Source organism: Candidatus Nitrosotalea sp. TS, assembly GCF_011319465.1.
GTDB lineage: Archaea > Thermoproteota > Nitrososphaeria > Nitrososphaerales > Nitrosopumilaceae > Nitrosotalea.
Genome location: NZ_RCMB01000018.1, coordinates 56,669 through 111,962 on the forward strand (window position 1 = coordinate 56,669; position 55,294 = coordinate 111,962).

General features: G+C 40.6%; 76 protein-coding genes and 2 pseudogenes (2 of these 78 cut by a window edge). 35 read left to right on the forward strand and 43 right to left on the reverse strand.

Translation table 11 applies throughout. The annotated features are described in order from the left end of the window. Both DYY67_RS11680 and DYY67_RS11685 read right to left on the reverse strand, forming a co-directional pair. A protein-coding gene (locus DYY67_RS11680) for a sulfurtransferase (RefSeq protein ID WP_320416025.1) crosses the window boundary here: on the reverse strand, positions 1-179 show its 5' portion. 283 nt of this gene lie to the left of the window's left edge; only the first 179 of its 462 coding nucleotides appear in the window; its start codon is at positions 177-179; its stop codon lies off the left edge, out of view. Then, positions 136-495: a sulfurtransferase gene (locus tag DYY67_RS11685; RefSeq protein ID WP_320416026.1), complete on the reverse strand. Its 360-nt coding sequence runs from the start codon at positions 493-495 to the stop codon at positions 136-138. The genes DYY67_RS11680 and DYY67_RS11685 overlap by 44 nt, the downstream gene beginning before the upstream one ends. A gap of 276 nt (positions 496-771) precedes the next feature. On the opposite strand from DYY67_RS11685, the gene DYY67_RS08500 reads away from it, so the two are divergent. Continuing rightward, complete coding sequence (locus tag DYY67_RS08500; RefSeq protein WP_166392465.1) at positions 772-1,452, forward strand: hypothetical protein; 681 nt, start codon at positions 772-774, stop codon at positions 1,450-1,452. Positions 1,453-1,559: 107 nt separating this feature from the next. Next, the gene (locus DYY67_RS08505) at positions 1,560-2,135 is read left to right on the forward strand and encodes a hypothetical protein (RefSeq protein WP_166392466.1); all 576 of its coding nucleotides are present in this window, start codon (positions 1,560-1,562) and stop codon (positions 2,133-2,135) included. Here DYY67_RS08505 and DYY67_RS08510 read toward each other — a convergent pair. The 5 genes and pseudogenes from DYY67_RS08510 to DYY67_RS11085 form a co-directional block, all read right to left on the reverse strand. Beyond that, positions 2,132-2,692 (reverse strand): hypothetical protein, encoded by a 561-nt coding sequence (locus DYY67_RS08510; RefSeq protein ID WP_166392467.1) that lies wholly within the window; start codon positions 2,690-2,692, stop codon positions 2,132-2,134. The genes DYY67_RS08505 and DYY67_RS08510 overlap by 4 nt on opposite strands. A 380-nt stretch (positions 2,693-3,072) precedes the next feature. Further along, positions 3,073-3,750, reverse strand: a complete 678-nt coding sequence (pyrH, locus tag DYY67_RS08520; RefSeq protein ID WP_166392468.1) for a UMP kinase — start codon at positions 3,748-3,750, stop codon at positions 3,073-3,075. Then, positions 3,747-4,958: an HD domain-containing protein gene (locus DYY67_RS08525; protein WP_255493062.1), complete on the reverse strand. Its 1,212-nt coding sequence runs from the start codon at positions 4,956-4,958 to the stop codon at positions 3,747-3,749. The genes pyrH and DYY67_RS08525 overlap by 4 nt, the downstream gene beginning before the upstream one ends. A gap of 38 nt (positions 4,959-4,996) precedes the next feature. Beyond that, positions 4,997-5,449, reverse strand: a complete 453-nt coding sequence (locus DYY67_RS08530; protein ID WP_255493063.1) for a dTMP kinase — start codon at positions 5,447-5,449, stop codon at positions 4,997-4,999. A 10-nt stretch (positions 5,450-5,459) separates the two neighbouring features. Then, positions 5,460-5,576: pseudogene (locus DYY67_RS11085) on the reverse strand (dTMP kinase); the annotation flags it as partial. Between the two features lie 201 nt (positions 5,577-5,777). Between DYY67_RS11085 and DYY67_RS08535 the strand changes: the two are divergent. The 3 genes from DYY67_RS08535 (at position 5,778) to DYY67_RS11690 (ending at position 8,452) form a co-directional block, all read left to right on the forward strand. Continuing rightward, positions 5,778-6,842: a two-component system sensor histidine kinase NtrB gene (locus DYY67_RS08535; protein WP_166392469.1), complete on the forward strand. Its 1,065-nt coding sequence runs from the start codon at positions 5,778-5,780 to the stop codon at positions 6,840-6,842. A gap of 108 nt (positions 6,843-6,950) precedes the next feature. Then, positions 6,951-7,316: an archaeal heat shock protein Hsp14 gene (gene hsp14 / locus DYY67_RS08540; RefSeq protein WP_320416027.1), complete on the forward strand. Its 366-nt coding sequence runs from the start codon at positions 6,951-6,953 to the stop codon at positions 7,314-7,316. A gap of 65 nt (positions 7,317-7,381) precedes the next feature. Beyond that, entirely contained in the window at positions 7,382-8,452 is a 1,071-nt protein-coding gene (locus DYY67_RS11690) for an FUSC family protein (protein ID WP_166392471.1), read from the forward strand. 16 nt (positions 8,453-8,468) lie between these two features. Here the strand turns inward: DYY67_RS11690 and DYY67_RS11695 are convergent, their stop codons facing one another. The 6 genes from DYY67_RS11695 to DYY67_RS08570 are packed head-to-tail and all read right to left on the reverse strand — an operon-like array spanning position 8,469 to position 13,999. Further along, entirely contained in the window at positions 8,469-9,257 is a 789-nt protein-coding gene (locus DYY67_RS11695) for an AarF/UbiB family protein (RefSeq protein ID WP_320416028.1), read from the reverse strand. A 28-nt stretch (positions 9,258-9,285) separates the two neighbouring features. Further along, positions 9,286-9,981 (reverse strand): ABC1 kinase family protein, encoded by a 696-nt coding sequence (locus tag DYY67_RS11700; RefSeq protein ID WP_320416029.1) that lies wholly within the window; start codon positions 9,979-9,981, stop codon positions 9,286-9,288. A 52-nt stretch (positions 9,982-10,033) separates the two neighbouring features. Then, positions 10,034-10,426: a hypothetical protein gene (locus DYY67_RS08555; protein ID WP_166392472.1), complete on the reverse strand. Its 393-nt coding sequence runs from the start codon at positions 10,424-10,426 to the stop codon at positions 10,034-10,036. A 33-nt stretch (positions 10,427-10,459) separates the two neighbouring features. Next, complete coding sequence (locus DYY67_RS08560; protein ID WP_166392473.1) at positions 10,460-12,112, reverse strand: COG1361 S-layer family protein; 1,653 nt, start codon at positions 12,110-12,112, stop codon at positions 10,460-10,462. Then, positions 12,109-12,795, reverse strand: a complete 687-nt coding sequence (locus DYY67_RS08565) for an ATP-binding cassette domain-containing protein (RefSeq protein WP_166392474.1) — start codon at positions 12,793-12,795, stop codon at positions 12,109-12,111. The genes DYY67_RS08560 and DYY67_RS08565 overlap by 4 nt, the downstream gene beginning before the upstream one ends. A 4-nt stretch (positions 12,796-12,799) precedes the next feature. Next, a complete protein-coding gene (locus tag DYY67_RS08570) occupies positions 12,800-13,999 on the reverse strand; it encodes an FtsX-like permease family protein (protein WP_166392475.1) in 1,200 nt (399 codons plus the stop codon). A gap of 117 nt (positions 14,000-14,116) precedes the next feature. Between DYY67_RS08570 and DYY67_RS08575 the strand changes: the two genes are divergently transcribed. After that, a complete protein-coding gene (locus tag DYY67_RS08575; RefSeq protein ID WP_166392476.1) occupies positions 14,117-15,022 on the forward strand; it encodes an Lrp/AsnC family transcriptional regulator in 906 nt (301 codons plus the stop codon). A gap of 24 nt (positions 15,023-15,046) precedes the next feature. Next, entirely contained in the window at positions 15,047-15,559 is a 513-nt protein-coding gene (locus DYY67_RS08580; RefSeq protein ID WP_166392477.1) for an NUDIX hydrolase, read from the forward strand. Here the strand turns inward: DYY67_RS08580 and DYY67_RS08585 are convergent. After that, positions 15,550-16,527, reverse strand: a complete 978-nt coding sequence (locus DYY67_RS08585; RefSeq protein WP_166392478.1) for a phosphate signaling complex PhoU family protein — start codon at positions 16,525-16,527, stop codon at positions 15,550-15,552. The genes DYY67_RS08580 and DYY67_RS08585 overlap by 10 nt on opposite strands. Before the next feature lie 62 nt (positions 16,528-16,589). On the opposite strand from DYY67_RS08585, the gene DYY67_RS08590 reads away from it, so the two are divergent. From DYY67_RS08590 to coaBC, 4 genes and pseudogenes are all read left to right on the forward strand, one after another. Continuing rightward, positions 16,590-17,477 (forward strand): pantoate kinase, encoded by an 888-nt coding sequence (locus DYY67_RS08590; RefSeq protein ID WP_166392479.1) that lies wholly within the window; start codon positions 16,590-16,592, stop codon positions 17,475-17,477. Then, positions 17,477-18,224 (forward strand): annotated as a pseudogene (locus DYY67_RS08595) (phosphopantothenate/pantothenate synthetase). Before DYY67_RS08590 ends, DYY67_RS08595 begins: the two are co-directional and overlap by 1 nt. Next, positions 18,217-19,050, forward strand: a complete 834-nt coding sequence (panB, locus tag DYY67_RS08600; protein ID WP_166392480.1) for a 3-methyl-2-oxobutanoate hydroxymethyltransferase — start codon at positions 18,217-18,219, stop codon at positions 19,048-19,050. The pseudogene DYY67_RS08595 and the gene panB overlap by 8 nt, the downstream one beginning before the upstream one ends. After that, entirely contained in the window at positions 19,043-20,278 is a 1,236-nt protein-coding gene (coaBC, locus tag DYY67_RS08605; RefSeq protein ID WP_166392481.1) for a bifunctional phosphopantothenoylcysteine decarboxylase/phosphopantothenate--cysteine ligase CoaBC, read from the forward strand. The genes panB and coaBC overlap by 8 nt, the downstream gene beginning before the upstream one ends. Before the next feature lie 540 nt (positions 20,279-20,818). Here the strand turns inward: coaBC and DYY67_RS08610 are convergent. The 3 genes from DYY67_RS08610 to DYY67_RS08620 all read right to left on the reverse strand — a co-directional run bounded on the left by DYY67_RS08610 (position 20,819) and on the right by DYY67_RS08620 (position 21,528). Continuing rightward, on the reverse strand, positions 20,819-21,082 hold the full coding sequence (locus DYY67_RS08610; RefSeq protein WP_166392482.1) for a type II toxin-antitoxin system RelE family toxin: 264 nt from the start codon (positions 21,080-21,082) through the stop codon (positions 20,819-20,821). Next, positions 21,051-21,212, reverse strand: a complete 162-nt coding sequence (locus tag DYY67_RS08615) for a hypothetical protein (protein ID WP_166392483.1) — start codon at positions 21,210-21,212, stop codon at positions 21,051-21,053. Before DYY67_RS08615 ends, DYY67_RS08610 begins: the two co-directional genes overlap by 32 nt. Before the next feature lie 82 nt (positions 21,213-21,294). Further along, entirely contained in the window at positions 21,295-21,528 is a 234-nt protein-coding gene (locus tag DYY67_RS08620; RefSeq protein WP_166392484.1) for a hypothetical protein, read from the reverse strand. A 52-nt stretch (positions 21,529-21,580) separates the two neighbouring features. On the opposite strand from DYY67_RS08620, the gene DYY67_RS08625 reads away from it, so the two are divergent. After that, a complete protein-coding gene (locus tag DYY67_RS08625) occupies positions 21,581-21,835 on the forward strand; it encodes a hypothetical protein (RefSeq protein WP_166392485.1) in 255 nt (84 codons plus the stop codon). A 52-nt stretch (positions 21,836-21,887) separates the two neighbouring features. Here the strand turns inward: DYY67_RS08625 and DYY67_RS08630 are convergent, their stop codons facing one another. Continuing rightward, positions 21,888-22,307: a universal stress protein gene (locus tag DYY67_RS08630; RefSeq protein ID WP_166392486.1), complete on the reverse strand. Its 420-nt coding sequence runs from the start codon at positions 22,305-22,307 to the stop codon at positions 21,888-21,890. A gap of 173 nt (positions 22,308-22,480) precedes the next feature. Here DYY67_RS08630 and DYY67_RS08635 point away from each other — a divergent pair, with 173 nt between their 5' ends. The 4 genes from DYY67_RS08635 to DYY67_RS08650 all read left to right on the forward strand — a co-directional run bounded on the left by DYY67_RS08635 (position 22,481) and on the right by DYY67_RS08650 (position 24,549). Continuing rightward, positions 22,481-22,870: a hypothetical protein gene (locus DYY67_RS08635; protein ID WP_166392487.1), complete on the forward strand. Its 390-nt coding sequence runs from the start codon at positions 22,481-22,483 to the stop codon at positions 22,868-22,870. A 170-nt stretch (positions 22,871-23,040) separates the two neighbouring features. Further along, positions 23,041-23,838, forward strand: coding sequence for a class I SAM-dependent methyltransferase (locus tag DYY67_RS08640; protein WP_166392488.1), 798 nt, complete (start codon positions 23,041-23,043; stop codon positions 23,836-23,838). Positions 23,839-24,014: 176 nt separating this feature from the next. After that, positions 24,015-24,326, forward strand: coding sequence for a hypothetical protein (locus DYY67_RS08645; RefSeq protein ID WP_166392489.1), 312 nt, complete (start codon positions 24,015-24,017; stop codon positions 24,324-24,326). 64 nt (positions 24,327-24,390) lie between these two features. Next, positions 24,391-24,549: a hypothetical protein gene (locus DYY67_RS08650; RefSeq protein WP_166392490.1), complete on the forward strand. Its 159-nt coding sequence runs from the start codon at positions 24,391-24,393 to the stop codon at positions 24,547-24,549. A 12-nt stretch (positions 24,550-24,561) separates the two neighbouring features. On the opposite strand, the gene DYY67_RS08655 is transcribed toward DYY67_RS08650, so the two are convergent. Next, positions 24,562-25,053 carry a hypothetical protein gene (locus tag DYY67_RS08655; RefSeq protein WP_218584712.1) on the reverse strand — a complete coding sequence of 164 codons (492 nt, stop codon included), beginning with the start codon at positions 25,051-25,053 and terminating at the stop codon, positions 24,562-24,564. 321 nt (positions 25,054-25,374) lie between these two features. Between DYY67_RS08655 and DYY67_RS08660 the strand changes: the two genes are divergently transcribed. From DYY67_RS08660 to DYY67_RS08680, 5 genes are all read left to right on the forward strand, one after another. Continuing rightward, entirely contained in the window at positions 25,375-25,791 is a 417-nt protein-coding gene (locus DYY67_RS08660) for a winged helix-turn-helix domain-containing protein (protein WP_166392492.1), read from the forward strand. After that, on the forward strand, positions 25,788-26,090 hold the full coding sequence (locus DYY67_RS08665) for a hypothetical protein (RefSeq protein ID WP_166392493.1): 303 nt from the start codon (positions 25,788-25,790) through the stop codon (positions 26,088-26,090). Before DYY67_RS08660 ends, DYY67_RS08665 begins: the two co-directional genes overlap by 4 nt. 641 nt (positions 26,091-26,731) lie before the next feature. After that, positions 26,732-26,995, forward strand: coding sequence for a hypothetical protein (locus DYY67_RS08670; protein WP_166392494.1), 264 nt, complete (start codon positions 26,732-26,734; stop codon positions 26,993-26,995). After that, positions 26,955-27,851 (forward strand): S1C family serine protease, encoded by an 897-nt coding sequence (locus tag DYY67_RS11705; protein ID WP_166392495.1) that lies wholly within the window; start codon positions 26,955-26,957, stop codon positions 27,849-27,851. Before DYY67_RS08670 ends, DYY67_RS11705 begins: the two co-directional genes overlap by 41 nt. Positions 27,852-27,932: 81 nt before the next feature. Then, positions 27,933-28,646, forward strand: coding sequence for a hypothetical protein (locus tag DYY67_RS08680; protein WP_166392496.1), 714 nt, complete (start codon positions 27,933-27,935; stop codon positions 28,644-28,646). A 217-nt stretch (positions 28,647-28,863) separates the two neighbouring features. Here the strand turns inward: DYY67_RS08680 and DYY67_RS08685 are convergent, their stop codons facing one another. Then, entirely contained in the window at positions 28,864-29,103 is a 240-nt protein-coding gene (locus tag DYY67_RS08685) for a hypothetical protein (RefSeq protein WP_166392497.1), read from the reverse strand. Positions 29,104-29,234: 131 nt separating this feature from the next. On the opposite strand from DYY67_RS08685, the gene DYY67_RS08690 reads away from it, so the two are divergent. Both DYY67_RS08690 and DYY67_RS08695 read left to right on the forward strand, forming a co-directional pair. Then, positions 29,235-29,588, forward strand: a complete 354-nt coding sequence (locus DYY67_RS08690; RefSeq protein WP_166392498.1) for a hypothetical protein — start codon at positions 29,235-29,237, stop codon at positions 29,586-29,588. Positions 29,589-29,653: 65 nt separating this feature from the next. Next, positions 29,654-30,178, forward strand: coding sequence for a hypothetical protein (locus DYY67_RS08695; RefSeq protein ID WP_166392499.1), 525 nt, complete (start codon positions 29,654-29,656; stop codon positions 30,176-30,178). A gap of 679 nt (positions 30,179-30,857) precedes the next feature. Here the strand turns inward: DYY67_RS08695 and DYY67_RS08700 are convergent. Further along, positions 30,858-31,343, reverse strand: a complete 486-nt coding sequence (locus DYY67_RS08700; RefSeq protein ID WP_166392500.1) for a PEFG-CTERM sorting domain-containing protein — start codon at positions 31,341-31,343, stop codon at positions 30,858-30,860. A 162-nt stretch (positions 31,344-31,505) separates the two neighbouring features. Here DYY67_RS08700 and DYY67_RS08705 point away from each other — a divergent pair, with 162 nt between their 5' ends. Continuing rightward, complete coding sequence (locus DYY67_RS08705) at positions 31,506-32,603, forward strand: hypothetical protein (RefSeq protein WP_166392501.1); 1,098 nt, start codon at positions 31,506-31,508, stop codon at positions 32,601-32,603. 30 nt (positions 32,604-32,633) lie between these two features. Here the strand turns inward: DYY67_RS08705 and DYY67_RS08710 are convergent, their stop codons facing one another. From DYY67_RS08710 to DYY67_RS08720, 4 genes are read right to left on the reverse strand one after another with little or no spacing between them, the layout of a single operon-like run. Then, positions 32,634-33,545 carry an MFS transporter gene (locus DYY67_RS08710; protein WP_320416031.1) on the reverse strand — a complete coding sequence of 304 codons (912 nt, stop codon included), beginning with the start codon at positions 33,543-33,545 and terminating at the stop codon, positions 32,634-32,636. After that, on the reverse strand, positions 33,457-34,086 hold the full coding sequence (locus DYY67_RS11710) for an MFS transporter (protein WP_320416032.1): 630 nt from the start codon (positions 34,084-34,086) through the stop codon (positions 33,457-33,459). Before DYY67_RS11710 ends, DYY67_RS08710 begins: the two co-directional genes overlap by 89 nt. Before the next feature lie 49 nt (positions 34,087-34,135). Further along, the gene (locus tag DYY67_RS08715; RefSeq protein WP_166392502.1) at positions 34,136-34,393 is read right to left on the reverse strand and encodes a type II toxin-antitoxin system RelE family toxin; all 258 of its coding nucleotides are present in this window, start codon (positions 34,391-34,393) and stop codon (positions 34,136-34,138) included. Then, entirely contained in the window at positions 34,394-34,627 is a 234-nt protein-coding gene (locus DYY67_RS08720; RefSeq protein ID WP_166392503.1) for a hypothetical protein, read from the reverse strand. 400 nt (positions 34,628-35,027) lie between these two features. Here DYY67_RS08720 and DYY67_RS08725 point away from each other — a divergent pair, with 400 nt between their 5' ends. Together DYY67_RS08725 and DYY67_RS08730 are read left to right on the forward strand one after the other, a co-directional pair. Beyond that, positions 35,028-35,687 carry a PD-(D/E)XK nuclease family protein gene (locus DYY67_RS08725; protein ID WP_166392504.1) on the forward strand — a complete coding sequence of 220 codons (660 nt, stop codon included), beginning with the start codon at positions 35,028-35,030 and terminating at the stop codon, positions 35,685-35,687. A 109-nt stretch (positions 35,688-35,796) separates the two neighbouring features. Beyond that, positions 35,797-36,051 (forward strand): hypothetical protein, encoded by a 255-nt coding sequence (locus DYY67_RS08730; RefSeq protein ID WP_166392505.1) that lies wholly within the window; start codon positions 35,797-35,799, stop codon positions 36,049-36,051. A gap of 76 nt (positions 36,052-36,127) precedes the next feature. Here the strand turns inward: DYY67_RS08730 and DYY67_RS08735 are convergent, their stop codons facing one another. Continuing rightward, positions 36,128-37,189: a M24 family metallopeptidase gene (locus DYY67_RS08735; protein WP_166392506.1), complete on the reverse strand. Its 1,062-nt coding sequence runs from the start codon at positions 37,187-37,189 to the stop codon at positions 36,128-36,130. Between the two features lie 35 nt (positions 37,190-37,224). On the opposite strand from DYY67_RS08735, the gene DYY67_RS11110 reads away from it, so the two are divergent. The 3 genes from DYY67_RS11110 to sepF all read left to right on the forward strand — a co-directional run bounded on the left by DYY67_RS11110 (position 37,225) and on the right by sepF (position 38,630). Further along, positions 37,225-37,752, forward strand: coding sequence for a hypothetical protein (locus tag DYY67_RS11110; protein ID WP_320416033.1), 528 nt, complete (start codon positions 37,225-37,227; stop codon positions 37,750-37,752). Continuing rightward, positions 37,724-38,278: a hypothetical protein gene (locus tag DYY67_RS11115; RefSeq protein ID WP_320416034.1), complete on the forward strand. Its 555-nt coding sequence runs from the start codon at positions 37,724-37,726 to the stop codon at positions 38,276-38,278. Before DYY67_RS11110 ends, DYY67_RS11115 begins: the two co-directional genes overlap by 29 nt. Positions 38,279-38,351: 73 nt before the next feature. Then, on the forward strand, positions 38,352-38,630 hold the full coding sequence (gene sepF, locus DYY67_RS08745) for a cell division protein SepF (protein ID WP_166392507.1): 279 nt from the start codon (positions 38,352-38,354) through the stop codon (positions 38,628-38,630). Between the two features lie 64 nt (positions 38,631-38,694). On the opposite strand, the gene DYY67_RS08750 is transcribed toward sepF, so the two are convergent. The 13 genes from DYY67_RS08750 to DYY67_RS08805 all read right to left on the reverse strand — a co-directional run bounded on the left by DYY67_RS08750 (position 38,695) and on the right by DYY67_RS08805 (position 47,362). Further along, positions 38,695-39,231 (reverse strand): Fic family protein, encoded by a 537-nt coding sequence (locus tag DYY67_RS08750; RefSeq protein ID WP_166392508.1) that lies wholly within the window; start codon positions 39,229-39,231, stop codon positions 38,695-38,697. Positions 39,232-39,243: 12 nt separating this feature from the next. Continuing rightward, positions 39,244-39,651 carry a nucleotidyltransferase domain-containing protein gene (locus DYY67_RS08755; RefSeq protein ID WP_166392509.1) on the reverse strand — a complete coding sequence of 136 codons (408 nt, stop codon included), beginning with the start codon at positions 39,649-39,651 and terminating at the stop codon, positions 39,244-39,246. Continuing rightward, positions 39,648-39,836 (reverse strand): hypothetical protein, encoded by a 189-nt coding sequence (locus DYY67_RS08760; protein WP_166392510.1) that lies wholly within the window; start codon positions 39,834-39,836, stop codon positions 39,648-39,650. The genes DYY67_RS08755 and DYY67_RS08760 overlap by 4 nt, the downstream gene beginning before the upstream one ends. A gap of 88 nt (positions 39,837-39,924) precedes the next feature. Then, entirely contained in the window at positions 39,925-41,547 is a 1,623-nt protein-coding gene (locus DYY67_RS08765; protein ID WP_166392511.1) for an MFS transporter, read from the reverse strand. A gap of 121 nt (positions 41,548-41,668) precedes the next feature. Further along, positions 41,669-42,502 (reverse strand): SDR family oxidoreductase, encoded by an 834-nt coding sequence (locus DYY67_RS08770; protein WP_166392512.1) that lies wholly within the window; start codon positions 42,500-42,502, stop codon positions 41,669-41,671. 251 nt (positions 42,503-42,753) lie between these two features. After that, a complete protein-coding gene (locus DYY67_RS08775) occupies positions 42,754-43,023 on the reverse strand; it encodes a hypothetical protein (protein WP_166392513.1) in 270 nt (89 codons plus the stop codon). After that, the gene (locus tag DYY67_RS08780; RefSeq protein ID WP_166392514.1) at positions 43,020-43,271 is read right to left on the reverse strand and encodes a hypothetical protein; all 252 of its coding nucleotides are present in this window, start codon (positions 43,269-43,271) and stop codon (positions 43,020-43,022) included. Before DYY67_RS08780 ends, DYY67_RS08775 begins: the two co-directional genes overlap by 4 nt. Next, positions 43,252-43,953 (reverse strand): hypothetical protein, encoded by a 702-nt coding sequence (locus tag DYY67_RS08785; RefSeq protein WP_166392515.1) that lies wholly within the window; start codon positions 43,951-43,953, stop codon positions 43,252-43,254. The genes DYY67_RS08780 and DYY67_RS08785 overlap by 20 nt, the downstream gene beginning before the upstream one ends. Positions 43,954-44,194: 241 nt before the next feature. Beyond that, positions 44,195-45,739 (reverse strand): beta-CASP ribonuclease aCPSF1, encoded by a 1,545-nt coding sequence (locus DYY67_RS08790; protein ID WP_255493073.1) that lies wholly within the window; start codon positions 45,737-45,739, stop codon positions 44,195-44,197. 97 nt (positions 45,740-45,836) lie between these two features. Further along, complete coding sequence (locus DYY67_RS11120) at positions 45,837-46,124, reverse strand: hypothetical protein (protein ID WP_255493074.1); 288 nt, start codon at positions 46,122-46,124, stop codon at positions 45,837-45,839. A gap of 8 nt (positions 46,125-46,132) precedes the next feature. Beyond that, positions 46,133-46,765 (reverse strand): proteasome subunit beta, encoded by a 633-nt coding sequence (locus tag DYY67_RS08795; protein ID WP_166392516.1) that lies wholly within the window; start codon positions 46,763-46,765, stop codon positions 46,133-46,135. Between the two features lie 172 nt (positions 46,766-46,937). Then, positions 46,938-47,123 (reverse strand): type II toxin-antitoxin system HicA family toxin, encoded by a 186-nt coding sequence (locus DYY67_RS08800; protein ID WP_320416035.1) that lies wholly within the window; start codon positions 47,121-47,123, stop codon positions 46,938-46,940. Between the two features lie 26 nt (positions 47,124-47,149). Further along, positions 47,150-47,362 carry a type II toxin-antitoxin system HicB family antitoxin gene (locus DYY67_RS08805; RefSeq protein WP_166392518.1) on the reverse strand — a complete coding sequence of 71 codons (213 nt, stop codon included), beginning with the start codon at positions 47,360-47,362 and terminating at the stop codon, positions 47,150-47,152. Between the two features lie 95 nt (positions 47,363-47,457). Between DYY67_RS08805 and DYY67_RS08810 the strand changes: the two genes are divergently transcribed. Beyond that, on the forward strand, positions 47,458-48,522 hold the full coding sequence (locus tag DYY67_RS08810) for a sn-glycerol-1-phosphate dehydrogenase (RefSeq protein WP_320416038.1): 1,065 nt from the start codon (positions 47,458-47,460) through the stop codon (positions 48,520-48,522). On the opposite strand, the gene DYY67_RS08815 is transcribed toward DYY67_RS08810, so the two are convergent. Beyond that, the gene (locus DYY67_RS08815; RefSeq protein ID WP_166392520.1) at positions 48,519-49,265 is read right to left on the reverse strand and encodes a peptidylprolyl isomerase; all 747 of its coding nucleotides are present in this window, start codon (positions 49,263-49,265) and stop codon (positions 48,519-48,521) included. The genes DYY67_RS08810 and DYY67_RS08815 overlap by 4 nt on opposite strands. A 188-nt stretch (positions 49,266-49,453) precedes the next feature. On the opposite strand from DYY67_RS08815, the gene DYY67_RS11125 reads away from it, so the two are divergent. Then, positions 49,454-49,579: a hypothetical protein gene (locus DYY67_RS11125; protein ID WP_255493075.1), complete on the forward strand. Its 126-nt coding sequence runs from the start codon at positions 49,454-49,456 to the stop codon at positions 49,577-49,579. 39 nt (positions 49,580-49,618) lie between these two features. Continuing rightward, positions 49,619-49,837, forward strand: coding sequence for a hypothetical protein (locus DYY67_RS08820; RefSeq protein WP_166392521.1), 219 nt, complete (start codon positions 49,619-49,621; stop codon positions 49,835-49,837). Between the two features lie 754 nt (positions 49,838-50,591). On the opposite strand, the gene DYY67_RS08825 is transcribed toward DYY67_RS08820, so the two are convergent. Continuing rightward, complete coding sequence (locus DYY67_RS08825) at positions 50,592-50,918, reverse strand: hypothetical protein (protein WP_166392522.1); 327 nt, start codon at positions 50,916-50,918, stop codon at positions 50,592-50,594. Then, positions 50,908-51,975 (reverse strand): hypothetical protein, encoded by a 1,068-nt coding sequence (locus DYY67_RS08830; protein WP_166392523.1) that lies wholly within the window; start codon positions 51,973-51,975, stop codon positions 50,908-50,910. The genes DYY67_RS08825 and DYY67_RS08830 overlap by 11 nt, the downstream gene beginning before the upstream one ends. A 321-nt stretch (positions 51,976-52,296) precedes the next feature. Here DYY67_RS08830 and DYY67_RS08835 point away from each other — a divergent pair, with 321 nt between their 5' ends. Continuing rightward, positions 52,297-53,079, forward strand: a complete 783-nt coding sequence (locus DYY67_RS08835; RefSeq protein ID WP_255493077.1) for a ParB/RepB/Spo0J family partition protein — start codon at positions 52,297-52,299, stop codon at positions 53,077-53,079. Positions 53,080-53,222: 143 nt separating this feature from the next. Here the strand turns inward: DYY67_RS08835 and DYY67_RS08840 are convergent, their stop codons facing one another. Beyond that, positions 53,223-54,365 (reverse strand): pyridoxal-phosphate-dependent aminotransferase family protein, encoded by a 1,143-nt coding sequence (locus DYY67_RS08840; protein ID WP_166392554.1) that lies wholly within the window; start codon positions 54,363-54,365, stop codon positions 53,223-53,225. A 343-nt stretch (positions 54,366-54,708) separates the two neighbouring features. On the opposite strand from DYY67_RS08840, the gene DYY67_RS08845 reads away from it, so the two are divergent. Both DYY67_RS08845 and DYY67_RS11130 read left to right on the forward strand, forming a co-directional pair. Continuing rightward, a complete protein-coding gene (locus DYY67_RS08845) occupies positions 54,709-55,002 on the forward strand; it encodes a hypothetical protein (protein WP_166392524.1) in 294 nt (97 codons plus the stop codon). Beyond that, positions 54,944-55,294, forward strand: partial view of a Fic family protein gene (locus DYY67_RS11130; protein WP_255493078.1) — the start only. The gene runs 378 nt beyond the window's last position; only the first 351 of its 729 coding nucleotides appear in the window; it begins with the start codon at positions 54,944-54,946; the stop codon falls past the right edge of the window. Before DYY67_RS08845 ends, DYY67_RS11130 begins: the two co-directional genes overlap by 59 nt.

The window sequence follows — 55,294 nt, forward strand, 5'->3', positions numbered from 1 at the left end:
TCGTATTCCTCTTTTGTTCTTGCATCAACTAGTTTTGTCTTGCCAAGGTTTTTCTTGATGTATTCAAAACCAGCTAGAATTTTCTTGTTGGTTTTGCCAGAGAACTTGGCCGGGATGAAACCATTGGTCGTGGTTTCAACAGGCAGCCCAAGGCTCTGCCACTTTCTGAAATCCGCCATTTAGCATGGATGCATGCGGGTGTGAAAAATACATCAAGAGCCAGACCCCACGGGATGCACTCATACCTGCAACATCATCGTAAAACACAACGGTCTTTTGCTTTGTTACACCCATGAATGAAAAGAGGTTTCTCATCTGCTTTTCAAATGACTTGATGCCGTCCTGTGTTGTGTCAAGCCAGTGATAGTAAAACAGATCAATGTTTACTGCACCCGGAATATGTCCTTCTGAGTATTCTTTGTAAGATCTGCAATCAACTAGAACCAAGTTGGGTTTTTGTATTATTTTTACAAGTTCTTCTGGAGACTTTAACATGAAAACTCTACGACCATCCAATGTAAATTCATTTCACAATCTTACATCAGCTGGCAATACATGGAAACATGGAAAATTTGTCATATTTGTTGAAATTTCTATGCAATCAAATTATGCATTATAACTAGAAAAGTCATAATTTGTTACAATTCTTTCAAAATTGTAAATTCTTATATCCATGTAAAGTATGATACTATCACAAAATGAGAATCTTAAATCATAAATATGTTAATTCTAAATTTTTGGCATACGAAATTAATGGAAACTGATTGGCAAATGACAAAGTCAGAGACCGCCGCTCCAAGATTATCTGTTTATCAAACCTTCAAGACAAAAAATAAAGAGTTTACAGGAGAGGCCATGCGCCAACGCGGAATAATTATGCATCTTGCAGCAGAGGTTTTGCCTACAAAGAAAACTAGGACTGCCATAGCACACAAACTTGCAGAAAGAAACGGAACTACCTGGCAGAATATTTATTCTGGAATCTTCAGGGACCTCGACGAGATTCTTTTACCATTAGGAATTGTTGAAGAATCTGGCAGGCTTCCGATAAAACGAGGACCCAAGGCTCTTCAAGAACAAGGAGTACCATACTACAAGTTAACTGAAGGAGGTTTGTTGGTTGCTGCCTCTTTGTCAGAGATGGGGCCTGAGCGATTTGGAATCATCAATGAATTTTTTGAGAAAAATCCTAATTCAAAAGACAAGGATCTAAAAAAGTCAGTTCTTACATTGCTTGATATTGCTCCAAATTTTGTTTCCCTGCTGTTAAGAAGATATATCGAGTCATACAGCGAGGGCAAGATAGACAGCCTGATTCCGTTTGATAGCGAGAGTGTAAAAAAGGCGCTAGATGAAACATTGAGGGTTCAGCGCGAGTTGTTGGAGGGATTCTCGTCATTGTCAGATGTAGACAGAGAGCCCATCATGAATTTCCTAAAAAAAGTGGGCTAGTCTCACGAATAATCAAAATCCTTTTCCAAAGGAGCTTGATAATGTTGATAAGGTTATCTAAAACTGAACCTGTCGATTTAATTTGTATTGAGGCATAGGTGATTGCGATGGACGATGAGTTAATTGAGCATGTATTGCACTTGATTGATGCAAAGAAGGGAGACAACGGCAGATTGAGCTACATTCTAAGTATGCTTCAAGAGGACAGGCCGCTATACATCTCTGACAGAAAATATCTTGAATCATTGATCTCAATGTACGCAGAACCATCTAAAAGAAAAGTTGTGCAACAGCAATCTGTTGAAGAACTAAAGACAGAGCTTACACAGGTAAAACAAAGACTTGAAAGATATGAAAAGCGAGGATACAAAAAGGCAATTGGCAGAAAATCTGTTTTCTTTTTTGTTACATTCTTCTTTGGATGGCATGCAATAATACAGCTACTAGCGGGTACTGACTTGATTAACAATCAAAACATCAATCCATATCTCTTGCCGATATACCAGTTAAAGCTGGTAATACCGTCACAGGTCACCACAATCATGGGGCAGTATGGCCTAAGCCTGGAGCAGATTGTCGTGTTTGCTTGGTCACTGATGATGCTGACATGGATAATTCTTGGCTTTGTCTACTTGGTAAAATTCATGCGATCAAGATACAATCCTGCACTGCAACAGACCTAGGATTGTGTAAAGTTGAAATCTTGCGTATAGTCACTGCCACTAAATGCTGTCTTTATTGCATAGTGGGCTGTTCCTGAAACAGTAATCTTGGCTGTTCCCTTTTCCAGATCAGACCAGATAGCTGGATAGTTTCCAGTGTTTTCAATGACTGCACTGTTGGGCATGTTTGATGATGTTCCTGCCACAAGCGGATAGTAGTTGGAACCTTCCAAGTTGGTGTCATATGACTGTCCTATCTCGCCATATCCAATCACTGTTCCATCATCGGAGATGGTATAAGTGATGTATTCAAGAATTACCGTAGTAGTGTTTGGGTTTGTGATGTAAAAGTTGGTTTGCAATGTTGCCTCTCTTGTACTGGTTGAGACAATTGAGGTTCCGTTATAGCTTATAGAGAGAGGCTTGATCTGAGCTGAGACTGCCATAAGTGAGGTAGGAACGTTTGGGCCCTGCGGTACAAGGTTTTTCATCATACCTGAGCCGGGCAGAATAGCAAATGCCGCAATGACCACTATGACCACTACAACTGCCACATAAAGTATTATTTTTGCATCCAACAATATCCAATCGAGTCGCTCTTCAATTAAACCTTTGAGTTGAAAACCCTTATAGTAAAAGTTCTAGGATCTAAATTTGTGCAGTATCACCAAGCAGTAAGAATTGGGCAAGAGAGATCAAGAAAATCACAGATGACTCTGTTTGAGCATGCAGGCTTTGCAATGCTTACACTTACAGTGAAAAAAATCCCAGGGGACATTTGTCCCAGTTGGAGAAAAGGAATTTGTATGCATTGCCCAAAAGCCAGAGGGCTGGGTTGCAATCATAGTAGACGAGGAAGGATACGCAAAAGCGCAGTCAAAGGCCTTGTCTGAAGAACAGGCAAAAGAAATTTTACAAAAAGCAGTTACTGCAGGAATTCAAGAATATGCTGGTGCTGTCAAACTAGTGTAATCTCGGTGCCTTCTGGGCTTCCCCTGATTGCTTTTTCCAGTGTCTTGACATCAGCTTTGAGGATTCGTGTTTTTATTTTTGAGCGCTCAATTACTTTGAGGGCCACAATGTCCATCAGGTCATAGCCACCTGCAACAGAATCTTGGTGCACAAGCATGCTTCGAAGATTTTTGAGTGGAATTTTTTTGAATTTTTTTGCATTCTTGTTTTTGCGCGGATCGGAATCATAGACACCATCCACGTCGGTTGCATTAAGAAATGCACTTGCCCTTACCTTTTCTGCAATTAGTGCTGCAGTTGCATTTGTGCTCTGTCCTGGATGCAGCCCTCCCGTTACCACTATCAGGCCGCTGTCTGCTGCATTTGCTACTTCCTTCAAATTGGTAGGTGGATGGGGATATGCCTTTTCTTGTAGTGCAAAAATTAGCAGCCTTGCGTTGAGTCGCGATACCTCAATGCCAAGTTCGTCAAGCGTTGACTCGTCTGCACCCGATGACCTTGCATGAGAGATGTAGTGCCGTGCTATTTTGCCCCCGCCTGCGATTATGATTGGCTGGCAGATCTTGCTTGATTTTACAAAAAACTCGGCAAATTGCTTCAATGTCTTTGTGTCTTCAAGACCAAATAGGCTGCCTGACAGTTTTATGACAATTCTTTTTCTCATTGCCTGTTTTCACCAAGGATGACTTGTGCTGCAATTTCAACCTTTTTTCTAAATTGTTGCCTTGTATAGATTCGCAAAATATCCATAAATCCCGAGATGGCTGACACCAATGGAATCTCCGAGATTGGCAGCTCATATGCCTCTTTTGGGCCTGCTCCTCTAGTTGATGTAAGAATGATTGACTGGGACTCTTTTTTTGAAGGCGTAAGCGGAATTGATGGTGTCTTTGATATGTCTACAAAGACTTCGGCCTCGCTGACCTTGGCTTTTTTTGCAATGTCATGCTGGAGTTCAGAGGGGTTGACTTTGCCCATCCTTGGTTTCATGAAAATTTTTTCGTAGACGCACTTTAGCAGCCTGCGCTCTTGATAGTCCAGTGCCAGCTGGCTTGCCCTTCGAAGCTCGGAATTTGTCTTGGGCAGGGAAATTAGCTTTGAAATGATAAATTCGTCAGTGAACTGGACATATTTTTCCAAGTTGTCTGTAGCAAGCCCAAGCTCACGGTCTGCAAGCAACATTGATTCAAGCAACATTACTTCTGCTGCTCGTACCGTCTTGTGGAAATAGACTGCCCTGAACATCTGGTACCTGGAAATCATCATTGATTCAAAGGAATGAAGTGCAGACCTGTCAAGGGAAAGCTTTCTTTTATGAACATCAAATGAATTTATGATTCTCTTAAAGTCGATTCTTGCATGTTCTGCTCCTGTAAAATAGCTGTCACGAAGGAGGTAATCCATCATGTCTGCACTGAGGCCCCCAGAAATTATCTCGTTCATGAATTGGTATTTTGAGTTTCCAAATGCAAGGTTGCTGATGAATGTCTTGTCAAAACCATTTTTTGATATGAGATCGCCGATTTCTGACTTTAAGATGAGATTTCTGCCTATTTTTTCATGAGAAATTTTTTTCTTTTTTTGAAGCACCTCTTCGAACAGGTGCGAAAATGGCCCATGACCTATGTCGTGCAGAAGAGCTGCAAGCCTGAGATTTTTCATGTTGTCAGGGCTGAGGTGGCCTTTTTCTTCCAGTATTGATGCTGCCTGGCTTGCAATATGCATGGTACCAAGCGAGTGTTCAAATCTAGAGTGCTGCGCTCCAGGGTAAACTAGATGTGCACCTGCAAGTTGCCTTATCCTGCGAAGCCGCTGAAAGATTGGGTTGTCAATAACATCGGTCTCATGCGTGTAGACACTGGATGAATCCATGTATTGGATCTACAATCTGAAGATATTTTTTTTTCATGTTACTTGACATGTTTTAAAACAATCTGCCTGATGTCTTGATGAATTGCTTGCTTGTGACGGGATGCATTTACAATGTGCCAGCCAAATTGCTTTGCCAACTTTCTGTATGTTTCTGCAATCTTTTGTGCAAACTCGACGTTCTCTTCAAATTTGTCCCGCCTTTCTTTTTTGCGGGAAAATGAATCAGTTACATTTACGTCAAGAAGAATTACAATGTCTTCTTTTGGCAATCCATCATCCAAATTTTCAAGCCATTTCATGTCAAGGCCGTTTACTGTTCCATATACGAGATTTGATTGGTAATATCGATTCATGATTACAACATTATTTTCTGATAATGCATCTTGGATTTCCTTTGCCTTCTCCCACCTGTTTGCTGCAAGAAGACAGTGGATTACTTGTGGGGGAAAATGATCGTTTTCCGCCAAGATAGCGCCTAATCTCTTTGCCAATGGGCGTTGAATAATCTGGAAAGCTGAATATTTTTGATTTTATATTTCTAGTCTTCAAAAACTTTGCCAAAAGTTTTGATTGGGTTTTTTTTCCTGCCTGATCAAAACCCTCTACAACTATAATCATGGAATCCTATTGAATTAGCCTGTAGATAAATTGTAAATTTAATGGTTCTACGCCATGCTTTTTCATTTGACAGGGCAGGTTTGAAAAATCAATACAAATGTTATAATTTCAAATCTACTAGTATCAAAATCTTTGAGATGTTGCAGGTAATGTATACGAATAATGCAATTATTATTATGTAACAAAAATTAACATGGTGTAATGGCTTCAGACACACTTTTCAGAAATGAAAAGATTGTAAAAATTCTATTTGAAACTACACCAGATATGCTAACCATATTAGATAAAGATGGAAAAATCCTTGACTGCAATCATCGTTTTACCGAAAACTTTGGATATGATAAAAGTGAGGCAGTTGGAAAAATTGGCCCAGTCGACATGGTTTCTGACAGAGACAGACAAAAGGCTGTATCAGCATTTAACCAACTGCTGATTGATGGCATTAAGCTAAATGTTCCAATTGAGGTTATGCGAAAAGACAAATCTACATTTCATTCTATTTGGAGTGGTGCAAAATTAAGTGACGAATTAGGAAACTTTGAAGGATATCTGATCACAGGAAAAGATCTTACAGATATCAAAAAGCTGCAGGACGACTTGAAAAAAGAAAAAGATGAGAAATTAATGCTAATTGGGGACATGACGGCAAGAATTGCACATGATCTTCGTAACCCGCTAAATGTAATTATTAATTCAGCGAAACTATTAGAAAGTCAGTTAGAAAACAATCCAGATGAGAATATTTCAAAACGCGTTGCGCCAATTTTAAGATCAGCGGAGAGAATGAGACACCAAGTAGAAGATGTCATGATATATGTTGGTACAAGGCCATTGAATCTGTCTGAGCATTCTGTTCTTGGTTTAATAGCATCATCCATTGAAAACATCATTGTTCCGGATAACATCCAAATCAATTGCGCTAAAAATGATGTCAAGATAATGTGTGATGGAAAACAATTGGATGCAGTCTTTGGAAATTTAATATTAAACTCAATTCAAGCAATAGGTGAAAACAAGGGAACTGTTATTATCAATTGGAAAGTTGACGGAGATCATATTATAATTGATTTCATAGATTCCGGACGCGGCATACCAGACGAAATCATGCACAGAATATTTGAATCATTTTTTACAACAAAACAGATGGGCACTGGATTGGGTCTGATAATCTCTAAAAATATCATAGAGCAACACAGTGGAACATTATCTGTAAAAAATAATCCCACTACTTTTACAGTTACTCTACCAGTAAAATTGGCAGCCTAGTCTATCATCTATTCAAAAAACCAAATCAATCCATAGGTGTTGAACCGGATCGTTAACATTTAATAATCAAAAAGCGCTAAAAACAACAAAATGGGCTTGGGCTATTACATGGTAAAAGAAGTAATGAGAGAGATAGGAAACAAATCAAGAGAGTTCTACGAGTTTGTCCTTCCTCCAGTGGATATGGTAATGCAAAATGACAGCCTTGTTGTAACAATAGACATGCCAGGATTTGATAAAAAAGAGATCAAGGTTAGAATTCATGGGCACATACTATCCATAAATGCAAAAAGAGAAACAATCGGAGAGGGTACAGTAGTATGGCGCCAGAGACCCAACACAGTAGACAAAAAAATCAGACTACCTATGAGGGTAAAAGACGAGGAAGACCTAGGTGCATCTGCAAAATATCATGACGGTGTACTTACACTAACAATTCCGATAAAGACTGGGAAAAATATCACTGTAGAATAATTACCATTCCTCAACCGGACACTATCCAGATATCTTGAATAGATTCTGTGACATAACAGAAAATCGTGGGTAATCGAAATAAGTTCCTCAATGAGATAACTTGCCTTGATAGATCTGCCTTTAGCATTTCGATTGGACTTAGGGCATCAATCTTTGTGATAACTCCACTGATCATAGGATTAGCTACTGGTCATATGGAGTTGATATTTGCAACCATTGGAGCCATGTTTCTGATCAACACAGAAGGGCCTAAGGGTACTACTCTCTCCTTCCGCATCCTGCTCATAGCATGTTTTACTGAAGCAATAGCATTTGGATTTGGAACGCTTGTTGGTACAACTGGTTTTCTTGCAATACCACTAGTTGGGATTGGAGTATTTGTTGTGTTGATTGCAGAGAGATCTCCGAGATTGACACAGGTTGGAATATTCACAGCTATGATCTTTGCAGTTGGAGTGGGTCTTCCAGGCGACTCGACATCGGTAGCTGTAGAAAGACTGTGGTTATCACTGCTTGGCGGACTGTTAGCCTTGCTTGGCATTATGTTGCATCGGTTTCTGATGTCACGCAAAACATCTGGCACGGCAGGCAACACTTTCAAGTCCTCAGTGATACAACAGAAACACTATCCCGAGTATACACGCCCAAGCATTTCGTCGCCGCAACCAGAGACATTACGACATGCCATTGCAGTCGGGGCTGCATCGGCATTTGGATTGACAATTGGACTTGTACTGGGATTTCCAAGAGACTTTTGGGTCCTTGTAACGATAATTATCGCAATGAGGCCAAATATTGGCTTGACCATCAGATTCGCTTCAATGAGAGTCATCGGTACCGTTGTAGGTGCGATAATCGCTGCAGCAATAACGCTTGAGACAAGTAATCTCTATTTGCTTGGGGGACTATTGTTTGTCTTTGCCATCTTTATGTTTGCCACTAGGGGTGTCAATCCTGGATTGGTACAGGTATTTCTTGTACCTTTTATCATCATTCTACTGAACATCATCTATCCTGAACAGTGGCAACTTGCTGGTATACGTATTCTTGATGTAGCCATTGGAGGAGCTATTGCCGTATCTGCAGCCTATCTGCTTGGGATTAGAACTATGCATAATTTTTGGAAAAATAAATGAATCACGGTAAGAATAATCAACGCTCTTTTATTACAATAGTGATTCCCATTATAGCCGCAGAACATATCATGCCGAGCTCTCCCACCAGATGGTTTGCCGCATAAAGGATTGTAGAACCGACAAATATTGCTCCGGACAAGATGCTTCCTGCGAGCAATGTATTTTTTGTTTTTGGCGGATTTTCTCTTACTCTTTTGGTGTCCTCCAAAAACTTTCTAATCTCTGGAACAACTGCAATTGCAGAGTCAACAGACTTTACAAATCTGTTAAACGCAAGCTTGATCTCTTCTATATAAGCATCCTTTACAATATTTTCTTCTTCCAAAATATTTTGCAAGACATTGATGAACCTGAAATGTACCTTGTGTGTAAGATAGATTCCCTCAAGAATTGAAGCCATCCTCATGTAAAGTGCCAGGTGCTTTGGAAGCTTGAATGGAAACCTGCTCATTGTTTTATTTGCAAGCTCCATCAGTGCCTTGACTTCCATCCTGTCAACTTTGGTTCCATACATTGCCTGAATTGACATGCCAATTCCCTGCTCTATTATTCCCCTGTCATATCCTGGCATCAGCATTCCAAGATCATCCATTGCACTTACTGTTCTTGTGGGATCTTTTTCAACAAGCGCAAGATACAGACGTATTAATTTCAGGCGGGTTTTGCTGTCAAGCCTTCCCACCATTCCAAAATCATACAATATCAGAGAGCCATCATTTGTGACAGAAATATTTCCAGGATGCGGGTCTGCATGAAACATTTCATGGCGCAAAAGCATGGTAAAAAATACCTTGTGCGCACGCACAACCAGCTGCTCCCTGTCTATTCCGGCCTCATCTGAGTGCCTTTACGTTGGTTATCTTGATTCCCGGGATGTAATCCATGGTGAGGATGTTTTTGCTTGAATAATCGTCCATGATTGAAGGAATTATCACTTTGGGATAACTTGAGAAATTTCTTCGAATTGCCTTTAGGTTTTGCGATTCTATTTCATAGTCCATTTCCTCATGTATTGTTTCTATGAACTGTGCAAGCATTGCCTCTGCAGAATAGCGCAGATTTGGATCTACAAATCGCATTGCAAATGGAATTATTTTCTTGAGTACCTTGATGTCTTCCTCTACTACTTTTTCTATACCCGGTCGTCTTACTTTGACAATAACATCTTGTCCTTTTACTTTTGCGCGATATACCTGTCCAAGCGATGCTCCAGAGATTGCATTCTTGTCTATATGGTCAAAGTTTCTCTCAATTGGGCCCAGATCATTTTCTATAATTGGTTTTACTTGATCAAATGGAGCTGCCGGCACTTCATCCTGAAGCTTTGCAAGCTCCTCAAGATATGGCTGCGGAAGTATGTCAGCTCTTGATGAAAGCCATTGTCCAAGTTTGATGTATACCGGACCAAGTGAGACAAATATTTTGAGCGCTTTTCGCGCATTTTTTTGATATCGTGTCAGGTCTACATTTTTTCCTTCTCTTCTTACCCATTCTCTTCTGTCCTTTCGCAAAGATATGACAAGGGGCAAAAGTTTGAGGAAGGTCCGAATTGTTCTATATTTTGAAATGCCAGATTCCCTCCTAGAAATCCTTCAGTTTTTTTACTAATGAATATCCCATGTATCCTGTTGCAATGGATGCAAGCAGTCCTGTAACGCCAGCTGTAACTGCTGCAAAAGGCTTGTTCTTTTGTAATTTGTAGACTTCGGAAGCTACTTTTTTTCCGCCCCAATAAGCACTTGCAATACCGATTAAAAATTCTGGCGCATCATGTATCAGATGGCCCAGAGGATCATTTCTAGGATCTACCTTATCCACATGGACAAGATACTTGTCTTCATATTCTCGAATGTGGAGATTGCCATATCGAAATTGTCTGATGGCTCCATTTTTTTGACCCAACTTTGTTTCTTCAGCACCTTCCAGCATGAAAGGGCGAACTTCTTTTGGGACTTCGATTTCATCCGAAGCCATGTTCAAAAAATGATCATTCTCTAAATAATAACTTTAGCTTACTTCTTGTGCCTTTTCTTCTGCAGGGGCCTTGGTTTTTTTCTTTATCTTAAAGACTATACCACCAATTCCTGCTGCAATGGCAACAAGAATTACCAGCTGTAGTTGTGAAAAGCTCCCATCTGATTGTGGTACTGGCGTTCCAAATGATACAGTGTCTACCTGTGTAATTGTGTGTGATTGCAATAGTGTATCTTTGTATGTCAGTGTAACCAGAACCTTTTGATTTCCTGATAATTGTCCTGTTGTTGATGATTGGACTGGCACATTAAACGGAGTTGGTGCATCAATATCGATATCACCAATGTACTGTGTCGCTTCCTTAATTGTTGAATTTTCCAACGGATCAATTGTTGCTACTGCAAACTGGCCCTTGACATTTCCTTGGTTGAGAACATTTCCAATTATCATTTGCTGGCTGGCAATCTCTGATGCTTGAACGCCGTAAACTGATACATCTATTACCGGTCTGATATATGTGGCAAAGTTTTGCGTTTCTATAACTGTAGAACCATCCTTGGTATACTGCATGTTCACAGCAAAATCTACTGCTTGGTCTTGGATATTTTGATCCGCAAAGACTGGAATTTGTATAGCGTTACTCTCCAATGGATTTATTTCCTGAACAAACCACTTGTTGTCCTGAAGAATCTTAAAGTCTGGAGAATTTGGTGTTACGGTAATTGATATGTCAGAAATTTTTGATGGAGATGTATTTTGCAGGCCCAAAGTAAGATTTTGCATGACACCCATCAAGATATACGATGGTGTTGACAATTTGATTACAGAAGTAGTTGCAGGCCCTACAATAAGATCAACAGTTCTTGTATCTGATATTTGGTTTCCTTGTCCGTCAAAGTAGTTCAATGTAAATGGTATGTGCAATGTCTGTCCTGCCAGATCCTGTGTCACAAATATGTTAAACGAGTAGGAACTTGATGAACCTGCAGGTATAGTACCTACATTCCAGTGGTGTTGATCTATTACAACGTTCTGCAAGTTAGATCCCGTATTGGATGCATTTGATTGCGAGTTTAGCGTAATGTCTACATTATTGAGACCTGCAGTACCCGCATTAGAGACTTTGACTGTAACTTGATTGTTTGATGCAGGCTGTAAGAATGCGTCATCTGCTTTCATGTTAAGAAGCCCTTTTCCTGTTAGCTTGAAATTAAAGTCAAAGAAGACCTGGCGCAGTCCATTTTCCCTGACCACAGAATAAGTCAGTTTGGCTGTTCCAGAATAGTCGTGTACGATCAGTGACTTGTCCACGTTTAGGTAGAATGTAAGCGTAAACGAGCTACCAGTCGTTGCAGACTGCGTATTATCAGCCTCAATTACCCCTCCTGCTGAGGTGGCAGGTGAAAATTGCGCAGGCAGGGCTAGGAATCCATCAATTCCAGTAATATCTTCGGTACCTACATTTGCAAACACCATTGTAAATGGAACATTTTTGTCCCCTGGCTGGACCTCAATCTTTTGGTTTGGATATCCAAAGTATGCATCAAGTAGCTTGACGTCTGTAAATTCGTGCGTAAATGGTGATGCCCCTGGCAGGGCTTGCTCTGGTGCGCTTTGTGCATAGCTTGGAACCACTAGATAACCCATGAGAATTATTGCTGCCAGTAGAATAGTTTTGTAAATCATGCCATGCTTGCCTCCAATTCCCCTTCAACAATTCTGCCGTCTTTTATTGTTATTATTTTGTCGACGTCACCAAACTGGGGCCTGTCGTGTGTTACAATTATGAAAGTCTGGTTGAGTTTTCTGTTCAATGATTTTAAGAGATGGACTGTGGTTTCTGCCGATATAGAGTCCAGGTTTCCTGTTGGTTCATCTGCCAAAACAATTGCTGGCTTGTTTATCAATGCTCTTGTGATTGCCACCCTTTGGGCCTGACCGCCGGAAATTTTATTTGCAAATTTTTTCAGCTGGGATTCTAGTCCCACTGTTTTAAGAAGCATTCTTGCTTCTTCTGTTGCACCATCCAGTGTTCCTTGAATTCTTCTTGGAAGAAGAACATTCTCCAAAACTGTCAGATCTGACAATAGATTTGAAAATTGGAATATGAATCCCAGTTTTGAATTTCTAAAAGAAGAGAGATGGTTATCGTCAAGCGTAGATGTGTCAGCACCATCAACGAGTATTTGCCCCCTTGTTGGTCTATCAAGCAGACCTATCATGTTCAGTAGCGTTGATTTGCCAGAACCAGAGCTTCCTACTATCAGGATAAACTCGCCTCTCTTAACAGCGAAATTGATGTTTTGCAATGCCCTTACGGCTGTCTCGGCTTCGCCATATACCTTTTCAACATTGTGTACTTCTAGCACGTTATCAGGCAAATCTCATGGCCTCCACCGGTTCTAGCTTGGTAGCCTTGAATGCTGGATAAATTGATGCAATAATTGCAAGCACAAATGCCATAATATCTGTTTGAGCAATTCCCATCCAATTGTATTGCACCTCTAATGCAAGACTTCCTTGGAATGTCATGTGAGTTTCCTTTGCATATACGGTATACCCTATTCCCATTGCAGTTCCAAGGCCTGCGCCAATTGCACCTATAACCATTCCTTGAAATATGAACACCAATAATACGTCCTTTCTCTTTGCACCAATTGCGCGCATTACACCAATATCTCGAGTCTTGCTTGATACCTGCATCATTTGGATAGTAACAACAGCAAAAGCTGACGACATCATTCCAAAGTAGCCAACTAAGTTGATTAGTGCAATGCCTGATCGGAAACCTGCAAGTTGTACTTCTGCTGCTTGTTCTATTGTTTGAGCTTTGAATTTATCTGCAGATGACGGGAATGCACTAAGAAATAGCTCTGAAACATAATCTGCCTTGGATGGATCATTTAGTCTTACAATGATTTCCGAGCTTTGGCCTGGTCTATCCATTATTTCCCGTAGCGTATCAATATTGATGATCACACCGTTATCATTACCCTGGTTGCCAGCAGTTTGAGAAATTCCAACAATTACAAATCTCTTGAGTACATCATTACCAAATTGGTCTTTGAATTTTATTTTTACAGTATCACCAATTTGTGGATATCCTAGATCTCTGTCAACTAACGCACCTAAGACTATCGAGTCTCTGTATGAAACATACTGACCTTTTACAGTTTGATAAAGAGTAGATGCTTTTACATCCCACTCTGGTTTTACGCCAAGCACGGGAACAGGGACATTAACATCTTGGATTAGTTGGCCATTTACGGTTGAGTTGATTGATAGTGCTGAATAATCAAGCCTTGGTGCAGCTGCCTGAACATATGGAATTCTGTCAAGCCAGTTTACCAACATAAAATCTGATCTTGTGATAAAGTCTCCCCTTTTTGAAATGAAGACATGCCCAAATCGATAATTTGTTAGATCTCTTACGATTGCGTTGTAAAGACCCTGGAAAATAACAGAATTAACCTGAACCACTAGGATTGCAATTGCTACTGCAAGACTTGCTGCAATAAGGCTGCCCTTGCGCCTAGTGATGAATCTAATACCTATCTGTGCCCTGTAATCCACGAAGGATCAAGAATTAGTCTTATATTTAATATTTTGTTAGGTCTTTATTTAAGAACAAGACAATTATATATACAAGATGTACTGAATTCTAATAATAGTGGAAGAGTAGCATATAGAATGGACAAATTAGACATGGAGATCCTGTCACGTTTGCTAAATAACTGCAGAACGCCTGACAGTCAGATAGGCAAGGAGATTGGGGTATCAGGAGTAGCTGTAAAATCAAGAATTCAGAAAATGATTAAACAAAAAATCATTGAACAATTTACATTAAAAATAGAGCCGCCAGTTTTTGGCTACAGTGTATTATATTTCGTGGTAATAGGAAAAAAACTTGATTACATTTTAGACAAGATACGACTTGTCGGAGAACCGTTCTTTGTTGTTCCATGTGTTGGAGGAGTTACGGTATGCAGCATTGTGGTAAAAGAAAATCCAGAACATGCAATGGAGATTGCAAAAAACATTCTAAGAGATGTCAGGGTTCTTAGCATATTTGAGGCAAAAAATCCAGAGATAAGATCTGACTTGACAAAAACTGACATTGAGATAATTGACATATTGTTAAAGGACCCACGGTTGAAAATAGAGGAGATTGCCAAGCTTTCGGGTTTTTCCACAAAAACAATAGCAAGATCACTTGACAAGCTGCAAAACGACGAGGCCATTCTATTTACTTTGATTTACAATCCAAGAAAGATGGGGAAAAACATTCCGTTTGCAATTCTTGTTACAGTGGATGGAGACATTAAAGGAACCTTATCCAGACTAGAGAAAAAGTTTGAAGAGTCATTTTTGCAAAAGCCATTTGTGCACCAAAACCAGATAGTGTTATTTTTCCATAGCGATGACATTTACAAGATTGACGAGCTAAGCCAAAAAGTTCATGAAGTTAGTGGAATACAGTCAGTTGATCTTTTCATTCCAAAAGAGATTAACTTTGTACAGAAATGGATTAAAAATGCCATAATGCACACAAAGAAATCAAAGAGACTTCATCTGGTTCCCGAGATACGTTCATAAAATATCCAAGCTGTATTTTGTTCCATGCGAAAGAAAATTTTCAAGGGTAAAGTTCTTTCCCTTAGTGTTTACAAATTATCAATTGGAGGACGCAAGGTAACAAGAGAAGTAATCGAGCACCCAGGCGCTTCTGCCATGATTGCAATAGAGGATGGCAAACTGCTGCTTGTGAAACAACACAGATATCCTCATGGATTTGTGCTTGAGATCCCTGCCGGGACGCTAAACCGGGGTGAAAATCCACGAAAATGTGCGTTCCGGGAGCTAAAAGAGGAGACTGGCTATGCGGCAAAGAAGATGACCCCGCTTGTCAAGTACTATCCTTCAATTGGATACAACAGAGAAGTGATTCACTGCTTTGTGGCATCTGGAATCAAAAAGGTATCAGGACTGAAACTTGACGAAGACGAGATAATATCTGTAGTAAAGATTGATTTTAAAAAAGTGCTAAAGATGGTTTTGTCAGGAAAGATTGCTGATTCAAAGACAATTTGTGCAGTGCTGACATATGCAATGAAAAAGAAGATCTACGTATAGACTGGCTTTACAAGATCTGCAATATCAGCCCAGCATCTGGCAAGTTTTTCAAGCGTATACACCAAGTCCAAAAATTGTATTGATACTTGTTTTTTTGGCTCAAGCGATGATCGTATGTCAGAAATTTTCTTTTGGTAATTTCTAAATGACTTGATTGCCTCAATTGCAAGCAATCTGTTGTTTTCAATAAATGATGTAATGGCCTTGTCATGTATGTTTTCAATCTCTACTGCCAAGAGGTGAAGCTTTTTTGCATCTGTTTTGGAGCTGCCAAGTTCCGGTATTGAATTTGCAAGCTCTACAATTGTGTCACCCGCAGTTTCCATGAGATTTGCTGCAATTCGATAATCCAAGATGTCAATGTTTCCCAAATTGAATGCAGTTGCAAGCTTCTTGTCTACCATTGCGCTGCGAATCAGCCTGACTAGCAAGAAATATTGCCTGTCGATTTCATCATCCCTGCTTGGAATTGTCTGCAGTACTGTCTTGTCATCTGATGTAAGCGAGTTTATTGTATCACGGAACAGGCCAAGTGCAATTGAGCTCATCCTTTTTAGGATCTTGTCGGGGCTGAGCGTTGTAGCATCTAGGAGAAATTGCACGTTGACATTTGTGGCATCTTCATCGACAATTTCCATGCCAACAAGTCTTCGCATAAGGCCACGAATTCTTTCCCTGTCTCCAACTGAGATTGCAGATTTTCCTTTTATCTTGATTATATCATATCCCAGAAGATATGCCCCAGTGATGTCTGCGCTAATGTTTTCTTCCTTGGATACGGGATACTGTATGACGACTTCTTTTGGTACTTTGCTGCTTCCAGTAAGTGTAATTGATATGCTGTTGGCTCCTGTCTCGATTTCCACCTCATCGCTTTTTTCAAGCTTGTTTGATTCCACCCACTCGCTTGGAAGCGATACCAGGATGCTGCTTCCTATCTTTTGCAGGCGCCGAATGAATTTAGTCAATTTATACTAGTATAAACAATATAATGATCATTTTTATATTTTTATCAAAATTTAAACTAGCTATGCAGGCAGCAGCCTTTGCTCCGGGGCACATAACTGGCTTTTTCAAGGCAGAAGTAGAGCCGATAAAGCCGGAACTGAAGGGATCCATCGGGGCCGGATTTTGCATAAAAGAAGGCGTCACAACAAAGGTAAAGATTACAACATCTGACAAGCCCGGCTTTGGGATTACTGTTACGGGTTACAAGTCTGACAATACGCAGGTATCAGAATTTGTTGCAAGAGAATTTTTAAAAATTACCAAGGCAAATTATTTTTTTGAGATAGAGCATCACAGCGAGATTCCCGTTGGATATGGCCTGGGCTCTAGCGGTGCTGTTGCACTTAGTTTGGCATTTGCACTAAACAAAGCTCTTGGGACAAATCTTTCTCGGACACAGGTAGGGCAGATAGCTCACAATGCAGAGATTCACTGCAAGACAGGACTTGGCACTGTGTTATCGTCATATCATGGGGGATTTGAGATTAGAACAAAGCACGGTGCGCCAGGAATTGGCAGCCTCAAAAAGATTCACACGGATTATTCTGCAATTGTAATTTGTTTTTCGCCAATATCCACAAAGAAATTCATTGGAACACAACTCTCAAAGATAAACGGCCTTGGCGGAAAGATGGTTACAAAATTACTCAAGTCACGCGACCAGATGGAGTTTTTGGACATGTCGCTAGAGTTTGCAAAATATGTTGGAGTTATCACTCCAAAGATGCAGCAGGTAATTGATGACTTGCAGCAGCACGGGTTCAAGTGCGGCATTGCAATGTTTGGAGAAACGGTATTCACATTAATACCAAAGGCAAGAGAGCCTGAAGTTCTTCAAGTCTTAGAAAAATATCATGACGGAATAATTATCAAGACAGAGATTGATAAAAGCGGAGCTAGAGCGTCCTAGTGCTTATTCCAAGATCTCATCCCAGGGCTGCATCCCTGCATGTCAGAGAGAAACTGGTTCTGGGATACAAAAAGGGCCTGGTTGTAGAAGAGGGGCTCTTGGCACATGGCAGAGGCGAGATGTTTGATTATCTCATTGGCGAGAAGACTTTGAAGACCTCTCATGGTGCCATAAAGGCTGCGTCTCACATGCTGCTCTTGGCAAAAAGGCCTGTCATATCTGTAAACGGCAACCTGGCTGCCCTTTGTCCAAAGGAGATAGTCATGCTTGCAAAAATAACTCGGGCAGAGATTGAGGTAAACCTGTTTTATGCAAGCGAGAAAAGAAAAAAGGCAATAGCTGGTACGCTGAAAAAAAATGGCGCAAAGCAGATACTCGGACTTGATTCCAAGTTTTCACAAAAGATTCCAGACCTTGAGAGTGCAAGAAGAGTTGTTGACGAGCGCGGCATATTCATCGCAGATGTTGTATTGGTGCCTCTAGAAGACGGCGACAGGACAATGGCACTGAAAAAACTTGGAAAAAAGGTGATAACATTTGATCTCAACCCAATGTCGCGCACCGCACAGACTGCAGATATCACCATAGTTGATAACGTAACGAGGGGAATGCTGGCTCTTGATTGAATCCTGCAAAAAAATGTCAAAGTCTTGCCTTGACAAAAAATTCAAGTTTGACAACAAAAAAAACCTGAGTCAGTCCATCGCCATAATAAAAAATAATCTTGGGAGAATGGCACATGCCTAAATCCGTAAGAGACATTACCTCGATGAAAAATTTCGAAAAAATTACCGTCATCACTGCATATGATTACACCACTGCACAACTTTGCGACAAGGCAGGCGTTGAGATCTTGCTTGTGGGCGACAGCGGAGGGATGGTGATGCTAGGCTATGAAAATACCATTCCTGTTACCATGGAGCAGATGTGTTTTTTTACAGAGGCGGTAAGCAGGGGCAGAAAGGACGCGATGGTTGTAGCAGACATGCCTTTCATGTCATACCAGGCAAGCAAGTCGCAGGCAATTGAAAATGCTGGCAGACTTGTCAAGTCAGGAGCTGACGCAGTGAAACTAGAAGGCGGAATTGAGATAAAAGATACTGTCAGGTCAATTGTAGATATAGGCATACCAGTAATGGGGCACATTGGGTTCCAGCCGCAGACTACTACCCTGCAGGAGGGCTACAGGGTGCAGGCAAAGACAAAGGATGCGGCACTGAGTTTAATCCAGAACGCAAAGGCACTTGAAAAAGCTGGCGCCTTTAGCATTGCGCTTGAAATGGTAACACAGGAGATATCAAAGATAATAACAGAATCAATTGGCATTCCCACAATAGGGATTGGCTCAGGCCCCGACTGCGACGGGCAGGTGTTAGTTGTGCATGATGTTTTGGGCTTGTTTGAAAAGCTAAAGCCAAAATTTGCCAAGCGATATCTTGAGCTTGCAGGAGACATTGTAAAAGCAGTTACATCCTACAAAGAGGACGTGGTATCTGGCAAGTTTCCAACACAGGAGCATTCGTTTTCAATTGACAAAGCAGAACTTGAAAGGTTGAGAAAAGAGATTGCGTGAACATCCATCGCTTGATATTGTAAGCTCTGACGGCTCTGAGCTTGCCGGAAAAAAAATTGTCTTGTGCATTACAGGAAGCGTCGCTGCATACAAGGCAATAGAACTTGCAAGGCTTTTGATGCGGCATGGCGGAGACGTCACCTGTGTTGCAAGCAAGGCTGCAACTGATCTGATAAAGCCAAGCTACTTCAAGTGGGCAACTGGAAACGAAGTGATTACAAAACTTACCGGAGACTTGGAGCACATCAGGGTTGCAGACTACAAGCAGTCTGACATGATTGTTGTGTATCCATGCACTGCAAATACGCTTGGAAAACTTGCAAATGGGATAGACGATACGCCAATCTCTACAGTATTGAGCGTAGGGTTTGGCTCCAAGATTCCCATTGTGGTATCACTTGCCATGCACCAGTCCATGTATGAGAATCCGGCAGTTGTGAAAAATATTGAATTTCTAAAAAGCAAGGTGTGGTTTATTTCTCCGCAATTTGTAGAGGGAAAGGCAAAGGCTGCTGAACCCGAGCAAGTCCTAGATTTTGTATTGAAAAAATATGGCGCATCTTCCATCCTGCAAGGAAAAAAAGTGTTGATTACTGCAGGACCCACCATGGAATACATCGACCCGGTACGTGTCATAACCAACCAGAGCTCAGGCAGGACTGGCGTTTTGCTGGCAAGGGAGCTTGTCTTGTCAGGCGCCAAGGTCACATTTGTGTATGGCCCGGGTGCAGAGCCTGCTCCAAAGGGCGTCAAGGTGGTAAGGGTAAAGACAAGTGCGGAGATGCGAGATGCAGTAAGGCGTGAGATGAGGCAGAGATTTGACATTGTTGTGCTTGCTGCCGCAGTCTCAGATTATACCGTAGAGAGTCCGGGCAAGACCAAGATCAAGAGCAACTCTGACAGAATTATTCTAAAGCTGAAAAAAGTTCCAAAGATAATCAATGAGGTAAAAAAAATTCAAAAAGATGTCTTTCTTGTTGGATTCAAGGCAGAGACAGATGTGTCACAGGAAAAATTGATTTCCTTGTCGCGCAAGAAATTGGTAGAATCACATGCTGACATGATAATTGCAAATGATATTGGAAAAAGATACAGGAAAAACCCAAATCAGAACAATGTCATCATAGTTGATTCCAAAAAAGAATCGATATCAGGATGGAAAGACAAGGAGAAAATTGCAAGATTTGTTTGCCGCGATATAGAATCCCGGTTTAGAAGATCAAGTTAGAAGAATCGTCGATTTTAAGTAAATTCCTCAGGTTTTGTGTCATAATATGATGCGACATACTGGTGTACAAATAATTCTAGACACAGATTAGATTGCATGAATACAGAGAGGGTTTTGATTGATAATAAATCTGTCAGCAGAAAAGAACTGGACATACTCCTTGAAGCCATGGCAAAGTCATCAAATAGGAAAAAAATTCTGGTTCGTTTCAAATTCAAATACGTAAGAATGGAATTTCGAGAGTGGCTGACCCGCAAGCAGTACAATGCGCTGCGAACTATTAATTGCCTGGAATTTTGTACCGTTATGTGATTTTTTACAGTATGGTATATCCAATTGTTTGTATGGTCAGAGGTGTTTTGATTTGTAACAGTCTTTGCATATCTCAACTGTCTTGCCATATCTTTTGGAATAGTATGAATCAAGTTCCCTGTGCAAGTTACAAGATGGACAGAGGCCAAAATTCATGGTATTACATACAAAGAGTGGCTAAAAAATTATGCTCTTAGTTTGGAGAATCTGTCTTAAATGATGATTTAATCAGTCTTTACCGTAGACTGACTTGTGGTCACAGACTCGCAACAATACTATCACGTTATCCTCGTATTGTATAGTATAGATCATTCTGTCTCCCCTTCCAAGCTCGTAGGCAAAAACTCGTATGTTCTTTTTGAAATCTCCTTTTGTTGATGGGTTTTCGGAATATGCCAGATCCAAAATTGCAGAGTCGACCCTTTTCTGACGCTCTCTTCCGAGAAGTTTGTATTGTCTGCTAAACTGAGGTCTTTGGTCGATTTGCCACATTTGTATGCAGATCCTCTATTAATGCCTCAGGTGTCTTGTAGATCTTTCCTTTGCTTTTTAGTGCTTTTTTGATGTCTGCAACCTCTTCTTCAGAGAGTGGCGGAGAATACATCTTGGTTTTTGACAACATTCTTTTTTCCTGATAGTTTCTAATCAAGATTGCGGATCTCCTATAGTGATCTTGTTTTCATGAGTTTACATATGTTCAATCTTCAGGATTTATTTTTTACTATCAGCGCAATCCCTGTTAGGACCAAAAGCGCGATTACGGCATACTGGATGTACTCATATGGGTTGACGTATGAGGCTCCGGAATTATACCCAAGAAATATGACATAATCAAATATTGTAAGTATTGCAAGCGATATTCCTGCTATCAAAAGTGTCTTGCCCAACATACGGTAAATTGGCATGATTTTGTGACAGGCGGGCTCTATATAGATCACATTATGGATTTTCAGTTGCAGATTTTTATTTTGGAATCATTCCTTGGATTCTGTGTTCAGAGACTTTCCTGAATTAAAGCCGCCAAAAGGCAAGTTTCGCATAATGGGAATAGACAAGTCTGAGGCTCCAGGCAAGGGCCACTGGGTGGTCGAAGATCTTGACGATTCTGAAATGGCAGTAAGAAAAGCAAGAGAAATGACAAGACATGCCTCAAAAGATGCGCCGCATCCAAGCGAGGCAACAATATTTTGCGTATATGACCATAATGGAACGTATCTTGGTGGGGAAATCGATGATGCTGTGTGAGGCATATTTTATGATATCATGCCAAAAAAAAATTCAAACAATAGTTTAGGGGTTATTTTATGAGCATTACTGCCATCTTTGACTTGTGCATCACATAGCTTGAAACGCTTCCAAGAAAGATCTTTTTGAAGCCGCTCAGGCCTCTTGCACCTATTACAATTAGATCAATGTTATGCGTATCTGAATATTCCACTATGGAATGCCCCGGATCTCCCGTAAGTATTCGGCTAAAAAATGGAATGCCATTTTTGACTGCAAGCTTTTTTGCGTAAAGGAAAGATTCTGGCGGAACCTCTTCCTCTAGTTCTTTTTGCTTGAGTTCTTTTTTGTGTGACGTATGTATGACATGAATAACGGTAAGTGATGCTTCGTGCTCTTTTGCAAGATGGACTCCAGTCTCTAGGCCTCGCAGGGAATTTCTAGAGCCGTCAAGTGGCACAAGAATTTTTTTGATCTTCTGCCTTTCTGTCATGGTATAACTCAGCCATGGTTCTATTACTGGTTTGTGTTGATTTTCAAGCGTGGTTTAAAAAATTGTAAAAGCCTTGAAGCTGTGACAGGATTTATGCAAAAACCAAAATCTTGGGGTTATTCAAGATGAGAATTACAAGATGGTTTAATTACTAAAAATACCTTCTGCTCTGCATGGTCTCTGAAAAAATGGTAAGATTTCAAAACAAGAACCGTGACTTGAACCAGCTAGCACAGCAAATAACCTCTATGCTAGATCAAGGCGGATACAAGACACAGATGACGTCCAATTCGCCCATAGGGATAATCATCCAGGCAACAAAGGCAGGCATTCTCAGGGATTTCATTACTGCAGACAGGGCATTTACCATAATGATCAGTGGCAATCCAAACGACTTTGCCATACACATTGGAGTTGGAAAATTCATACAAAATATTGCCATTGCGGCAGTAGAGACATTGCTCCTGTCGTTTCTATTTCTGGCAGTTGACATTCCAGAGATGTTGTGGACAGTGCATGTTGAAAAGGAGATATTGAATAAAATAACTCAGATGATAGGATAATCTTTTAACAATTCAGTCTTCAAGATGCCTTGTACATTAAGAAATTGTTTCTTGGTTTATTCAAACTCTCGCAGAACTACGCTAAATTTAATATTTCACAAATCATCTATAGGTTTTATCTCTTTTGGGTAAGATTTTAAAAGTATGGTGTCAGGTTACCAACATTGAAAATGGATAGAAAAAAATTTGCACTTGATAAAATGTATAATCATTTTTTACATATTGCTCCACGTTATCGTGAACTGAGAACTACGGATCTTGGACCAATATTGTTTATCACAAACAAGCTGCGTAGCCTCTCAAACATACGAGCTGCTGACATTGGATGCGGTTCGGGAAGATACAGCCTCAAGCTAGTTCAACATTTGGGAGAGAAATGCCACCTTTTTTGCCTGGACAACAACAAGGAGATGCTATACCATCTAAAAGAGGACTTTATAAAAAATAATATTACAAATTTTACCCCAATACGAAGTGATTCACACAAAATACCGTTGCAGACAGACTCGCTTGATTGCGCCATGTCATTTAATGCAATTCATCATTTTTCACTACAAAATTTTCTAAAAGAGTCTTCAAGAGTACTCAAAAACAATGGAAAATTATTCATATACACTAGACTAAGAGACCAAAATACAAGAACTATCTGGGGAACACATTTTCCTTCATTTAACAAAAAAGAAAACCGTCTTTACGAATTGGATGAATTAAAGTCGGCCTTTGAAAAAGACCCGAATCTGAACATCAATTCAGTACGGCTTTTTGAACATAACAGGGTCTATCCGCTAGAAAAACTTGTAGAGCAGGCAAAAAATCACCATTATTCAACTTTTAAATTTTATAAAAAACATGAATTTCGAGAAGCGTTGCATAGGTTTGTGCAAAACATACTGAATCATTATGATGATCTGGATAAAATATCATGGAAGGATCAGAATACACTGCTTGTAATTGAAAATAAACAGTAAGATAACAAATTCTTGCATGTCTGAATCATTTGTTTGAATCCCGTAAGATTTGCACATGATACAATGATGTATGCGGTGATCCTAATTACTTAAATCAAAGAAAATACTACTATCATTGTTGAGCAATATTCAGATTCGCACAACAAACAACATACTCACTGCAAGTGTGGTAATACTTGTCATCATTTCTGGTATCAGCCTTGTTGCAGTTGCATGCAATACCGCTTGTTCTGTCAGTACCTCTCTTCTTGGTTCCCGTCTCAATCTATACCACAATAATTGGTCTCAAGTACAAACCGATATCTCACTTGACACCAGACCATAGCTACTATCTCACTTGGGCTGCAATAATGCTTGCAGGTGGTATTTCATGGATTGTTCTCTATGAAAAGATGGGCCTAGTAATTGTAGCAATAGCCGTTCTCTCAGTCGCACTAGGTTACATCTACCTCAACAAAATAAAATCTGCCGTGATTTATGCCAATTAATAGAAAATGACAAGTGCATGACCATAATAGAATGATCTAAATATTTTGACATATTTTTTTAGTTATGAGAGTATATGGCACATGTACGGCATGCGAGTTTGAGGCCTCTGGCGATACGCTAGAACAACTAGATGAAAAGTTCAAGCGCCATTTTGTCATGCGGGGCCACAAGTCATATTTCTACAAAGAGGGAATGGTACAGAAAATAAGAAAACTTTCCTGACTTTTCATTTTATTATTTTACGACAATACTGGTTTCAATTGCGTCTGTGAGTGGACTTGCCATGAGATACCCGTTGAGAAGGACTGTCTGCACTGTGTATATTCCGGCTTTTTGCGGCGTCCAGGATTCTGCCACAGTGAGTGATTGGTTTGGCACTATGTTTGCAGACATGCCGCTTTGTGATTGAATCTTGTTGTTTTGATCAAGCACTCGAACAACATATGTGAACCTTTTTTCTCCTGCACTGTGATTTGCTATGACTGAGGAAAATCCAACTGGTTTTCCTGCATGTAACACGTTATCCTGATTGCCTTTCATATCAACGGTTGTCAGACTAGACAATGTAATATCACTTGACAGGGCAAAGGCAGATCCTGAAATTCCCATTGCCAGCATTGTCATGCCAAGAACTATTGCTTGCTTGTACGTAATACAGTGTAATTTTTTATCATTACAGATTATTTTAATTAATTTGTTACATCTTTGACAGGATCCATTTGACATATCTGTTTTCTAAATAATGATGATTTTAGTATATTAGCATTGAGAGACATTTCTCAAATCGAGATGATCTTTTTCGATGCCAAACTGGAATTCATTTAGAGAACTGTATTACAATCATTAAATTTGTCCGCAAGATATTTCTACTTTAATATGCTACTTTGCGATAAATGTACATGTGTCTTTGAGGGAGATAAAAGATTTTGGCCAATCATGCAACCAATGAAGATAAAATATTTGAATTCATCCAACAAAATCCCGGGTGCCACCTTCGCCGTATCAAAAATGATCTAGATATGTCAATGGGTACCTACTCAATATCACTTGGATTCGTTAGAGAAAGCAGGAAAGATCATATCTGAAAGACATAGTTTGCACCGGTTCTATTTTCCTGTGGGAATTTTCCAGGCAGAACAAAAAAACATATTGGAAATTCTCAATCAGGGTACCTTAAGGGAGATATTGCTCTTCATAATAGAAAGAAAAAATCCCACCCAGACAGACATCAGCGATCACGTAAAGATAACTGCGGCATCTGTTAACTGGCACATAAAACGCCTGCTTGAGCTTGACATCATAAATCAAACCAGAGAAGGAAAATTCAAGAGATACGAGTTTGTTGGCAATCCCGCACATATAATAAAAATACTCAAAGAATATCATCCGTCTCTCTGGAACAGCTGGAGCGACAGACTAGCTGAGATGTTCTTGTCATTGCATAAGGACGGTGCAGAAACATGAATACGCCACCATTTTCCTTCGGGCCCGGATTCTCTGAGATATTTACTGTTACACAACTATCCATCATAGCTATCTCCATTCTCTTGATGGTGTTATCCATTACCATCTACAGAAACAAGAATTTGAAGAGAATTGCATTTGCCATAGCAATATTTGCCATATTTGCCATTCAACATATCATCAATTACGTTGATGCCAAAGTTGTTGACATCATGCCTGATGACATGAGATATGCCATGTATTCCTCAATGACGCTGGTCATAATCCTGTTATTCTTTTTGGCAATGGTCAAAAAATAAAATGTCTTGTACAATTTTCTAACTATTGGCACCATAATAAAAAAACCAGTACTGTTAATTTGCATTTTTATTTAGTTGACCGTACCTGAAATGTAATATATTATAATTTGTATTGTCAAGAAGATATGCCAGATGAGTTGTGCAGAAAATGTGGTGCGATGTTGATGAAATTTTCCCTGTGTGCAGAATGTAGGAGAGCACTGCAGCAAATCTGCCCAAAATGCGGCCAGAAGACAGTGGAAAAAATACATCGAGATTGTTTTTACTTGATAGAGTCAATTCAGTTAACATCGCCGCATCTTGTAATATTGGAATAGTTTTGCTCTTTTGGTACATTTCTCTAACTGTACACGAGAATACAAAAAGAGATATGGTTTTTCATTTTGAGAAATGTCTCTCAAATATAATATACAAAAACCAAGCAAATATGCAACATGGTGGCAGATTTGAAATACAGTTTTATCCAAAATGAGCTTCTTACCCTAAAGACTGCTTTTTTACAAAGACTTCTGCCATCAATTTTTTCAACTAAGAAATGATACCAAAAATATATCAACAGACTCATGGGAAAACTGTAGTCATTCTTCTTGCTGTTGCAATGGTTGCAGCGCTAGGTAGTGTCGGTTTTATACATGCAGGTCATGGCCTCCTCTGGTTCGTATGCCAACACAGAGACAGCAGGGCTTCCTGACTATGTGAGTTTATTCAAGATGACACAGAATTCTGTGGTCAAGATAACAAGTACAGTGTCTGATCCATCTGAGGTCACCATCATAAATGGCGTGCCGTCAAATGGGCAGGCCACCATGCTTGGCTCTGGATTTGTCTATGATGCTGCAGGTCACATAGTCACGAAATGCACACGTGGTCGGCCAGAACAAGTCAGTCTATGTTACCCTCACTGACGGCAATACGTACAATGCAAAAGTAGTTGGAGTAGATCCTTACAATGACTTGGCAGTAGTACAGATAACTGATTTTACCGGTGAAAATATTGTACCTTTGCAGCTTGGCAACTCTTCCCAGCTTGAGGTAGGACAATACGTGGCAGCAATAGGCAATCCGTTTGGACTGGCAGACACCATGACAAACGGCATCATATCACAGCTTGGCAGGTCACTTAACGATGAGGAGACAGGCAGCTTTGCAATTCCTGATGTAATTCAAACTAGTGCTGCAATAAATCCTGGAAATTCTGGCGGACCGCTTCTTAGCATGGACGGGCAGGTGATTGGAATGAACACGGCAATAAAGACCGATACTGGAAACTTTGCAGGAGTCGGATATGCTATTCCGTCAAACCAGATTGCAAGAATAGTTCCAATCCTGATAAAAAATGGCACATACCAGCACCCCTGGCTTGGCATTGAGGGAAGAAATCTAACACCGGATATAGCACTTGCAAACGGTCTTGAGCGAAACGCCAAGGGCGTGGTAATAGAGATGATATCAGCCAATAGCTCCGCCTACAAGGCAGGCCTTGAGGCTGCAACAGACGACCAGGACGGCATACCACATGGTGGAGATATCATAATATCAGTTGACGGCCATCCCGTCAAATCTGTATATGACATAACAGCATATCAGGACGATTACAAGTCTGTAGGAGATACCATGAGTCTTGGAATAGACAGGGCAGGAAAAACAATTGATGTCACTGTAACATTGCAGGCAAGGCCGCCTCCTGCACCCCCAACACCTCCAATACAGACAGCATATCCAAGCTTTCCACAAATTCCCGGCTTTCCGCAAGTTCCATGATTTGGATCATCAGGTGAAATCTGTTTGGCAATGCAAGTTCACGTTACAAAATCACAAACGACATGCCGGTGATGTATGACAATGAGAATGCTGGTAACATTGCTATTTGCATCTGTTTTGTTTCTTGTCGTGCAGTTTTCACCAGTTAACAGGCAGATGCTTGAAGCGCAGAGCACATCCAGCACAAGTGTTCCAATCAATCTCAGAGGCCTTGCCACATACAGAACGGTACTGGTCCTGCCTGTCCTTACGCAGGCAGCATACGGCCCGCATGGCTTTTACTGGTTCTATTCTGGAAGATGTGGCCTGAAATGCCTGACAGTACACATACCAAAAAACTTTACAGCCTCATACGTGACTGGCGGAGGTGTATATGGTACATTCCTTGATCAAAACTTTACCTATGTAACTGACATAGATGTTGACAAAGATCCATCCATTCTGGACAAGTACAACAAGGTAATCTTGCTACATAACGAGTATGTCACGCAAAAGGAATTTGATGCAATTACACATCATCCCAATGTCATTTACCTGTACCCAAACGCACTTTATGCACAGGTAAGTGTGGATTATGACAAAAATACCATTACACTGGTAAGGGGACACAGTTATCCACAAAAAGACATCCGCAATGGGTTTGGTTGGGTGTTTGACAATAGCAAGTATGAATACAACACTGCATGTGAAAATTGGCAATTTTACAAGATACAAAATGGCTACATGCTTGACTGCTATCCCCAACTTGCCATACAAAATGACAGTCTCATGATTGAAAAAATGATGATCCTATAGACAGTGTGAGAAATTTAGAAAAATGCAGATTTTTCAATGATGTGTTCTACTTGAGAGTTTTTCCTTAACTGCAATAGAACAGAAACTAGGATGGATTTGCATCAAACTGCGGTTTGCAGTTTGAGCAACAAAAGTAAATTTCCCTTCCACCTATGATTGATTTCAATCACAATTTACACTAGGCGTTGACTCCGTTTCAGGCTTAGAGTCTAAGGGGTTATGGGATTGTATGGTATTGGCGCCAAGCAGCTCCAAATGCTATAGCACAGGCAACTACAGCTGCCACCATAATTGCTCCATACTGTTGTGCTGCAACTAGTGGTGTGCACCCAATGTACCCGTAAGCTTGTTCGCCACAAGATGGTTGTTGTGCAAATGCTAGGTTAGTGCCTGCAATGGCAACTATGCCTACCACCGTCATCATTCCAGCCAATTTTGCGGTACCTAGGTTGACCATGTCATAAATATACGACACCGCGATATTTACGCTTGATCAAAACAATCTGTTTTAATTTTGTGCATGAGACATGGAATATGAGGAATTGATTCTATCTTCATCTTAAAATACAATTTCTGCGTAATGGTACCATGCAAGGCTCAAGTGCGCTGGACAATTATGATTTGAAAAAAGCGCAAAAATCCCTGCAGATGCTTCTAATTGACAGAAGCAATGAATTTCGCATACTGGCTCACGGCATAGGATATCCAATCAATACCCAGGACTGGGAATTGATTGTGCTGAATTTTTGCCTTGACTTTATAGAATGTTTTCAAGCATGGGCTGCGGACAATCCTCCCGACCACCACCACATTCACAAGTGCATGACGCAGATGAGGCAGATGGCCCGAGGAAAATCAAACATGACTGAAGTTACACATCTTCAAAATACTGCATATCTGATTGCAGAGGATTTCAAAGCTATTTACAAAAGAATGGAATAGCTTATCCCTTGAAAATTTGTTGCTGTGATGATTTCTTTTAAGTAAAAGTTTGACCAACGTATAACATGGTAAAATTTGGCAGCATATTTGGTTCAAAAAAAGATGTGTCTGGCGAAACGGCACTGGACAAAAAAGACTTGGCAGAAAGAAAAGCCCTTGCCAGGAATACGGGTACTCCAAGGGAGGTATTGGACCAGCTGGCAAGTGACAAAGACGGCGAGATAAGAAGAGAAGTTGCACATAACAAGAATGTTTCTGCTGAAATTTTGGAAAAACTGTCAAGTGACGACGAATGGAAAGTAAGGTACGAGGTTGCAAGAAACCACAATACCCCTTCTGCAATAGTGGAGAGGCTGTGCGCAGATAGCGAATGGAGGGTAAGGGAGGGCGTGGCATGGAATGAGAAAGCCCCTGTTAAAATCTTGGAAAAGCTGGCCCTTGACCGTCGCGAGGTAAGGTATGCGGTTTTAATGAACAGGCATGTCTCCATCAAGCTTGTAAAACAAATAGAACTTGAGAACGAGCGGGAAGATATTGAGAGGAGAAAAATTGAGGCGCAAGAGCCAAAATGGCCAAGAGGCAGGGAATGATCTACGTATTTTTAGAAAAAATTGCAACTGTCTGATTGGTTCAGTTTCCTACCATAACTGCATGACGGAATTGTACAGTCGTATCTCCAAATTCGAACTCTTTTTTGTTGTTCTTCATGGGTATAATTTCGTGGTTTAAAATAAAACCATTGTTGAACTGTGTTAAGTTACAATGTTCACCAAGTTTCTGTATAATCTGCGTTCGGTTTTTATCAAGTATGATAGGAGCAGTTCCATTTCATGTGAGGAATTGATTGCATACTTGGCTGTGCACAATGCAGGATATAGTGCTCTGGGGCATGAGGCGCTACAAGTAAATGCACTGTAACAATTGCGATTCCTGTCCCAACTAGCACTAGAATTATCGATATTGCGATAATCGCTTTATTCGTGGTATCATTACGTCAGCGTCATCCTTAAACTCTCGCGCTGGTTTTTACGCCCAACAGAGTGCTCTTCTGATCTTCGAGTCCGTATTTGGGTTACCCCTACATTTTCATGAAAAATGATAATTATCTGAATATGTAGGGGTAACTACTTTCATGGCTGTGATTAAGAAAAATATCAAGGAACACAAGAGATGCCTCATGTAGGTACCATGATAGAAAGACGTTTTTTGATTTTTTATTTTGGAATTGTAAAAACAAACGCCAGAAGATAAATTAAATGTACAACAGAACTATTGGCCAAATCTCAGTCTTGTTCTTCCAGCCACCAACATTGTCGATACAACAGCAACAGCTAGAACCAGTATCGATATTTCACCAAATTCAGGTACAGTCTGGCTCACAGTTGTATTTGTTTTAGATGGTGCAGCTGCCTGGCTGGTAGCGTTATAATATGGATTTGCAATCTGTGCTGCAGCATCAGGATTATTCTGTCCGCCAAGAGTATCATTCTGGCCCGGAATATTGTTATCATTACCAGTATCTGGAGCCATAGCAGTTGAGTTGTCTCCCAAACTGGCATCTGGGTTGCTAGGATCAGCAGGACCAGATAAATCGCTGCCTGCATTTCCACCTCCTGCACCTGGCATCTGTCCATGTGCAGTGCCAATTGAAAACATTTCAAATTCAGAATTAGACTTTGGATTTGAACTTGTCAATGTCATGCATGTGATAAAAATGCCAAATAGGACAAGTAAGCGAGCTACTCTTTTTGCCAAATTTCCTACCTAGAACAAACAAACTTTATTCTAATAATTAACCGTTGCTTGACAGAAATAATTGCAATATATTGCAATACGCTATATGAGATGTACGCATTAATGTCACGTTACAAAGATGCGCAATGAATATAATTTGGAAATCATCAAAACAGAAACAACATGATATATGCTAAAAAATCTGGCAGGGATGAAATCAAATTCAACCTTACAAAGAAATTGGCAGTACTTGGAGTTGTATCGGTACTGTTCGTATCCTTCTTTGCAGGTAATTTGATAATATCACCAGCAATGGCAGATAATGGAAACGGCAACTCAACTACAAGCAATGGGAACAATCCGCAAACTAACTTGCAGCAATTAAAACAACAAATACAACAAGATCAAAGTGCCTACAAGCAGGCAATACAGCAAGAACAAAATGCAACCAAACAAGCAAGAGAGACATTAAGACAGACAACACAGCAAGATGCATCAACATACAACCAGGCAACAAAGCAAGCTGATGTCACATATCAGCAAGCAGTGCAGAATGCAACTCTTGTGTACAACCAGGCATCACAAGGTGCAACTCTTGCGTACAACCAGGCAGCACAACAGGCACGTTCTACTTATAATACTGCAATAAGCGGCGCCCATGGAAGTGCAACAGTAGTGGGTCCTGCAATGGCAGCAAGAGATCAGGCAATTGCCACGGCAGAAAATACAAAGACAAATGCTATTGTAGCTGCACAAGTTGCTCGCGACAAGGCAACATATGGTGCATGGGCAACACACCAAACCACTGTATACAGTGCACTTGCTACCCGCGACGGGTCAGATGGAACTGCACGTTCTACCTATTACACTGCAATAGGCAATTCCACACTTGCAACACAAGCCCAGGCAATAGGTCAGGCACATGTAACTGCAGACAATACCATCTCGCAGGCAAGGCAGACAAGAATTGCTGCAATTGAGAACGCCTATGTTACAAAAGATCAGACAGTTGGCAATGCAGAGACTGCGTACACAACTACAGAGGACAGTGCCAGAGTAACCCTTGACAACGGATATACACAGGATGCCAAAGCCTGGAATACCGCACTTGGGGTATACTGGACTGCTGCAGGCCCACTGTTGCAGACAGAAGATAATGCCATTGCACAAGCAAATGCTGCCCTGACTACAGCCGCAGGCAATGCCGACGGCACAAGAGATCAGACAATAGACCAAGCCTATGTTACGATGTACACTACCATCGCAGCAAATTCATCATAGGCCAAACAATTCTTTTTCTTTTTTTATTTTTCAACTAGGTACCATGCTGGTCTTTGCGCCTATCTTTTTTCGCAAGCCAACTGCAAGAAAGACTGAGACAAGTGACAGCAGTGCCGCAGTCAGAAATATCTGGTCGTATGCTTGTGCAGAAGGAAATGTGGCAGAAATATTTGGTATGGTACCACGGTACATCTGCTGGTACATCCCTGCAACTGAGGGTCCAAGCGAGTTTCCTACAAGCATCAGCAGCACAGACATGCCAAGGGAGACTCCCTCCACCTTTTGCGGCGATGACATGAGAATTATGTTAAAGCATCCAACTATGGCAAATGACAACCCTACTGATATCACTGCAAGCGTTGCAGATATGGCATATTCTGTATAGTGGAATGCAAGTATGCCAAAAAACCCGACTGTACATATTATTGTGCCAAGCGCTGCCAGGTTGAGGTTTCCAATTCTTGCAAGGAAAAATCCTCCAGCGGCTGAGACCACAAGTGATACAATCATGAACGGCAGCTGGACCTCTGCCACTGCAATTACGTCTCCTCCAAAGCCTAACGGCTCTGGGCTGCGTACCAGTATTGGAATGGTCTGGTATACCATGAAAGTCGAGATTCCAACTATTATCATTATAACATTTGACGGCAGGAGAATCTTGTCTGACAAAATCTTGAGATCAATTAATGGGTGTGGTGTTTGTTTTTCCAAGCTGCAAAAATTACCAGCGATACGGCAGAGCCTGCAAAAAATCCCAATGGCTCTAGGTTTCCTGATATGATATCCTGGAGAAAAGATATTCCCATCAGGAACATGACTACGGTACCTGACAGTGCTATTGTTCCCTTGACATCTATTCCTGTACGCATCTTCCTGCTCTGTTTTCTTTACATTGATGAATTTTTTCATTATGAAAGCAAGTGCTATTGCAATTGGAAACACCGAGAAAAATGTTGCATGCCAGCCATAGTCTGAGATTATTTTTGCGCCTGCGATTAAGTCCAATTACAGAGCCGCCAAAAAATGTTGATGTAAATATTCCCTGGGCTGTTCCAAGCTTTTGGACTGGAAAGATATCTCGCACTATGCCAAATGCAATTGGGAACATCGATATCCCAACGCCTTGGGCAATTCTTGCGCCAAGCAGAAAGGGCAGCGAGTTTGCAAATCCTCCTGCCAGGATTCCTGCTGAATATATCATCATCACAATTAGAAGTATTTTTTTTCTGCCATAGATGTCTGAGAGCTTGCCTGCAATTGGCGTCATTACTGCGCCTGATATGAGATATGAGGAGAGGATCCAAGATGATGTGTTGTATGATATGCCAAAATCTTTGATAAAATCAGGAATAGCTGGTAAGACCATTGTTTCGCCATACATTGTGGCAAGTGCCAGTCCGCAGATGATGGCAAGTGCAAGCCAGGCAGAAGATGGGACTTTATTCTCTGTGTTTTTGTCTGGCTCTTGATTATCCTCTTTCATTTTTGTTTCTCATTTGGTACGGTATAAACAGCTTTTCTATTCTTTTTGATTAATATTTCTTGTAAATTTTTCCCCTATGGTCAGTTTCTACAACAAAGATTATCATCCTGCTTTGCTGCAAGTCCAATATCACTCTGTAATTTCCCACACGCAGCCTAAAAAATGGCGAATTGGTCAATCTTGTCACTGCTCTAAATGGGTCTTCAACACAGGCTGACACTGAATCATAAATCTTCTGGGCATTTTTCTTGTCTATTCTTTCTAATTGTTTAATGGATTTCTCAGACCAGATAACTTCCCAAGTCATCTACTTTAATCCTAATTTCCTTTTCACCTGATCTGATGTATATACGCGCCCTGCCTTGATGTCTGCAATGCCTTCCTCGATATTTTTGATTACCTCATCGCTTAGTACATCATCTTGCTGGGTAATTTTTAGTAGTCGAGCAATGACGGTCTCGTAGGTTTCTCCAGGGTGGTTCATTTGTTTTCTGAGATCATTTTTGAGCTTTTTAGAAAGCTTGATCGTGCTTTGTTCCATGGTATACTACAGTATATCATGGTATATTACAGTATAAAAATGGATCTCCATTCAAATTAAGAGTTTATGCAAAAAATGCAATGGCTTGTCTGTTTCATTTTTTGCAGGCATGAGACGAAATAAGGGTTAGCAGGAGCTGATTTATCTTTCTCGGAGAAATTCTGCGTGTTCCTTTTTAGTCACTTTAACGTAGTATATGTAGGCAGACGGGAAGATCTCCTGTGCGGACTTGCGTCCAACACCATGTGAACCTGTTTGCCTTGGGTTTCGGTCTCTTGATGAATATCAAACCTGATCCTTATCTAGATCAATTTTGTAGAAATCGATCACGATTACCATAGACAGGGACGATTCTGGAACAAGCCAAGTAAAGGCGTTTGTTACCGACTTTGCAGGCGCCATGGGTTACTGTGAATTTCAGATACCGTTTTTCATTGAAGGTGTAAAGGTGGAGACTGCCCAGATGGCAGTTGGTACAGAATTCCATGAGCATGCAGAGAAGATGGAGCGTGAGATTGCTGTTGTAGTACCATTGACAAAGACCGAGCTTGAGGACAAGAAGGCTGATCTTAATTTCATTCGGGAGGACATACAGACTTCATTTATTTTGGAATTCGAGTTGATGCACGGTAAAGCAAGACTGGAACTGCTTGGAAGAGCTGATAAGGTGATGCGCCAAAAAGAGACCCTAATAATTTCTGATGACAAGCACACGTACAATCCTTCCCGTCATGATTTCATGAAGAAGCCTTACGATAACCAGTTGCTCCAGGTGCTAGCCTACCTTCATTCAATGTACTATCTTGGGGATTCGGTTGGCTGGGCTGAGATTCCGCATGAGAAAAAGGCGTACCAAGTAAACATCATAGACAGCAAGACTGGGTCAGTTTACAAAACGTATGAAAATGTTGTAGGCAGTAAAGATGCTGAATTGCTTTTTGGCAATGCCTTGAGGTTTACACAAAAGTGTTTGCAGTGGGATGAATTGGTGCATCATAACAGCAAGGCAAGGTGCAAGTCATGCGGATATTTTGATGATTGTTCCAAGGCGCTAAGATAGAATCAACTTGTACTAATAATGAGATCAGCGTTATAGTTTGATTAGATAATAGAATTCTAGCAATATGAAGAACCATATTACTTAAAAATTAATAAACTTCCATGTAGCAATGGGACAAGAATTTGGCGATGAAGATGATTTTTGCCATTATGAAGATGAAGAATTAGCATGGGAGAATTATCCTTCATTTAATGAAATAATGTCAGATCAAAATTCTACTTTGTTAATTGCATTAAGCTACCGTGACGACGCTGAAAAAGCAGTATATGTGATGAAAAAATGGACAGAAAACCATTTTCCTAATTCAGTATTAATTAAAGATAAGTATGAAAATAAATTTCTAAAAATAATAACAGATAAGTAAATTTCATTTCAGATTTTAATTTCATTTCAAAAAATAATTTACAAAAATATATCATAAAATTTTTTTAATTGAAAAATTAAACAACAACCAATTCTTTTGTAAACTTGTGCATTACATCAGGCTTTGCACCAACAATCAACGAATCCTCGATTCGCACGCCAAATTTTCCTGGCAGATAAATTCCAGGCTCTACTGTTATTGCCATATTCTTTGACAATATGGCCTTGCTTGATGGCCCAAGATTTGGAAGCTCATGCACCTCAAGGCCAATTCCATGACCTGTAGAATGAATGAAATATTTTCCATATCCTTTTTTTGATATGATTTTTCGGCATGCATCATCAACTGACTTGCAGGAAACACCGGGTCGCACGGCCCTAAGACCGGCTTCTTGCGATGTTTTTACAATACCATATACTTTCTTTGCCTCTGCAGATATCCTGCCAAGACCAAATGTTCTGGTTGCATCAGAGACATACCCCTTGTGGCGTAACGTAAGGTCTGCCACAATCATGTCTCCGTCCTGGAATTTGCGCTCTGTCACCTGTGCATGTGGCAGTGCACTGTTTGGCCCACCTGCAATAATTAACGGCTGTAACGTAGACTTGTATCCTGTTGCAAATGCACCGCGCTCCATCGCATACGACATCAAAATGCTCTGGAGCTCCATCTCTGACATGCCTATCTTGATCTCGTCCACGCAGAGCTCATACATCCCGTCAAGTATCGACGAACATTTTTTCAGGATATCAATCTCGCTAGAATCCTTCACCTGGCGTGCCTGGTAAAAAGGCTCAGTCGACGACTTTACCCTTGGAAGGCTCTTTTTGAGCGATAATACCATGTCATAGTTGTTGGTATCAGTGCAGATCTTCCTATTTTTTACAGCATCAATCAAAGTAGAGATAGACCCACGGCCGCGCTCTGACTTTACCACCCTGCAGTTTACCGACTCTTCCTTTGCACGACCCACCTCAAGCTCTGGTGCAATGATAGTAGCACCGCTCTTGTCTAGTATCCCTATGGCTTCTCCCCAAAAACCAGTCATGTAATAGAGATTCTCAGGTTCAAAGGCAACAAGTGCATCACATTCTAGTTTATTGCAAAATTTTAAGAGATTCTTTCTGCGGCTCTGCATCGTTCCAGATCTGGTGCAATCTCCATTTATGTTTGGTGGAAAAGACAGTACCTTTAGATAATGGAAGTCAGAGTTTTGGTTTTGTGGAAGACAAGAAAAAAGTTGTTGCGTTGTTATCAGGCGGACTGGACAGCAGGCTAGCTGTAAAAATGATGCAAAACCAGGGCTTTGATGTTACAGCTGTTGCAATAAAGACTCCGTTTTGTGATTTTGATTGTGGAAGAGGATGCGGTTTTGAAATTCGGGGAACTGCCGACATGCTGGGAGTCGATCTAAAAACAGTATATCTTGGAGACGAATACATCGAGATGCTAAAGCACCCAAAGCACGGATTTGGTTCCGGAATGAATCCATGCATTGACTGTCGTGCAATGATGTTCAAAGCTGGAAAACAAGTGATGGACGATATCGGTGCAGAGTTTATCATTTCAGGCGAAGTACTGGGACAGCGACCAATGTCACAGCATGGCCCGGCATTGCGAACAATAGAAAAAGAATCAGGACTTGAAGGAAAAATTGTAAGGCCGCTCTCTGGTGCACTATTGCCAAAGACAGAACCATGAAGAGAGGGGAATCATAAAAGAGAGAAATCTTGGCATGATTCGCGGACGAACAAGAAAGGAACAGTTGAAGATGGCAGAAGAATTTGGTTTTGTTGATCCGCCAAATGCAGGAGGAGGCTGTCTGCTTACCGATCCAAGATTTGCAATCAGAGCAAAAGATCTTTTCCGACATAAAGAAACCCCGACTACAAATGATATTGATCTACTAAAGATTGGAAGACATTTCCGATTTGATGATACCACAAAATTAATTGTTGGAAGAAACAAGGACGAAAATGAGATGCTAAAGGCACTTGCGTTACCAGGGGACACACTGTTTGAGACAAAAGATCACATGGGACCAATCTCGCTTTTGCGCGGAGACGATTCCCAAAATAATCTAAAGGTATCATCAGACATTACATTCCGATATTCTGATGCACCAAAGGGCTCTACAGGTACCATGATGATACAAAAAAATGACACCCACTCTGAAATTCCAGCAGGTGCCATATCAGAGCAAGACTATCTCAAATTCATGATCTAGTCAAATCAACCTAGTCTGTGAATTGCAATTGACTGCAAAGACTTTTTGAGGGAGGTAGATCCATACCAATTAGATGCAGACACACAAGACCCCGACCTATCTCAAGGCAATTACGCTTCGAGACTCAAGCGACATCCATACTGTAAAGGAGGATATCAAAAAGGGCATGATCTTGGTTCTGCGTGTTACCCCGCTTGCACAAAAAAATGTAGACGAGCTAAGAAAAGTGGTGGAAGAAATTTACAGTATTGCAAAGACGCAGGATGCAGACATTGCAAGGCTTGGAGAGGAAAGAATTATTGTCACACCATCTGGCGTCAAGATCTGGAAAGCAGAATACGATCTAAAATAATCAGTTACAACATTGCCATTAAATCGGCTTTATGGCTTGTAAATATATGAAAATTGTTTAGAAATTAGTCATCAGTAGCAAGATCATCTAAAAGTTTAGAGTATTTCTCGATAAGCTCATCTGTGATTTTCTTATCTTTTGGGCTCATAATGGTTTGATTCTTTTTGAAATATAAAAAGACATCTGTTTCATAATGTTTTGGTTTAAGGTTTTGGTTTAAGGTTTTGTGTTGTTTCTTGATCTCACTTAACATACCTCTTAACTCCAAATTCTCGTCGTCCGGATCAATCTGTAATTCATATCCGTTATCATACAGAAATTTACTTGCAGCGATAATTCCAGTTCTTCTATTACCATCAAAGAATGTTTGAGCCCATGGAATAACAGCCATTACACAAGCTGCTTTTTCAATCAAATCATCTTTTCTATTCCCAGAATTACCCACACTGTTTACTTTCGGAATTACAAGCTCAATATTTTTAGTAGTCTCAATGTATACCTTGACTTTCTTTATTTTTTCATGTCTTTTGAGAATTTTCTTATTTATATCAATTAAATATTGATTATCAAGATTCATTATTATCTCATTGTTTGATGCCATACAATATTTCCCTTAGGCCCTTCCTTGTCTAATAGCTCGCTTAAGTTCATACTCGTCTCCTGCGATCATGATTACAGGGGTCTTTGAAATTTCTTTTATCAGAGGTATCTCCTTTTCCACCTTTTCCAAGAACTCCTTTTCGGTCCACAGTATGAAATTTATTTCACGCCCTATTCTCTTTTCTGTTTTTAAAATAGATCGCAGGGCATCATCCTCATTTACATCTCCTATTATGAGCATGTCTACATCGCTTGTCGATGTTTCAGAGCCTTTTGCAAATGAGCCAAAAATAAAGGCAAATTTGATCTTTTGTGTATCAAGGTCTTTCATTATGGCCTGTCCTATGCTTTCAGTTTTTAGGAAAATCCTTTTGAGATCTTCAGCTATGGGAGATTTTGTCCGTATCTTGTAGAGCATCATGTTTCCTTTTTTCTGCTGTCAAGAAGACCTAGCGATTCCAGATTTTTGAGTTCTTTTTGTACGTATATTGGAGTGGCATTTACAATTCTTGCCAGTCCACGTATGTGATACTCATTTCCCGGGTTGAGCAAAAACTCTTCAAGTATGTTTACTCGTGTAGTTGAGGTGAAAAGCCTCTCTAACATGTATATAAAACATATACAATTGTATATAAATAGTTTACATCCTCGCATCAGGAAATTGCTAGCTCATTTCAAGTCCTTTGTAGAAAAATCAGTTCTTGTCTTCTTTTTTGGTACCATGATTCTTTGAAATATTCTCGCTGATAAGATGCGATATCCGCGGAGGATCTTTTCCGATGTGAAATGATCTTGCATGCTCTTCTATTGCCATATCTGATTTTGTGATTCGTTCATGCTGGCGCAAGTGTTCAGTCCAGGATTCTGAGGTAAACATCATGACATAGCGGCTTGGATTTTCAACGTCATGGTACAGTTCCCAATTGATTGCACCATCTCGCAGCATCATGGAACGCACATCACTCATTGCAGATTCAAATTCCTGTGAGCGTGCTGGATCTATGAAATATTCCATCTCTACCAATACAGATCCCTCCGCGTGGTCATCAATGTCAATCATTGTTTGAGGCATGATCCAATGCATCGATGGTGTAAGATCCACATCTGAGAGCGGCTTTAGCTTGTAGCGAGTTGATGTGACAAGGCCAATTACCATTCCAATTGATGCGGCAAGCAATGCAGTTTGAATTCCCCAGATCTCTGCAACAATTCCCCATACTATACTTCCAAATGCCACCCCTCCCCAGTACATCATCTGGTGAACCGAGACCACACGTGTTTTTACCCATGATGATACGGAATTGTACGCAACAAAGTTCAGACTCGATGTCATGACAATCAATGCAGTGCCGACTGCAAATACTCCAACAAATAATGTAATGATTCCATGCAGGAGAGATATGGCAGCCATTGCAGCAGCATACAAAATTGTTGCACTTGCCACGCGCTTTTCCATTGACATTTTTATCCGTGGAACTATAACCAGACCGCTTACCAGTCCTCCTATACCAAACGCGCCAACCAGAATTCCAAAAAGAACAGAGTTGGAGCCTGCCTCGTTGCGGGCAAGCAACGGCAAGAGCGATACCAATGCGCTGCCGCAAATTGTCAATGCAAAGTCTCGTACCAAGAGTGCGCGCACGTGCAATGAATGGCGCATGTACTGCAGTCCTGCACGAATTGCCCCAATTACCTGCTCAGGAGGAAGAAGATTGCGCTCAGACGGCCTGCGCCACTTGTGTAAAAAGACAATGATCCCAACATAGGAGAGCGCATTTAGCATAAACACGGCTCCGGGTCCCGCTGCTGCAACCACCAGCCCGCCAATAAGGGGACCGATTGCAAGCCCTATGTAAATTGCCACGCTAAACAGAGTCAGTGCGGCAAGGGCTTTTTTCTTTGGCACAATCTCAGTCTGGATTACGATATTTACAGGAAGGCTCATTGCATTTCCCATGCCAAGCAATAAGGTAAACACAAGAAGAATTGATGATGTTGTAAAGCCTCCAAAGGTGAGAAGCGTCAATATTGCAGCTACTGCAAGCGAGAAATATTGCGTGGCAAGGAATAGCTTGCGCCTGTCAACTATATCTGCAAGGGCTCCAGCCGGAAGTGCAAGCAGAAATATCGACAGGCTTGTCATCACTTGTAAAAGCGATACGACAAAAGGGGAGATGGCAAGCGATGTCATAAGCCAGCCAGAACCGACAGTCTGCATGGCAGCACCAATGTCTGATGCAAACATTGTGACCCATAGAAATCGGTACAGGGTGTTTTTCAGGGGGCTGTCTGACGCAGCATTTGTACTGCCGCTCACACGGTACCACGCATAGACAGTATCTTGTCAATCAAATGTATAAATTGGCTGATTCCAGTTTTTTTCATTTCAATCATATCCCATTGGAAAATAGTCACCTTGTTTTTTCCAAAAATTATCTTCATTTAAAAAAATCGAAAACGAGTTTTTTAAATTCAGAGTCTGACAGTTCTTTTCTTTTTTGTGCAAGCATGGCTGCATCATCGCCTACAGTATATCTCATACTGGGATTTGGTGCGGTAATTGCACCCAATATTACTTCGGCAACCTTGGCAGACGGTGTACCAGTCTTTATAATTGAGCTCATGGCGCTTTGTAATTTCTGCATGTTTTCATAATAAGGCGAGCTTGGGTTTTGGTTTTGAGCCACAACCATGCCGGTATCAAAATTGGTTTTGATTACGCCGGGCTCTATCAAGACAACCTTGATTCCAAACGGTTCCAGCTCATACGCAATTGATTCGCTGAGTCCTTCGACTGCAAATTTTGTGCCGATGTATGGCGATAATAACGGCATTGCCATTTTTCCTCCTATGGAACTAATGTTTACAATGATACCATTTTTTTGCTCCCTCATTGTAAACAGGACTGCCTGGGTTACTCTTATCAGACCAAAGACGTTTGTTTCATACTGTTCTTTTATCTCACTCATTGACAGATCCTCAAGAGGTCCTGCAAGACCATAGCCTGCGTTGTTTACCAGTACGTCAATCCTTCCTGCATCTGATTTGATAGTTTTGATGGCGTCATTTACAGATTTTTCATTCGTGACATCAAGCTTTACTGTGTGCAGTGAAAGTTTTTCTTTTTTTGCTACATCCAAAATGGCTTTTGCTTTTTCCAGATTCCTCATGGTTGCATATGTACGAAAACCATTTCTTGCAAGTACAAGTGCAGTCTCATATCCTATTCCACCTGAGCTGCCAGTAACAATTGCAACTTTTTGACTAGCCAAGATTATCTTCCTCTTGTTTGTTTGAGCTTGTTTGAACTATCATTTGTATAGTTACTATATGATAGTAATTATATAAACAGGTAAGTGAAGCATTAGAAATCAAGTTAACTTGTAGTAAGCTGGATTGATCGTGCGATGAAAATCCACTAGAACTTGCAGATGAGATACCATAGGACCCGGTCATCATGTCATTCTTAGACCTGCATCTCCCAAATTCATTTGCACTGTCCATTGTATCATTTATGATGTTCCTAATTTTTTGCCAGATATTCCAGAGTGGTTTTTAGAGTGGCAATTTCAGTCGGATTTCCTGATAATTTTTCAAGCAACTTCCAATCTATTTGTTTTAATCTCTGAACGGCTAAAATTCTCAAGTCAGGATAATCTTGAGACGGCCTATTTGCCCTGAATTTTGCCAAAACAAGGGCTTCCAGTCCCATCGCATTGACAACATGCCCATTTTTATCAACCTCAAAATCTTTGGAAGTTTCAACTATTGTTTTTATTGGAATTCCATTCAATGGCCTGTCTGAATAAATGTCAATTTTGTAGTATCTGGACGTGTATGTTTTTCTCTGCCGTTTTCTGTTATGAACCTATAATTCTTGTCTAAGAGTTTCTCTCGCGTTATCGGCTTCATTATTGCAAAATCCAAATCCTGCGATTCCCTAGTATTCTTGGTGTGCAAGAATACTGCTACTGCTCCTACAAACGTTACAGGCCCCAGATCTTGGGTAATTTCTAGCGCTTCACGTATAAGCGGGTGCAACTTCTTGTGACCTTTCTGACGGCATGTCTCCTTGTACTTTAGCTACAACTTCTACTGGAAAACGTCCTTTGACAGCAATTTGTTCTGGATAAAGCAATTGAAGCGCTACTGCATCCAATACGCTTCTGCCCCCATTTGCAATGCAGTCAAGATATATTCTCTCAATTTCATTTTCAAAGGATCCAATTTTTGGCAACAAGACAACATGTCCGCGATCTCCCTCACTGAATCCACTGTCCTTTAGAAGTTTAGCATTAGACTCAACATCATCAACATACACATAAAGATCATTTGGGAACTGAAACTTGGTCAAAGACCATGTCTGGAAATCTAGCGTTACTAGTGATGACTCGAGTTTATGAGCAAGTGCAAAATTAATGTCTGCCCTGTTGTATGACCTACCAAATCTTCGTGCCTGTTTTAATGCTAGTAAAGATGGTAGCATTTTTTCAATTACGTCAAGCGGTTGCGATACCACCTCTTTTTTTATTGAGAATTGGCCGCGATGAAAAGTTGCAAGACCAAACTGCACTAGAGATTGAATTCTTCGATATGCAGTCTTTTCAGAGCCAGCCGTTTTGACTCCGTGTTGCTTTATTCTATAGACAGGTCTAGGGTCAAGTCCTTGGGCAAATAACAGGCCTGGGGCCACCTTTTCAATAAGGTTATTTTCGTTCATCATATTGTATAACAATATCTTGATTTATTTATATTGATCGGTCAGATCTGACTTGACCACTATATATTATCAAATAGTATCCACCCCCTAAAATTCTGGTCACTGTATACCATGATTCTCTTCAACTGAAGTCATTGAGAGAGACAGATATATCATAAATTGAGTTTTTGGAATATTTTGAGATGACTAGAAGATAACGGTATTATGGTTGCCCAATAACTTGACGGTATGATCTGAAATGATTCTATAACAGCCTGATGCCTTCTTGCACTTGCGGACATGTGGTCGCAATTCTGAACATCCTGTGAATTGAGCTTGCAAGGTTTTCGCATTTTCGTCGCTCACCGTGGTTTACTATGACTCGTCTAAGCTTGGGTCTTAGCTTGTGGACATAGGACATCAATTGGTTATAGTCACTGTGTCCTGAAAACCCGTCTAGTTTTTCAGTGGAACAGTTTATGTTGATTACCTCAATTTTTCCATCCTTTCCAACAACTGATACCTGCCTTGAGCCGTCAAGCACACGCCTTCCCATGGTGCCGTTTACCTGGTATGATACAAACAAGATCTTGTTCTTCTGCGACGGTGCAACATGTTTGAAATATTCAAGCACAGGTCCGCCTTCTAGCATTCCAGATGTTGCCATGATAATGCAGGGTCCCTCGCGGAGTGCCTCTTCTCGTGCATCAGAGTGTTCAATGTTTGTGAAATATTCAGAGTCAAACGGATTCTCTTCTGTGCTCAAGATCTTTTCCCGCAAGTCTCGCGCCAGATATTCAGGATATGATTCATGAATTGCAGTTGCCTCGGAAATCATTCCTTCTGTAAATACAGGCGCCTCTGTTAGATGCCCTGCCTTCATGTATTGGTCAATTACCATCATCAGCTCCTGTGCACGGCCTACTGCAGGAATTGGAATCAGCACCTTGCCGCCGTTTCGCAGTGTCTCGTTTACCGACCTGATAAACGTGCCTTCGACTTCTTCCCTTGTTGACTGGATGTCTTCTTTTGCGCCATATGTGCTCTCTATCAATAGCGTCTCAACTCTTGGGAAATTCCATGATGCGCTATCAAAGAGCATGGATTTTCCATACTTTAGATCACCAGTGTAGACAAAGTTGTGGTTGCCGTTTCCTATATGGAAATGACATGACGCAGAACCAAGTATGTGTCCTGCATTTGAAAATACGAGTTTAATGTCAGGCGATATATCGGTGACAGTGCCATATGCCAGAGATATTGTCTGCTTCATTACCTGCTTGACGTCTCGCTCTGAATAGAGCGGAATCCTGCCTTGTGCAGCTGCCACCTTTATGGCATCAAGCTGGATTAGGTTCATCATGGGTAACGTTGGCTCGGTGCAGTAGATCGGACCCTTGTAGCCATATTTGAAAAGGACGGGCAAAAATCCGGTATGGTCAAGGTGGGCATGGCTGATGACAACAGCATCAAGCTCGTCTAGTGTAATGTTTGCCCAGTCAAGCCGCGGATAAGCTTCCAGCGGATTTTTGGTGCCAGGGTTGATGCCACAGTCTATCAGTATCTTGCTTTCATGTGTTGTAAGCAGCATGCAGGATCTTCCCACCTGGCTGAATCCGCCAAGTGTCATAAGTGAGACTTCGGCGTCTTCTGAGAGTTTTGGCCGAAATATCTGCTCTCCTATCTGCTGCAGGTGCTTGCTTCTCTCAGTTGATGATATCTTGAGGTTATAGTTTATTGTCTGGATGGTCTGGGACTGGATGGTAGTTGCCTTGCGAATTCTAACGCGCCAGCCGGTCTTGGATACCAAGTCTGCAAATTAAAAGACTGTATTATTGAGAAGCCATGGGTGCTTTACCTCTACTGTTAGTTCCCCTATTGCAGTGTCAAAGAACGTGCCGCGAAGATCAATCTCCTTTTGGAAGCATCTGGACCAGAATCTCTCTTGCCTCCTCCTCGGTCTTTCGAATGGTTTTTTCTGTCCTTACAACAATTCTTTTTTTGATTACATTTACCATGTTGGAGATTACTTCGTTGTGCTCCATCAGGTAGCGCGGGTTTCTTGTATAGATTGCAATTCTTGGGCCTTCATACTCTATCTTGGTAACTTCGGCCTCCTTTGGAATACTTTGCAGTATCGTTCCCATGATATTGGGTAATGGAGGTACTTCGCGTTGTTGCTTGTTTCTTTGCATTAAATCACTTAGAGCGTAATGATGGCTTTTTTCTGGTCTTTTGTTAAGAGCCTGTATCCTTCTTTGTCAATGATTGCGACATTGATTCCGTCGCCTGTTCCAATGTTTCTTGTTATCGCACCCTTTACAGCTCGGAGGGCAATTGTTTTTCCTTCCTCTACTGAAAGTCCGTCGCGATATTCGCTTTCAAGCAAGCCATATGCTACTGGAGAACCGCTTCCTGTTGTAACATATTTTTTCAGTTCAAGAGAGCCAAACATGTCAATGTTGTACAATGCTGGCCCTAGTTTGTCATATCCGCCAACCAAAATGTCGGCGATAAATGGATAGTATCTATTTTGGAAGAATATTAGCGAGGCAAGCCTTGCAATTGATTTTATTGGAAGATATTCTCCCTTGTCTACTCGATGAAGATTGCAATGATATCTTAGCATGTCAGTTACATTTTGTGCATCTGCAACTCCACCGGCTATTGTCATGCCTGCATGATGATCTATTTTTTGAATCTTCATGGTATTGTTGTTTGCTATGAAATAGCCAGCGCTTGCCCTCATATCCGCGCATAACACTACACCGTCGGTGCAGGTTATTCCTACCGTAGTTGTTCCATGATATGTGTGCTGTTCAATATAGTCTGACAATAACATTCTACCTAACTAGAGATATTTTGGATAGGATTTCACCGTTTAATAAACTTTGGATCGTGATGAATATCGACAAATAGTAAGACTTGAAGAAAAGTTCATGCCTTCCTATGTCATGGAATTGCCAAGGCAGATAACAAAAAACAAATACAATAATCTTGGCTTGATCTCAAAGCTGTTTGAAAAATTCTTCTTTTGTAATTTTTGCCTGCTCCAGAATAGATTTGAGTGTTGGTTCCTTGATAGGATCATGCCTTGGAACCGTTACATATCTGCCGTCGTTATGGCTTAGTTGAATATGACTGCCTTTCTGCCTTGTGATTTGAAAACCAGAACGTGATAGTACTTTTACCACGTCACGCCAGTTATGGTTTCTGAGACTCAATTTGGAATTTCAATTACCATCTTCTTGTACTTTTTTGCATCTTCTTCTAAAGACTCTAGAACAAGCTCGATGGCCTCTGTCATATTTTTCTTTAATTCCTTGATTGTCTCGCCCTCGCTTATGGCTCCGGGTAGCTCAAGACATTGACCAGAATAACCGCCTTCCGGGGCCTTTTGAATTCGTATGGTAAACTTGCGTTTTTCTGCCATGTATCATCTAGGTATCATGTTATATTTCTAGTTGTTTGCCGTTTGAGATTGATCTTTTGTTGTCTCTACATAACTTTCTGACACTCTACAGATAAATAACGAGATTTGAAGAAAAGTTCATGCCTTCCCATGTCATGGAATTGCCAAGGCAGATAGTTGTAGGCGAAAAAAACATCGGAGATATTGGAAGTTTTCTGCAAGGGCTGGCAAATCCAAGAAAAGTTTCTTTTGTTTCAGGCGATCAGGTAAGAAAAATAACTTTTGAAAAAGTATCAAGGTCACTTTCCAAATCAAAGATAAAAAATGTCTGGCATCTTTGCACAAGCAACGATGTAGAATCAACAAGCAAGACCCTGCTTGAGATAAAAAAGGACAAGAGCGATCTCATTGTGGGAATTGGCGGAGGCAGGTCTGTTGATATTGCAAAGATGGTTGCATTCAAGCTCAAAAAGCCATTTGTCAGCGTCCCAACGTCTGCGTCACACGACGGAATTGCAAGCCCGTTTGTCTCCCTGCGAGGCGACAGGCCGTACTCTATTGTTGCTACTGCACCACTTGGTGTCTTTGTGGATATCGAGATACTAAAAAGGGCGCCGCACAGGCTTATTGCAAGCGGCTGTGGCGACCTCATGGCAAAGGTGACAGCTGTTCGAGACTGGGAGCTTGCACGAGATAAAGTTGGAGAATACTTTGGCACCTATGCCGCAAATCTTGCATCGATGAGCGCAAAAATTGTAATTGACAACTCTAAAAATTTCAAGAAAAAACCAGATGTTAGGATGATTGTGGAGGCCCTGATTAGCTCAGGCGTTGCAGCATGCATTGCCGGTTCCAGCAGGCCGTGCTCTGGTGCAGAGCACTTGTTTTCACATGCAGTAGATTATCTCAAGCCTGGCACAGGACTGCATGGCGAAAAATGTGGAATTGGCGCCATATTGATTGCAAAGATTCAGGGCCAGGACTGGAAGAAAATAATCCAGATGCTAAAAAATGTCGGAGCCCCCACAACTGCAAAAGAGATAGGACTTTCATCAAATGTTTTGGCAGAGGCGCTCTCCATTGCCCAGTCACTAAGACCCGAAAGATATACCATACTAAGCGAGATAAAAATGACTGCGCAAAAAGCTATTTCTCTTGCAAAAAGTACCGGCGTTCTCTAGGCTGCTTTTGGTTGTGCAGGTGCTGCCTCAGCCTTTTTCTCTGCTGGCTTTTCCTGCGGCTTTGCCTTGGTGTACGATTCCACAAAGTTGATCTTGTCAAGTGTTGATACAAACTTGAACACCTCGTTTGCTATTGCCCGTTTTACCACCTGGATGCCTTCCATCATCAATACCTCGTCTGGTATGGCAATGTCAAGCTGCGTTCCCTTTATCTCAAATTTTAGTTTAGAGTCATCAAGTGGGAATCTCCTTCTGAGCAGCCCCATGATTTTATCCTGATCAGTGTCAAGTGATTTTAATACGTTAACATCGTACAAAATTGTTTTTCCTGCAAACCTGTGATTGAAATCAACTTGGACTCGCCCTGAGCCAATGAATCGAATAATTCCAGTCCTGTCGTCAAGTTCAATTGCATCGCCGACAGATACTTTTTCTGCATCATCGCCCAGTTTTCGCAATGGAATCATTCTCACTTTAGCTGGGTCTCGCGTTCCAAATCCCTTCTCTGGCGGCACCTCTACTGTGAGCTTGTCGCCTGCACTTGCAGCCAGCAATGCATCGTCTAGTCCCTTGAGCACCCAAGCCTCTCCCACCGAGACTAGTCTTGGTTGATACTTTACATTTGCATCAAAGACATTGCCAGATTTTGCGTCAGCCTCTCTTGTAGTTTCAAAGACTTCGTTTGTGTCTTTGACTTTAGCAGTATAGTCTGCCAGAATCAAGGTACCTTTTTGGAAAGCCAACGTCAACGATCCTTTCTGTTCCTTATATTAATCTAAAGATGACTTTTTTGTCTGTTAGCGATTTTTGTATCATCATTTTTCTGTTTGGCTGCTGATAATTCTTTGAACAGATAAGAACAGATTGACTTGTCAATCTACAAGTAACCAAAACCAAACTTTTACATGTACAGATTGCCAAATTACAGAAAATGATAGAGAAGAGAGTCATTCCAGAAGATAATCCTGATACATATGAAATCAAGGCAGTGAAAGATTTTGAAGCCAAGAAGAAGAAAAGCGATATGAAGTTTGTGCCTTTCGATTCATTAAACTAACTACCCCACATACAATGATTTCCTAACTATAGATAGGAAATGAGTACAAAAGTTATCTTGCAGAAGAAAGGATCCGGTAAACACGTGTCAAAGACTATACACATGTCACGCCTTGATACTATTGAGATGGTGGAAGAGACAATCTCTGACAAAAAGGAATTTAGTTCTAAAAATAAACTCTGGAGAACTCTTCCAAAACATGTCCAGTATCCCATTTTGCTCACACATATTCACGAAATGGGGCATATTCTGGAATGAGAACAAGTAAAAGCTCCAATCAAGACTAATAGAATACCAGGACATTTATAGTTCTGAAAGGCAGCCAATATATTCTAGGCATATCTGGTTTATGAACTCAGATATTCCATCCAACAGCTCAAAGTAAAGTCCAGTTAGTCTACATTTTGCGGTCAATCACACTAGTGTAACCTATAATACTGGAATCAACGAATCTTCACTTACTCATTAGAGGTTTTCACATGCTTACGAACAGCAGTTAAAGGTCGGCCATACTATTCTGGATATTTTTCTGACAGATATATTTGTCTCATAAGGTCTCACATATGAACGACTGTACAGCTGACTATTTTCCTGAATCGAACATCGGTCTTATGATTCCTGTGTAACTGATTTTTGTAATATTTTGCAATTTTATTCACTTACTTCTTTTAAGTATTGTAGTTTCATGTCTTAATGCTATCTATTCCGCTACTTCAGGTTCTAGTTCTGAATCATATATGTTTCTTGATGAACCCACTCTGATGACTTCGAGAATCAGCCTGATGTTCTAGAACTGTCCTTATGATCTTTGAATGAGTTTCGTTTTAACTGTTCACTGTCATGAATAATATGTGTTTTACAACCTTACAACAGTATTTGAATCGTCTCTGTTTTCAAATCCTATACATCACGCACCTTGTCTGGCATAATCATTTGTAACTATCAGATAATTAACTTTGACACCATCGGATGATCAGCGTAACAGACTGTAGCCTATCTCATCTGAAATTCGTCAGAGACTTGTTGACTTATATAATCCTTTGACACTCTGCTTCAAAATTAAGTCCATTTCATAGATAATTCGATCTGGTAACATGTTTAGAAATATTGCACCGTCACGGTACAGATCCACTCGAAATCCAGGCTTGACAATATCCTTTGCACGTTCAAAGTCATCATAGTATTGGCTTGGTATTGTAAAGTCGACATCAATTGTGGACGATTTGGTCTTAAGGAGTGTCATTGCGGTTCCACCTACTGCTACTACCACTATCTTGTGAGTGAGCTCCTTGTCTATCTCCCCTAGGAAATCAAGCAGTTTTGTATTATCAAGTGACACGGTATAGCTTCAACCTATCCTTCATGTTCTTCTCATCTGCCCTTATTTCCTCTATATTCATGGACTCAAGCAGCCTTATTGGTTCTTCAGCTGCTGTTGTGACATGTGTCACTAGGTTCCTCAATGACTTGAGAATGCCCAATATCTTCTCGGCAAAATCATATTTTCGCGAGATAAACAGCAAGAGATCATAATTTGTCCTTTTTGTATTCTTTGCAAGCATTATTGCAATGGCATCAATGCGTCTTGCATCTTTACGAAACATTATAGCTGCTATTGTGTATTCCATGCAAATCTGTCTTCCTTCCTTTATCTTTGGACCAAATTCTGTGTATCCAAATCGTGCCAGATTGTAAACCAGATCTTCTTCAGATATCTTTGCCGGATGAGTTTGATGTTCCTCAGTCTTTATCTTCATTCCCTTTATGATTTCGTTTCTAATCCAGAGCCAGAAGCTCTGTGAACTGAATATGGCTATTTTGTCATAAAACATTTCTCGCACAGGATTTGCTTCATTTGATTTTAAAAGATCAGAAACTTCGTCGTCTTCCAATACTAATGCATCAATTCGTATAGTATGAATCATTTGCAAGTGGTTTAGCATGACATAGATGCCCAATTTTGTTTCATAGACCACTTTTCTGTTGCTTGATTTCTTTAGATGCACAAGAAATTCTGCCTTGTTTAGCTTTGCATTACGCTCTGGATTGATTATAGATATTGATTGTATTAGGTCTTGATTGTAGAGGTATGTGTCAAACTCTAGCATGAGCATCTGCATCTCTTGACGATTTTTTAAAAAATCACGTTTTTTCCTAAGTTCCATTTCCGACAGTAGATCTATTATTAGATAGTTTTCAAAATTGATACTTGCGATGGATGTATTTCCTGCCTGTTCCAACGTGACAATTTTGTCCTTGTTCATGTTGTTTATTGCAACATAGATGTTCTTGTAGTCGCCACTGCCGTACAGAGTCCTGACTTTTTCTGCTATTTTGTTTATTGACAATGCATTGCCTATCTCTCTTGTGAGAACATCCAATATTCTAAATTCCATGTCTAACATGTATTCACCTATATGGTAATAATACCATAGTATTATGGTATATATACCATACTATGTTATTTTGTACTATAGTACACAAATGACAAAAATTTTATTTTTGATAACTCGAGAATCTTTTTGTTTGTTTAAGACAGGCAACAGTTTTGAATCCAAGATGGTTGACTGCGCAGATTTGGTCTTTGAACTAATAATAGATTGGATTTACCTAATTATTCATAACACACAGACAAATCTGATTCAACCAACTCCCTTTTACAAAATTCAGTTGAATCAATATGGTTGACAAGGGCTAGAAGAAAGAAAGCTCGGCAAATGACCAAAAGGCGTACAGTTAGAAAATCAAGATATGCATCGAGGATCTCCTATCGTTTAAAGGAGATTCCAATAAAACAGATCCAAGTATGGCAAGAGGCCCAGGCAAGAAAGCTTGACCGGGAGGGAATCTCAGAGCTTGCAAAATCAATCAAAACAGAGGGACTGCAAAACCCCCCGATGGTACAAAAAGAAGGAAACATGTATCTTTTGATGTCAGGACAGCGAAGACTGGCCGCACTGAAAAGACTTGGCGCAAAAAATATTCCTGTTCTGGTCTTGACAAGAAAAACAGAATACAGTACACCAGATGCCAAGGCAGCTTCTGTTATTGAAAACATTCACCGCAAAAACATGAATGTAAAGGACATGGCTGCCGCATGTGCATTTTTGGCAGAACAGATGGGCAAGTCAAAGGCTGCCCAGTCATTGGGACTTTCAATGTCAATGTTTCAGAAATATCACGGTTTTGCAGGAGTGCCAGACAAGCTAAAAGAACTTGTGCCAAAGACAATATCAAGGGATGGCGCAACAAAGTTGCATCAAATCATCCCAGATGTCTCAAAAGCAGTTAAAATTGCACATCAAATATCAGAACTTGAACCGCAGACAAAAAAGCGATATCTCAAGATTTTATCATATCATCCAAACTTATCCCACAAAAAGATAATGAAGAAAGGCAAGATCATTGGCATTACAGCAGAATGTCTCATTGAGGTTATCGAAGAGAAAAACACACGGATTGGTGATACAGTCACACCGTCAGGATCTACACCCAAGTGAGCTTGCAAACAAGATTGTGTCAGACTGGCTTGATAGGCGAGGATACTAGTTTTGAATACAAGACTAGTTGTCATTTCAGCTATTTTAGACGTTAAATGAAATATACCATCAAGACGAAAAGAGATTTTGAAATGGTTTGAAAATCAGAGTGCCTTTAGTTTCTCTTCAGCTACTTTGAGTGCTTCTGGATTTGTCTTGTATCCCATCATGTCAAGTGTTGAATGAATTGCAGAGATTGTCCTCATGACGTGATATTTCTGCACCTCTCCCATGCAGCCTACTCTGAAGACTTTGCCTTTTAGCTCGCCAAATCCTCCTGCAACCAAGACTCGGAACTTTTCTGACAACGTTCCCCGGAAAGTTTTGTCATCTAGTCCTTCCAGGTAGTTTAGTGCAATTACAACTGTAGATCGTGCATCCTCTTTTGCAAAGGGTGTAAGACCCAGCGCACTGAGGCCACTGTAAAATGCATCAGAGCAGACTCGGTGTCTTTTTACTCTGTTTTCCATTCCCTCTTCCAGTATGATGTCAAGTGCCTCCTTGTATGCATAGAGCAGCGGTATTGCAGGAGTAAATGGGGTCTCCTTGTTCTCGTCAAAGTACTTGAAGTATCGTGCCATGTTAAAGTAAAATGTCGGAGGCTGGTTTGCAATCATGTGTTTTTTTGCCTTGGGGCTTACCGCAATTGGCGAGATTCCTGGCGGGGCAGCTAGTGCCTTTTGTGCACCTGTGACACACACATCTATTCCCCACTTGTCCATGTGCAATTCCTCGCCGCCTACTATTGATACACCGTCTACTACAAAGAACGAATCATTTCTTGCAGTGAGGCTTGAAACTTTGTCCAGATATTTTACCATTGTTCCAGTAGAGGTCTCGTTCCATACTACATAGAATGCCTTGACATCTTTGTTGTTGTCAAATGCCTCTTTTACTTGATCAAAGCTTGCGTTCTGTCCAAATGGAGTCTGTAGCTTGACAACGTTTGCACCTGCCCATTCCAGCATGGTTGCAAGCCTTGAGCTAAATTCTCCGTTGACTGGAATGATTACCTTGTCGCCTTTTTTTACCATGTTTACAACAGAGGCCTCTACTGCTCCAGTGCCTGAAGCGCTAAGTGCCACTACATCTCCTGTTGTATCAAAAACTTTCTGGCTCTTTTCAACTACATCTGCGTATAATTTTACAAAATCCTTGCTTCTGTGATTTATCATGTGAGTAAACATTGCGCGCGTTACTCTTTCCGGAACATTTGTCGGTCCGGGCAGCATTACTAGATATTCCAAATTCTTCCATTCCCTAAAATTAATGACCATTATTTAGGTTCTACGACAAACTAGTTTGTTGCTCATCTGATCTGCAGATTGATTTTGTCTGCTTCTTACCTTTTTCCATACCTGCCGTGATCTTATTCTGTCAATAATAGGTAGATTGATTTCAGGGTAACATGATATTTGAAAGAAAAAGGTATGCCATGTTTGTTATAATTAGTCAAGTTTGTAGCGGAACCAGTAACACAGTAACCAAAGGTTACAGCAGAATTAACAAAAGATTGGTTTTTCAAATGAGCCGGAATATCGGATAAATAAATCCGATATTATTTTATATCGGATAACACTATACGATAACGTGACCAAATATGCATCGCTTCCAGATCTCATCCACTATAGGATACTGGAAAAAAAACGAAAGCTTGGCTCCATAGGCAAACTAGATTCTAATAAAATTAGGCAGATAGAGGAACGCATGCAGATTGATTTTGTATACAATAGTAACAAAATAGAAGGAAGTACCCTTTCAAGAGGAGAGACTGAGCTGGTGCTCAAAGGAATGACAGTTGGCAGAAAAAAGTATACCACAAGCATTGGCAGGAAAAGAAATTGGCCACATCTTGGCTGCACAAAACCATCCTCTAGCAATTGATCTTGTAAAAAAAATTGCGTTTAACAAAACTTACAAAATTACTGAAGGTGACATTAGGACTCTTCACAGGATGGCAATGAACAGAATAATTGCGACTGCTGGAAAATACAGGGCTCATGATGAGCTGGCAGTATACGGGGCCGGTTTTACTCCTCCTCTCTTTTATGACATTCCAAAACACATGAAAGAACTGGTTCATTTGATAAATAACAATGCAGATGAGCTCCGGCCCATAGAACATGCAGCACAGGTTCACTATGATTTTGCCTGGATACATCCATTTGAAGACGGA

Bases quoted from the DNA above. Each gene is read 5' to 3' on its own strand.
- DYY67_RS08525 (WP_255493062.1), bottom strand. From the start codon at position 4,958: ATGGATTCATCCAGTGTCTACACGCATGAGACCGATGTTATTGACAAC.
- DYY67_RS08695 (WP_166392499.1), top strand. From the start codon at position 29,654: ATGGTAAAATTTGGCAGCATATTTGGTTCAAAAAAAGATGTGTCTGGC.
- DYY67_RS08610 (WP_166392482.1), bottom strand. From the start codon at position 21,082: ATGTGGCAAATCGACCAAAGACCTCAGTTTAGCAGACAATACAAACTT.
- DYY67_RS08505 (WP_166392466.1), top strand. From the start codon at position 1,560: ATGGACGATGAGTTAATTGAGCATGTATTGCACTTGATTGATGCAAAG.
- DYY67_RS08670 (WP_166392494.1), top strand. From the start codon at position 26,732: ATGGCCTCCTCTGGTTCGTATGCCAACACAGAGACAGCAGGGCTTCCT.
- DYY67_RS08590 (WP_166392479.1), top strand. From the start codon at position 16,590: ATGCAGGCAGCAGCCTTTGCTCCGGGGCACATAACTGGCTTTTTCAAG.
- DYY67_RS08830 (WP_166392523.1), bottom strand. From the start codon at position 51,975: ATGGAATTTAGAATATTGGATGTTCTCACAAGAGAGATAGGCAATGCA.
- DYY67_RS08735 (WP_166392506.1), bottom strand. From the start codon at position 37,189: ATGCAGAGCCGCAGAAAGAATCTCTTAAAATTTTGCAATAAACTAGAA.
- DYY67_RS08685 (WP_166392497.1), bottom strand. From the start codon at position 29,103: ATGGTCAACCTAGGTACCGCAAAATTGGCTGGAATGATGACGGTGGTA.
- DYY67_RS08690 (WP_166392498.1), top strand. From the start codon at position 29,235: ATGCAAGGCTCAAGTGCGCTGGACAATTATGATTTGAAAAAAGCGCAA.
- DYY67_RS08785 (WP_166392515.1), bottom strand. From the start codon at position 43,953: ATGATGAACGAAAATAACCTTATTGAAAAGGTGGCCCCAGGCCTGTTA.
- DYY67_RS08760 (WP_166392510.1), bottom strand. From the start codon at position 39,836: ATGTTAGAGAGGCTTTTCACCTCAACTACACGAGTAAACATACTTGAA.
- DYY67_RS08835 (WP_255493077.1), top strand. From the start codon at position 52,297: ATGACCAAAAGGCGTACAGTTAGAAAATCAAGATATGCATCGAGGATC.
- DYY67_RS08715 (WP_166392502.1), bottom strand. From the start codon at position 34,393: ATGACTTGGGAAGTTATCTGGTCTGAGAAATCCATTAAACAATTAGAA.
- panB (WP_166392480.1), top strand. From the start codon at position 18,217: ATGCCTAAATCCGTAAGAGACATTACCTCGATGAAAAATTTCGAAAAA.
- pyrH (WP_166392468.1), bottom strand. From the start codon at position 3,750: ATGAGAAAAAGAATTGTCATAAAACTGTCAGGCAGCCTATTTGGTCTT.
- DYY67_RS08640 (WP_166392488.1), top strand. From the start codon at position 23,041: ATGGATAGAAAAAAATTTGCACTTGATAAAATGTATAATCATTTTTTA.
- DYY67_RS08555 (WP_166392472.1), bottom strand. From the start codon at position 10,426: ATGGCTTCGGATGAAATCGAAGTCCCAAAAGAAGTTCGCCCTTTCATG.
- DYY67_RS08725 (WP_166392504.1), top strand. From the start codon at position 35,028: ATGGGTTACTGTGAATTTCAGATACCGTTTTTCATTGAAGGTGTAAAG.
- DYY67_RS11125 (WP_255493075.1), top strand. From the start codon at position 49,454: ATGATAGAGAAGAGAGTCATTCCAGAAGATAATCCTGATACATATGAA.
- hsp14 (WP_320416027.1), top strand. From the start codon at position 6,951: ATGGTAAAAGAAGTAATGAGAGAGATAGGAAACAAATCAAGAGAGTTC.
- DYY67_RS08650 (WP_166392490.1), top strand. From the start codon at position 24,391: ATGAGAGTATATGGCACATGTACGGCATGCGAGTTTGAGGCCTCTGGC.
- DYY67_RS08750 (WP_166392508.1), bottom strand. From the start codon at position 39,231: ATGGCATCAAACAATGAGATAATAATGAATCTTGATAATCAATATTTA.
- DYY67_RS08720 (WP_166392503.1), bottom strand. From the start codon at position 34,627: ATGGAACAAAGCACGATCAAGCTTTCTAAAAAGCTCAAAAATGATCTC.
- DYY67_RS08755 (WP_166392509.1), bottom strand. From the start codon at position 39,651: ATGATGCTCTACAAGATACGGACAAAATCTCCCATAGCTGAAGATCTC.
- sepF (WP_166392507.1), top strand. From the start codon at position 38,352: ATGCAGACACACAAGACCCCGACCTATCTCAAGGCAATTACGCTTCGA.
- DYY67_RS08535 (WP_166392469.1), top strand. From the start codon at position 5,778: ATGGCTTCAGACACACTTTTCAGAAATGAAAAGATTGTAAAAATTCTA.
- DYY67_RS11685 (WP_320416026.1), bottom strand. From the start codon at position 495: ATGTTAAAGTCTCCAGAAGAACTTGTAAAAATAATACAAAAACCCAAC.
- DYY67_RS11120 (WP_255493074.1), bottom strand. From the start codon at position 46,124: ATGCAAAGAAACAAGCAACAACGCGAAGTACCTCCATTACCCAATATC.
- DYY67_RS08635 (WP_166392487.1), top strand. From the start codon at position 22,481: ATGGTCTCTGAAAAAATGGTAAGATTTCAAAACAAGAACCGTGACTTG.
- DYY67_RS08665 (WP_166392493.1), top strand. From the start codon at position 25,788: ATGAATACGCCACCATTTTCCTTCGGGCCCGGATTCTCTGAGATATTT.
- DYY67_RS08560 (WP_166392473.1), bottom strand. From the start codon at position 12,112: ATGATTTACAAAACTATTCTACTGGCAGCAATAATTCTCATGGGTTAT.
- DYY67_RS08680 (WP_166392496.1), top strand. From the start codon at position 27,933: ATGAGAATGCTGGTAACATTGCTATTTGCATCTGTTTTGTTTCTTGTC.
- DYY67_RS08630 (WP_166392486.1), bottom strand. From the start codon at position 22,307: ATGACAGAAAGGCAGAAGATCAAAAAAATTCTTGTGCCACTTGACGGC.
- DYY67_RS08580 (WP_166392477.1), top strand. From the start codon at position 15,047: ATGCGAAAGAAAATTTTCAAGGGTAAAGTTCTTTCCCTTAGTGTTTAC.
- DYY67_RS08655 (WP_218584712.1), bottom strand. From the start codon at position 25,053: ATGTCAAATGGATCCTGTCAAAGATGTAACAAATTAATTAAAATAATC.
- DYY67_RS08730 (WP_166392505.1), top strand. From the start codon at position 35,797: ATGGGACAAGAATTTGGCGATGAAGATGATTTTTGCCATTATGAAGAT.
- DYY67_RS08820 (WP_166392521.1), top strand. From the start codon at position 49,619: ATGAGTACAAAAGTTATCTTGCAGAAGAAAGGATCCGGTAAACACGTG.
- DYY67_RS08615 (WP_166392483.1), bottom strand. From the start codon at position 21,212: ATGTTGTCAAAAACCAAGATGTATTCTCCGCCACTCTCTGAAGAAGAG.
- DYY67_RS08805 (WP_166392518.1), bottom strand. From the start codon at position 47,362: ATGGCAGAAAAACGCAAGTTTACCATACGAATTCAAAAGGCCCCGGAA.
- DYY67_RS08500 (WP_166392465.1), top strand. From the start codon at position 772: ATGACAAAGTCAGAGACCGCCGCTCCAAGATTATCTGTTTATCAAACC.
- DYY67_RS08575 (WP_166392476.1), top strand. From the start codon at position 14,117: ATGGACAAATTAGACATGGAGATCCTGTCACGTTTGCTAAATAACTGC.
- DYY67_RS08705 (WP_166392501.1), top strand. From the start codon at position 31,506: ATGATATATGCTAAAAAATCTGGCAGGGATGAAATCAAATTCAACCTT.
- DYY67_RS11710 (WP_320416032.1), bottom strand. From the start codon at position 34,086: ATGAAAGAGGATAATCAAGAGCCAGACAAAAACACAGAGAATAAAGTC.